This window comes from Roseomonas aeriglobus, from assembly GCA_016937575.1.
In the GTDB taxonomy this organism is placed as follows: Bacteria; Pseudomonadota; Alphaproteobacteria; order Sphingomonadales; family Sphingomonadaceae; genus Sphingomonas; species Sphingomonas aerigloba.
On sequence record JAFHKN010000004.1, the window covers coordinates 56283 to 111248 of the forward strand.

63 protein-coding genes and 3 pseudogenes (2 of these 66 running past the window's edge) are annotated in these 54966 nt (G+C 63.5%); 36 read left to right on the forward strand and 30 right to left on the reverse strand.

Annotated elements, in window-relative coordinates; translation table 11 throughout:
* The 12 genes from JW805_18820 to JW805_18875 all read left to right on the forward strand — a co-directional run.
* Positions 1–1346 carry the 3' portion of a conjugative relaxase gene (locus tag JW805_18820; protein MBN2974058.1) on the forward strand. The gene continues 1729 nt to the left of window position 1, outside the view, so 1346 of the gene's 3075 nt are visible here — the last part of the coding sequence; its start codon lies beyond the left edge, outside the window; it ends in the stop codon at positions 1344–1346.
* Positions 1343–1585 (forward strand): hypothetical protein, encoded by a 243-nt coding sequence (locus tag JW805_18825; GenBank protein ID MBN2974059.1) that lies wholly within the window; start codon positions 1343–1345, stop codon positions 1583–1585. The genes JW805_18820 and JW805_18825 overlap by 4 nt, the downstream gene beginning before the upstream one ends.
* A complete protein-coding gene (locus tag JW805_18830; protein MBN2974060.1) occupies positions 1582–1908 on the forward strand; it encodes a hypothetical protein in 327 nt (108 codons plus the stop codon). The genes JW805_18825 and JW805_18830 overlap by 4 nt, the downstream gene beginning before the upstream one ends.
* Positions 1898–2629 (forward strand): hypothetical protein, encoded by a 732-nt coding sequence (locus tag JW805_18835; GenBank protein MBN2974061.1) that lies wholly within the window; start codon positions 1898–1900, stop codon positions 2627–2629. Before JW805_18830 ends, JW805_18835 begins: the two co-directional genes overlap by 11 nt.
* On the forward strand, positions 2616–3377 hold the full coding sequence (locus tag JW805_18840) for a hypothetical protein (protein MBN2974062.1): 762 nt from the start codon (positions 2616–2618) through the stop codon (positions 3375–3377). The genes JW805_18835 and JW805_18840 overlap by 14 nt, the downstream gene beginning before the upstream one ends.
* A 91-nt stretch (positions 3378–3468) precedes the next feature.
* Complete coding sequence (locus JW805_18845; GenBank protein ID MBN2974063.1) at positions 3469–3678, forward strand: hypothetical protein; 210 nt, start codon at positions 3469–3471, stop codon at positions 3676–3678.
* A 38-nt stretch (positions 3679–3716) separates the two neighbouring features.
* Positions 3717–4034 (forward strand): hypothetical protein, encoded by a 318-nt coding sequence (locus JW805_18850; GenBank protein MBN2974064.1) that lies wholly within the window; start codon positions 3717–3719, stop codon positions 4032–4034.
* The gene (locus JW805_18855; GenBank protein ID MBN2974065.1) at positions 4027–4884 is read left to right on the forward strand and encodes a hypothetical protein; all 858 of its coding nucleotides are present in this window, start codon (positions 4027–4029) and stop codon (positions 4882–4884) included. Before JW805_18850 ends, JW805_18855 begins: the two co-directional genes overlap by 8 nt.
* Entirely contained in the window at positions 4881–6035 is a 1155-nt protein-coding gene (locus JW805_18860; protein ID MBN2974066.1) for an NERD domain-containing protein, read from the forward strand. Before JW805_18855 ends, JW805_18860 begins: the two co-directional genes overlap by 4 nt.
* Positions 6032–6529 (forward strand): hypothetical protein, encoded by a 498-nt coding sequence (locus JW805_18865; GenBank protein MBN2974067.1) that lies wholly within the window; start codon positions 6032–6034, stop codon positions 6527–6529. The genes JW805_18860 and JW805_18865 overlap by 4 nt, the downstream gene beginning before the upstream one ends.
* Positions 6526–7017 (forward strand): hypothetical protein, encoded by a 492-nt coding sequence (locus JW805_18870; protein ID MBN2974068.1) that lies wholly within the window; start codon positions 6526–6528, stop codon positions 7015–7017. Before JW805_18865 ends, JW805_18870 begins: the two co-directional genes overlap by 4 nt.
* 96 nt (positions 7018–7113) lie before the next feature.
* Positions 7114–7518, forward strand: coding sequence for a hypothetical protein (locus JW805_18875; protein MBN2974069.1), 405 nt, complete (start codon positions 7114–7116; stop codon positions 7516–7518).
* Here the strand turns inward: JW805_18875 and JW805_18880 are convergent.
* Together JW805_18880 and JW805_18885 are read right to left on the reverse strand one after the other, a co-directional pair.
* Positions 7503–7934: a response regulator gene (locus JW805_18880; GenBank protein ID MBN2974070.1), complete on the reverse strand. Its 432-nt coding sequence runs from the start codon at positions 7932–7934 to the stop codon at positions 7503–7505. The genes JW805_18875 and JW805_18880 overlap by 16 nt on opposite strands.
* 39 nt (positions 7935–7973) lie before the next feature.
* Positions 7974–8426, reverse strand: a pseudogene (locus tag JW805_18885) (transposase).
* Between the two features lie 125 nt (positions 8427–8551).
* On the opposite strand from JW805_18885, the gene JW805_18890 reads away from it, so the two are divergent.
* Genes JW805_18890 through JW805_18900 form a run of 3 tightly spaced genes read left to right on the forward strand, consistent with a single transcriptional unit; the run spans position 8552 to position 9958 of the window.
* Positions 8552–8767 (forward strand): hypothetical protein, encoded by a 216-nt coding sequence (locus JW805_18890; protein ID MBN2974071.1) that lies wholly within the window; start codon positions 8552–8554, stop codon positions 8765–8767.
* Entirely contained in the window at positions 8745–9521 is a 777-nt protein-coding gene (locus JW805_18895; GenBank protein MBN2974072.1) for an energy transducer TonB, read from the forward strand. Before JW805_18890 ends, JW805_18895 begins: the two co-directional genes overlap by 23 nt.
* Positions 9518–9958, forward strand: a complete 441-nt coding sequence (locus JW805_18900; GenBank protein ID MBN2974073.1) for a hypothetical protein — start codon at positions 9518–9520, stop codon at positions 9956–9958. The genes JW805_18895 and JW805_18900 overlap by 4 nt, the downstream gene beginning before the upstream one ends.
* Here the strand turns inward: JW805_18900 and JW805_18905 are convergent.
* From JW805_18905 to JW805_18930, 6 genes are all read right to left on the reverse strand, one after another.
* Complete coding sequence (locus JW805_18905) at positions 9953–10183, reverse strand: WGR domain-containing protein (protein ID MBN2974074.1); 231 nt, start codon at positions 10181–10183, stop codon at positions 9953–9955. The genes JW805_18900 and JW805_18905 overlap by 6 nt on opposite strands.
* Before the next feature lie 423 nt (positions 10184–10606).
* Complete coding sequence (locus JW805_18910) at positions 10607–10870, reverse strand: DksA/TraR family C4-type zinc finger protein (protein ID MBN2974075.1); 264 nt, start codon at positions 10868–10870, stop codon at positions 10607–10609.
* A gap of 127 nt (positions 10871–10997) precedes the next feature.
* Positions 10998–11894 carry a bestrophin family protein gene (locus tag JW805_18915; protein ID MBN2974076.1) on the reverse strand — a complete coding sequence of 299 codons (897 nt, stop codon included), beginning with the start codon at positions 11892–11894 and terminating at the stop codon, positions 10998–11000.
* A 67-nt stretch (positions 11895–11961) separates the two neighbouring features.
* Positions 11962–12078, reverse strand: a complete 117-nt coding sequence (locus tag JW805_18920; GenBank protein ID MBN2974077.1) for a DUF2474 domain-containing protein — start codon at positions 12076–12078, stop codon at positions 11962–11964.
* A complete protein-coding gene (gene cydB, locus JW805_18925; protein ID MBN2974078.1) occupies positions 12078–13088 on the reverse strand; it encodes a cytochrome d ubiquinol oxidase subunit II in 1011 nt (336 codons plus the stop codon). Before cydB ends, JW805_18920 begins: the two co-directional genes overlap by 1 nt.
* On the reverse strand, positions 13085–14497 hold the full coding sequence (locus JW805_18930) for a cytochrome ubiquinol oxidase subunit I (GenBank protein ID MBN2974079.1): 1413 nt from the start codon (positions 14495–14497) through the stop codon (positions 13085–13087). Before JW805_18930 ends, cydB begins: the two co-directional genes overlap by 4 nt.
* A 288-nt stretch (positions 14498–14785) precedes the next feature.
* Here JW805_18930 and JW805_18935 point away from each other — a divergent pair, with 288 nt between their 5' ends.
* The 13 genes and pseudogenes from JW805_18935 to JW805_18995 all read left to right on the forward strand — a co-directional run bounded on the left by JW805_18935 (position 14786) and on the right by JW805_18995 (position 30643).
* On the forward strand, positions 14786–15076 hold the full coding sequence (locus JW805_18935) for a metal/formaldehyde-sensitive transcriptional repressor (GenBank protein ID MBN2974080.1): 291 nt from the start codon (positions 14786–14788) through the stop codon (positions 15074–15076).
* A 326-nt stretch (positions 15077–15402) separates the two neighbouring features.
* Positions 15403–16323 carry a LysR family transcriptional regulator gene (locus JW805_18940; protein MBN2974081.1) on the forward strand — a complete coding sequence of 307 codons (921 nt, stop codon included), beginning with the start codon at positions 15403–15405 and terminating at the stop codon, positions 16321–16323.
* 231 nt (positions 16324–16554) lie between these two features.
* Positions 16555–17766 (forward strand): glutathione-independent formaldehyde dehydrogenase, encoded by a 1212-nt coding sequence (locus tag JW805_18945; protein MBN2974082.1) that lies wholly within the window; start codon positions 16555–16557, stop codon positions 17764–17766.
* 341 nt (positions 17767–18107) lie between these two features.
* Positions 18108–19217 carry an S-(hydroxymethyl)glutathione dehydrogenase/class III alcohol dehydrogenase gene (locus tag JW805_18950; protein ID MBN2974083.1) on the forward strand — a complete coding sequence of 370 codons (1110 nt, stop codon included), beginning with the start codon at positions 18108–18110 and terminating at the stop codon, positions 19215–19217.
* 52 nt (positions 19218–19269) lie between these two features.
* Positions 19270–19668 (forward strand): VOC family protein, encoded by a 399-nt coding sequence (locus JW805_18955; protein MBN2974084.1) that lies wholly within the window; start codon positions 19270–19272, stop codon positions 19666–19668.
* A gap of 147 nt (positions 19669–19815) precedes the next feature.
* Positions 19816–20646, forward strand: coding sequence for an S-formylglutathione hydrolase (gene fghA / locus JW805_18960; GenBank protein MBN2974085.1), 831 nt, complete (start codon positions 19816–19818; stop codon positions 20644–20646).
* 20 nt (positions 20647–20666) lie between these two features.
* On the forward strand, positions 20667–22001 hold the full coding sequence (locus JW805_18965; protein ID MBN2974086.1) for an NAD(P)/FAD-dependent oxidoreductase: 1335 nt from the start codon (positions 20667–20669) through the stop codon (positions 21999–22001).
* Positions 21973–23316, forward strand: a complete 1344-nt coding sequence (locus JW805_18970) for a DUF3422 family protein (GenBank protein ID MBN2974087.1) — start codon at positions 21973–21975, stop codon at positions 23314–23316. The genes JW805_18965 and JW805_18970 overlap by 29 nt, the downstream gene beginning before the upstream one ends.
* Positions 23317–23380: 64 nt before the next feature.
* Entirely contained in the window at positions 23381–25357 is a 1977-nt protein-coding gene (gene uvrB, locus JW805_18975; protein ID MBN2974088.1) for an excinuclease ABC subunit UvrB, read from the forward strand.
* 22 nt (positions 25358–25379) lie between these two features.
* The gene (locus JW805_18980; protein MBN2974089.1) at positions 25380–28034 is read left to right on the forward strand and encodes an excinuclease ABC subunit UvrA; all 2655 of its coding nucleotides are present in this window, start codon (positions 25380–25382) and stop codon (positions 28032–28034) included.
* A gap of 56 nt (positions 28035–28090) precedes the next feature.
* Positions 28091–29188: a Dyp-type peroxidase gene (locus JW805_18985; GenBank protein ID MBN2974090.1), complete on the forward strand. Its 1098-nt coding sequence runs from the start codon at positions 28091–28093 to the stop codon at positions 29186–29188.
* Positions 29181–30009 (forward strand): annotated as a pseudogene (locus JW805_18990) (bacteriocin family protein). The gene JW805_18985 and the pseudogene JW805_18990 overlap by 8 nt, the downstream one beginning before the upstream one ends.
* Before the next feature lie 52 nt (positions 30010–30061).
* Entirely contained in the window at positions 30062–30643 is a 582-nt protein-coding gene (locus tag JW805_18995) for a PRC-barrel domain-containing protein (GenBank protein MBN2974091.1), read from the forward strand.
* A gap of 11 nt (positions 30644–30654) precedes the next feature.
* Here the strand turns inward: JW805_18995 and JW805_19000 are convergent, their stop codons facing one another.
* The 3 genes from JW805_19000 to JW805_19010 all read right to left on the reverse strand — a co-directional run bounded on the left by JW805_19000 (position 30655) and on the right by JW805_19010 (position 31708).
* Positions 30655–30951, reverse strand: coding sequence for a type II toxin-antitoxin system RelE/ParE family toxin (locus JW805_19000; GenBank protein MBN2974092.1), 297 nt, complete (start codon positions 30949–30951; stop codon positions 30655–30657).
* Complete coding sequence (locus JW805_19005; protein MBN2974093.1) at positions 30948–31226, reverse strand: type II toxin-antitoxin system ParD family antitoxin; 279 nt, start codon at positions 31224–31226, stop codon at positions 30948–30950. The genes JW805_19000 and JW805_19005 overlap by 4 nt, the downstream gene beginning before the upstream one ends.
* A 116-nt stretch (positions 31227–31342) precedes the next feature.
* Positions 31343–31708: a hypothetical protein gene (locus tag JW805_19010; GenBank protein ID MBN2974094.1), complete on the reverse strand. Its 366-nt coding sequence runs from the start codon at positions 31706–31708 to the stop codon at positions 31343–31345.
* A gap of 68 nt (positions 31709–31776) precedes the next feature.
* Here JW805_19010 and JW805_19015 point away from each other — a divergent pair.
* Both JW805_19015 and JW805_19020 read left to right on the forward strand, forming a co-directional pair.
* Positions 31777–32609 (forward strand): annotated as a pseudogene (locus tag JW805_19015) (IS3 family transposase).
* Positions 32610–32854: 245 nt separating this feature from the next.
* A complete protein-coding gene (locus JW805_19020; protein ID MBN2974095.1) occupies positions 32855–33619 on the forward strand; it encodes an IS6 family transposase in 765 nt (254 codons plus the stop codon).
* 29 nt (positions 33620–33648) lie between these two features.
* Here JW805_19020 and JW805_19025 read toward each other — a convergent pair whose 3' ends face one another.
* The 13 genes from JW805_19025 to JW805_19085 all read right to left on the reverse strand — a co-directional run bounded on the left by JW805_19025 (position 33649) and on the right by JW805_19085 (position 44211).
* Positions 33649–33933: a hypothetical protein gene (locus JW805_19025; GenBank protein ID MBN2974096.1), complete on the reverse strand. Its 285-nt coding sequence runs from the start codon at positions 33931–33933 to the stop codon at positions 33649–33651.
* 37 nt (positions 33934–33970) lie between these two features.
* Positions 33971–35740, reverse strand: a complete 1770-nt coding sequence (locus JW805_19030; protein MBN2974097.1) for a PAS domain-containing protein — start codon at positions 35738–35740, stop codon at positions 33971–33973.
* Positions 35741–35809: 69 nt separating this feature from the next.
* Positions 35810–36334: a DNA starvation/stationary phase protection protein gene (locus tag JW805_19035; protein MBN2974098.1), complete on the reverse strand. Its 525-nt coding sequence runs from the start codon at positions 36332–36334 to the stop codon at positions 35810–35812.
* Positions 36335–36397: 63 nt separating this feature from the next.
* On the reverse strand, positions 36398–36778 hold the full coding sequence (locus JW805_19040; GenBank protein ID MBN2974099.1) for a hypothetical protein: 381 nt from the start codon (positions 36776–36778) through the stop codon (positions 36398–36400).
* A gap of 46 nt (positions 36779–36824) precedes the next feature.
* Entirely contained in the window at positions 36825–37040 is a 216-nt protein-coding gene (locus JW805_19045) for a hypothetical protein (protein ID MBN2974100.1), read from the reverse strand.
* A gap of 18 nt (positions 37041–37058) precedes the next feature.
* A complete protein-coding gene (gene aqpZ, locus JW805_19050; GenBank protein ID MBN2974101.1) occupies positions 37059–37838 on the reverse strand; it encodes an aquaporin Z in 780 nt (259 codons plus the stop codon).
* Between the two features lie 328 nt (positions 37839–38166).
* Positions 38167–39846 (reverse strand): PA2169 family four-helix-bundle protein, encoded by a 1680-nt coding sequence (locus tag JW805_19055; protein MBN2974102.1) that lies wholly within the window; start codon positions 39844–39846, stop codon positions 38167–38169.
* Entirely contained in the window at positions 39843–40811 is a 969-nt protein-coding gene (locus JW805_19060; GenBank protein ID MBN2974103.1) for an L-lactate dehydrogenase, read from the reverse strand. Before JW805_19060 ends, JW805_19055 begins: the two co-directional genes overlap by 4 nt.
* A gap of 53 nt (positions 40812–40864) precedes the next feature.
* A complete protein-coding gene (locus JW805_19065) occupies positions 40865–41791 on the reverse strand; it encodes a DUF389 domain-containing protein (GenBank protein MBN2974104.1) in 927 nt (308 codons plus the stop codon).
* 2 nt (positions 41792–41793) lie between these two features.
* Entirely contained in the window at positions 41794–42069 is a 276-nt protein-coding gene (locus JW805_19070; GenBank protein MBN2974105.1) for a hypothetical protein, read from the reverse strand.
* A gap of 78 nt (positions 42070–42147) precedes the next feature.
* Positions 42148–42507, reverse strand: a complete 360-nt coding sequence (locus tag JW805_19075) for a hypothetical protein (GenBank protein ID MBN2974106.1) — start codon at positions 42505–42507, stop codon at positions 42148–42150.
* Complete coding sequence (locus tag JW805_19080; protein MBN2974107.1) at positions 42504–43880, reverse strand: mechanosensitive ion channel; 1377 nt, start codon at positions 43878–43880, stop codon at positions 42504–42506. The genes JW805_19075 and JW805_19080 overlap by 4 nt, the downstream gene beginning before the upstream one ends.
* Before the next feature lies 1 nt (position 43881).
* Positions 43882–44211, reverse strand: a complete 330-nt coding sequence (locus JW805_19085; GenBank protein ID MBN2974108.1) for a hypothetical protein — start codon at positions 44209–44211, stop codon at positions 43882–43884.
* Between the two features lie 172 nt (positions 44212–44383).
* Between JW805_19085 and JW805_19090 the strand changes: the two genes are divergently transcribed.
* Entirely contained in the window at positions 44384–45139 is a 756-nt protein-coding gene (locus tag JW805_19090; GenBank protein MBN2974109.1) for a Crp/Fnr family transcriptional regulator, read from the forward strand.
* A 67-nt stretch (positions 45140–45206) separates the two neighbouring features.
* Here the strand turns inward: JW805_19090 and JW805_19095 are convergent, their stop codons facing one another.
* A complete protein-coding gene (locus JW805_19095) occupies positions 45207–45671 on the reverse strand; it encodes an NAD(P)/FAD-dependent oxidoreductase (GenBank protein MBN2974110.1) in 465 nt (154 codons plus the stop codon).
* Between the two features lie 123 nt (positions 45672–45794).
* Between JW805_19095 and istA the strand changes: the two genes are divergently transcribed.
* Together istA and istB are read left to right on the forward strand one after the other, a co-directional pair.
* Positions 45795–47306, forward strand: a complete 1512-nt coding sequence (istA, locus tag JW805_19100; protein ID MBN2974111.1) for an IS21 family transposase — start codon at positions 45795–45797, stop codon at positions 47304–47306.
* The gene (gene istB, locus JW805_19105; protein MBN2974112.1) at positions 47293–48021 is read left to right on the forward strand and encodes an IS21-like element helper ATPase IstB; all 729 of its coding nucleotides are present in this window, start codon (positions 47293–47295) and stop codon (positions 48019–48021) included. The genes istA and istB overlap by 14 nt, the downstream gene beginning before the upstream one ends.
* Positions 48022–48085: 64 nt before the next feature.
* On the opposite strand, the gene JW805_19110 is transcribed toward istB, so the two are convergent.
* From JW805_19110 to JW805_19125, 4 genes are all read right to left on the reverse strand, one after another.
* A complete protein-coding gene (locus JW805_19110; protein MBN2974113.1) occupies positions 48086–48661 on the reverse strand; it encodes an NAD(P)/FAD-dependent oxidoreductase in 576 nt (191 codons plus the stop codon).
* 61 nt (positions 48662–48722) lie between these two features.
* A complete protein-coding gene (locus JW805_19115) occupies positions 48723–48956 on the reverse strand; it encodes a hypothetical protein (GenBank protein MBN2974114.1) in 234 nt (77 codons plus the stop codon).
* 58 nt (positions 48957–49014) lie between these two features.
* The gene (locus tag JW805_19120; GenBank protein ID MBN2974115.1) at positions 49015–51108 is read right to left on the reverse strand and encodes a catalase; all 2094 of its coding nucleotides are present in this window, start codon (positions 51106–51108) and stop codon (positions 49015–49017) included.
* Between the two features lie 130 nt (positions 51109–51238).
* Entirely contained in the window at positions 51239–51421 is a 183-nt protein-coding gene (locus tag JW805_19125) for a CsbD family protein (protein ID MBN2974116.1), read from the reverse strand.
* A gap of 138 nt (positions 51422–51559) precedes the next feature.
* Here JW805_19125 and JW805_19130 point away from each other — a divergent pair, with 138 nt between their 5' ends.
* From JW805_19130 to JW805_19140, 3 genes are read left to right on the forward strand one after another with little or no spacing between them, the layout of a single operon-like run.
* Positions 51560–51910: a response regulator gene (locus JW805_19130; protein MBN2974117.1), complete on the forward strand. Its 351-nt coding sequence runs from the start codon at positions 51560–51562 to the stop codon at positions 51908–51910.
* Positions 51907–53844, forward strand: coding sequence for an AI-2E family transporter (locus JW805_19135; GenBank protein ID MBN2974118.1), 1938 nt, complete (start codon positions 51907–51909; stop codon positions 53842–53844). Before JW805_19130 ends, JW805_19135 begins: the two co-directional genes overlap by 4 nt.
* 29 nt (positions 53845–53873) lie before the next feature.
* On the forward strand, positions 53874–54230 hold the full coding sequence (locus JW805_19140) for a hypothetical protein (protein ID MBN2974119.1): 357 nt from the start codon (positions 53874–53876) through the stop codon (positions 54228–54230).
* A 593-nt stretch (positions 54231–54823) separates the two neighbouring features.
* Here JW805_19140 and JW805_19145 read toward each other — a convergent pair.
* Positions 54824–54966 carry the end of a hypothetical protein gene (locus tag JW805_19145; protein MBN2974120.1) on the reverse strand. 154 nt of this gene lie beyond the right edge of the window, so the window shows 143 of its 297 coding nt (coding positions 155–297); the start codon falls outside the window, past its right edge; its stop codon occupies positions 54824–54826.

Below are 54966 nucleotides of genomic sequence, written 5' to 3' on the forward strand. Positions count from 1 at the left end.
TGAAGCACCTGGTCGGCATCGCCAATGCGCTCGGCGTCGATCGCTTCCTGATGATCGGCGATCGCCAGCAGATCACCGCGGTCGACGCCGGCAAGGCGTTCGCGCTCGCGCAGGCCGGCGGGATCACGCTGGCGCGGATGGACGAGAATCTGCGCCAGCGCACCGAGCAGCTGCGCACCGTCGCCGCGCTGACCAACCGCGGCGAGGTGCGCGAGGCGATGGCGATGCTCGGCGACAAGGTCACCGCCAACCCCGAGCATGTGAAGGCCGCGGCCGAACACTGGCTGGGCCTAACCCCCGAACAGCGCGAGACCACCGCGATGTTCTCGTCGGGCCGCGTCGCGCGCGCAGAGCTCAACGTGCGCATCCAGGACGGCCTCGCCGCGGAGGGCACGTTGAAAGGGGACGGCGTCGTCACCCCGGTCCTCGACAAGGTCAACGTCACGCGCGAGGAACTCCGCTACGCGCATACCTATAAGCCCGGCCAGGTGATCGACCTGCGCCATGCCATGCGCGAGCTCGGCCTCAGCCCCGGCACCTATGACGTGCTCGGCGTCGACGCGAAGGGGCGCGTTCAGGTCCAGATCGGCAACCGGGTACGGACCTTCGATCCGCAGAAGATATCGCCGGTCGACAAGACCGACGCGATGCAGCTCGCCCAGCGCGAGCAGATCAAGCTGCATGAGGGCGACAAGATCCGCTGGACCCAGAACGACAAGGACCGCGGCCTCAACAACAACGATATCGCCCGCGTCGTCTCGGCCGACCCGTCGGGGATCAAGGTGGAGGCGAGCGACGGCACCCTCCACGAGCTGAAGGCGGGCGATCCGATGATGGAGCGGATCAGCCTCGCCTACGCGCTCAACATGCACGCGGCGCAGGGCATCACCACCGACACCGCGATCGCGGTGATGAGCCACAGGGAATCGAACCTCTCCAACCAGCGGCTGTTCAACGTCACCGTCACGCGCGTCCGCGACGACATCCAGCTGTTCACCGACGACCGCGAGAAGCTGACCGCCGCGATCGAGCGCAACGAGGGCAACAAGACCTCGGCGCTCGAGACCACCGGCGCGCTGTCGATCGACCCCGATCGCGGCGCTGCCGGCGCAGCCACGAAAGCCGGCGCGGGCGAGACGTTCAACCCTTCGCTGCCGCCCGACCTCGATCGCGGACCGGAGAAAGTCGGAGGCGAGCCGAGCGCAGATACAGCCCGCCCCTCGACCGGCGGCAAGATCGACATCCGTACCGATCCCTCGCTCGACCTCTCCCGGTTCAGCGTCCCGGTCGAGCCCAAAGGGCCTGAACTTCCCTACCCCGAAAAGGACATCGGACTGGAGCTATGAGCATGACCACATCACCACCGACCTGGGACCAGGTGATCGCCACCAAGCACTGGCACGCCTGCGACCTCGACACTCATACGCTCACGCAATGCAGCCAGCTCGCGCGGCGCGACGATGCGCTCGACTGGGGCGGCGAAACGCTTGCGATGGCCGCGATTTTCGGCCTGACCTACGTCTTACTCCTGCCGCTCACCCGCGCGCTGCGTGCCCTCCGGGTCCGGTCCGAGCCAGCACGATGAGCCTCGCCGACCGCGACTATATGCACGGGCCTCCCCGCATCGGTCGGACCTCGCGGCTCGACACGCCGCCCTGCGACGCGATCGAGGGAACGGCCGAGTATGGCCATCAGGCCCGCAGGAAGCCCGTGGAGCCACGGTCAACCGCACCACGCATGATCGTCCCGCTGACGCGCCGGTTGCGTCAGGCGGGACTCCTGGCGGCCGCGGTGGCGGCTTTCACCTTCGCCTGGGCGGTCGGATGCGGAATCGTCAGCGCGTCGCTTCACACCGATGGTGGAATTTTCGTTCCGCCCGCAACCCAAGGTACGCCCGGTGGACGGTAGTTTCCCTTTTCGCTTCCGGCGCCAACCCGAGCCGACGCACGCGACCCTCACGATCGCCGAAACCGCGGATCTGACGGAAGCGGCGCTTGAAGCGGTCCGCGCCGGTGACGGGGGCCGGCTCGCGGTATTCGGCGATGGCGACGCGATCGCCGAACTCGCCGACCAGGTCCGCGACCAGCTGATCGACCCCGCGCGCGGCAACTGGGACTTCTTCGCAGACCATCCGAGCGACTATGCACGCTCGTCCGCGATCGAAGCGTTCCTTCCCGACGATCCTGACGTTTGCTCGGGCTACACCTGCGCTTCGCGCTATGTGCTGCTCCGCGCGATCCAGCATGCCGGCGATGAACCTGGTGCGACCCTTTCGGCCGTCCGCGATCTGATACGGGATCTCCCGCCGGAAGCCGTCGCAGAGGCGGCGGGACACGATTCTGGAAACGGTCACGCCCTGCGTTGGGGAATGACCGTGCTGGCCGGCGTGCGACGAGCGACCCACGCTTTCGCCGACCACGACCGGCTGATGCCCAGGATCTCCATCGCGCGCTGGCTGGCAGGATCGGCGTCGACCATCCTGTTCGTACGACGCGAACCTGGACTGACTTCGAGCGAGGTTGTCGCCGTCGAGGCCTCGCTGCGCGATCACGCGATGCTGTCCAGAATGGACGTGTTTCCCCTGGCTCTCCCCTCGCAGTCGATGGAGGTGGTCGATGGGCATCGATGATCGCGACTATATGCGCGATCGCTACCGCAAGCGGCAGGGGCTCGATCCCGGTGCGACGCAATGGAACGATCGCAAGGCACGGGTCGAGCTGAACCGCTTCGGGTTCAGGAAATCGGTGCCGCTGGGGAGCGCGAGCTGGATATCTGGCGGATCGAAAGGGTCGTGGTTCGAAGCCAGGAACAGGGGCCACGATTATCAGCGCGGTCGATGGCGGCCCCGCCCGCGCTTCACGCCGGCCCCTTACTGGCAGGCGCTGGGCGTCGGTGTTGCCATCGCACTGGTCCTTGCGGCCTGGGCCGGGCAGGGCCAGATCAAGCGCGCAACCTCCAGCCTGTTCGCGTCAATCGTGGGGACGAACACCGGTTTTCCGGAATCGGGAACGGTCGCCGTCTCCTCCAGCGTCGACCTGCGAACCGTCAGAAGCCACCTGACCATTCAGGGTGCGGCAGACAATAGCATCGTCCAGCTGCTCGATCCGGCGACGGCGAAGAACCGGCTGTCGGTCTATGTCCGCGCCTTCGAGCGTGTCACCGTGCCAGCCCCGCTCGGCCAATATCGCGTCCGCTTCATCCACGGCCGCGAATGGGCAGATTCTCGGACCTTCTTCGGCAAGGGCACGCTGCACGACGAGGTTGCCGGCGTGATGCTGTTCACGCGACGGGTCGGGCACACGCTCGATCTTCGTCTGGGGGCCGACAGCAATCTCGTGGTCCGGCGCATCGCCGCCAAACCGGCCTCGATCCAGTGACACTGTCCTTCATCCACGCGCGGGGATTTCGCATCGCACCGCCAGGACCGGCCCCCGCGCGCCGGCACGGCGATCAACCGGGACAGGAGACATGAGCAACTGGGATTTCGAGGAAATGGGCGAGTTCGGCTCGGATGCCGACGCAGACCGCTGGGCGAAGCGCAACAACATCGCCCCGCAGGATGTCCGCATTCGCCGCAAGGGGGACGGGGTTGAGCTGGAGGTCCGGCGCTCGGCGCTGGGCGACAGCAGCGCCCGCCACGATGACCGTCGCGACGGCCGACGCAACGGTTTCTTCTGAAAACGGCCAGGGAAGGAGTACACACGATGAAACTGAAGATGATCGCCGCGCTGGGGCTTGCCGCCCTCTCCGTGGCCTTGCCGTCGGCCGCCAGCGCGCAGTCGTCGGCGCCGGTCCTGCTCGCGATGGCGAGCTTCGCCGGAAGTCATGCCGGCACCGATGCCGCGCGCGAGGTCGAGGCGAAGAAGGCGCGCTATCGCGCGCACGCGCTTCACAACGGCAAATGCAAGGACTGCGCGGACTGTCCCGACTGCAAGGACTGTGACGAAGCCGCGAAGAAAGTTGCGGCGGACGAGGAGCGTGCCGGGATCTGCGATCCCGCAGCGCATGCGAAGAAGGCGGGCGCCGGTGCTTGATCGCACCCGCATGCTCGTCGTGACGGCCGCGCTCGCGGCCGTCACACCTTCAATGGCCCACGCCCAGAAGCTGGGGCAGGGCGGCACCGGCGTCGACGAGACGACCGCCGTGCCGCAATGCCAGGTGCCGCTCGGCGTTGCCGCGCTGGTTGAGGAGAAGGCCGCCAACCCGGCCGATGGCCTGTCGCCGCAACTGCAGGCGCTCATGCGCATGGCGGAGATGCAGAACGGCGGTTCGACCGCGCGCGTCGACGCGCTGCCACTGGTCAAGCTGATGATCGCGCGATCCAATTGCTTCCGCGTCGCCGATCGCGGCGAGGCGTTCAGCGCGCTCGAACGCGAACGCGCGATCAATGGCGGGACTGCCACAACCCGGCCTGTCACCAAGGCGGATTATCTGATCGAGGTGAAGGTGGTCTATTCCGACGCCAAGTCGCGTGAGAGCGGGGGCGGGGTCGGCGGTGTGTTCGGCGGGGCGGTCGGGCTCAAGTCGAAGACACTCGAAAGCCAGGTGCTGATGACGCTGGTCGACGTGAACACCGGCATCCAGGAAGCGGTCGCCAGCGGGTCGGCGCGCAAGAAGGATATCGGCGTCGTGGGCGGTGGGCTGTTGCTCGGCCTTGGCGTGGGTGCGCTCGGTGGAAGCTACGCCTCGACCGACATCGGCAAGATCACCACGCTGGCGACGCTCGATGCGTTCCGCAAGCTGATCGAGGATGCACGGCCACGGCTCGAGGCGAGGCTGGTGCCGGCCAAGCCGCCCGCAATGGTGCCTCCCGCCTCCGCGCCGCTACCGGCGCAGGCGGTTCAACCGCTGCCGCAGCCAAATCCGGGAACGCCGAAACGATGATCCGCAAGAAATCGACCCGCGCGGCCGAGATCGCATTTGCCGACGAAGTGATGGCGTCCGACGAGTTCGCGGCTCTCCCCGAGCGCGTGCGATCGACGGTGCGGAACCATCGCCAGGGGATGCGGGGCGAGCGCGAGACCGCCTATATGCTCGATCACCAATTCGGGCCTGACAACGACCGCAACCTGCTTATCCACGATCTGCGCCTGCCGGACGGGCAGGGCGGGTTCGCGCAGTTCGATCATATCCTGCTGTCGCGGGCGTCGCGCACCGCCTCGATCTTCGAATCCAAGAACTACTCTGGCCGGATCTCGAAGAACGAGCATGGCGAATGGATGGTCTGGTATCGCTCGCAACGTCAGCCGCAGAACATCCCCAATCCGGTCGAACAGGCCAAACGACAACGCAAGGTGCTGCAGGCGTGGCTGAAGCGAAAAGGGCATGACAGGGCGTTCGCGGAGGTCGGCGTATTCGTGTCCGTTCCGCCCACCGCGATGATCGACCGTTCCAAAATCGGCAGCGACGAGCCGATCTACAAATGCGACAACCTTTACAAAGCCTGGGTGCCGTTCGGCGGGTCATCGCCCCTGGGACGAATGTTTTCGACCGGCGTCACCGCCGCGCAGATGGTCGAGATCGCCGACCAGCTCATCGCCGACCATGTCCAGGAGGGCGATATCTATACCCGCCTCGGCATCGTTCCTGACAGCACGGACGCCGCCGATACGTCTCATACCGGCGACCCGTCTGGGCCGATCAACATGCCCATCGTCCAGGCCGCGTCTGTGCCGGAATTGCCGCCGTACGTCGAGGCAGAGCCTGTCACTGTTCATCCGGCGCAAAGTCCCTCCACATCGGTAGCGGTTGAATGCACCGTTTTGGAGGTATCGCCCCCTGCCAAGGCGGTTCCCGTCAAGGCGGGCGCACCTATCGAGGTATGCGCCGGGATCGTCGAGCGGACACTGCCAGATGGCCGCATCGCATTCCGGGCCGCGCGCGACGATGAGATCGGCAGGGAGGTTCTTTCCGCGTTGTGCAAGGGCAAGGCGATCTGGAACCCGAGATTCTCCAACTGGATCTGCGTGCCCGACGTCGCCGACGTGATCCGGGCTGCACTTCCCGATGCGATCAGGGTCGGCCACGTCGCATGAATATGATCAGCCTGCCCCGGCCCGAATGCCCGTATTGCCATGAGGCGATGCGCCGCTGGCCGCTGGGGCAGCACATGCTGGTCTGCGACACCTGCCGCCGTCCGATCGTGCGCTACCTCGCTGCGCCCTCGCGTCGGATCTTTCGGCTGCGCCCGCTCTACAGCGTCATCAACGCCATCGCGCTGTTCATTCTGGTCGCGACCTTTCTCGCCATCGTGATCGCCCGCGCCGACATCCGGCATATCATGCTGGCCGTCGCGATCCCCATCGCGATGTTCGGCGCGAGCGATATCGGCGATGGCTGGCTGTCCTGGCGTACCTCGCTCGATCGAGGGTGGAACCACCTTCGCAAGGGTCGCAAGGCGCGGCTGATCGGGCTGGCACGCGCAGCGTTCGGCATCGCCGGCTGTGCTGTCGCCATCTTCGGGCTACTTGCCTACGGCGACATGACCACTCCACGAAAACCGCTTGCCCATCAGGCTGGTCGGCCATGATTCCCTTCTGCCTGATCCTGGGCGACAGCACCGCGGTCGGCACGGCGCAGGCATTGGCAGCACAGGGCATACGCTGCGAGGTTCATGCGCGCGTGGGTGCCGGTTCGGCCGAGATCGAGCGGCGGGTGAGGGGCGCTTCGGCCGCCACCGTCGCCCTCATCGCACTCGGGTCGAACGATGCCGCCAGTCCGGCGCTCCCAACCAACCTTCTTGCGCTCAGGCGGCGAACCACCGCCGTCAAGGTGGCCTGGCTTGCCCCCTACGACCTGCGCGCGTCATCCATTGTCACGTCGATCGCGGCACGTTTCGGCGACACCGTCATCCCGCTGCGGGCGCAACCGAGCCGGGATGGCATCCATCCGGTCAGCTATCGCCCCGTCGCCAAGTCGCTGCGGTGGGGGGCGGTCGCCCCCTTCAGAGCCGGCGTAGCGCCGGCGCCGATCGCGCGCGCGACCGTGCTGGTGATGAGCAGCCCACTCGGGTCGTGATCGCCATCTTCATGCCGCGAGCATCGGTCGCCGGAACCGAACGGCTCGACTCAATCCCGCTGGAACAAATCCGGCCCATATGACAGGCTGAACGTCATGGACCATCGCATCACCCACACCTGCGGCCATGAGCAAACCCATTTCATTGCCGGGTTCGCGTCGCAGCAGGAGCGCAAGGCCACCTGGCTGCGCACGACGGTCTGCGGCGCGTGCTACCGCAAGCAGCGCCAGGAAGAGAACGAGCGCGACGCCGCGGCCTCGCAACAAGCCGTTGCCCATCTGTCGCTGGCGCCGCTCAACGGCTCGGAACGACAGGTCAGCTGGGCAACGACCATTCGCGCGAAACGGATCGCCTTGCTGCGCAAGGATCAACCTCTCGATAGCGTCGAAACCGGCGCGGCGCTGCTCGGCATCGCGGACGCCAAATGGTGGATCGACAACCGCGACGCGACCGACGCGCAGTTGCTCGCCTCGGCAGGGGTGGCTCAGGCTCCCGGCTGAACCGGCGTCGTCACCGCATTCTTCAGCGGCGCGGGCTTCTTGCCGTCAGGCAGCGTCCTGCGGAGGTGCTCGTGGACGATCGCAGCCGAGAAGGGCTTCGGGATGAACGTCGCCTTCTCGGGCATGTCACCCGGATTGGGACGGATATTGCCGCTGGCGATCACGATCTCGATCCAGGGCCAGTGCTGTGCGACATGACGCGCCAGCGCAAAGCCGTTGATCGATCCCGGCATCTCGACATCGGAGAACAGCAGGATGGTGTTGTCGGCCTGCTCCTCCAGCAGCACGATCGCGGTATCGCCGTCCATCGCCTCATGACAGCGAAAGCCGGCGTCCTCCAGGATCAGCGTCATGTCCATCAGGATGATCGGGACGTCATCGACCGCGAGCGCGAAAGGTACGGTCGAAGTGTTCATCACCTCTACAACCGCCTGTATCTGTAGGCGCTTGCAATCGTAACTGGCGCAGTAGATGTCGATCATCGCGGACATCATCCTGGCCAACTCGCGTGTGGTCGGCGCATTTTCCCACCGGCTCATCGTTGGTTGGCTGGCCAGCCCCGCGCCCGATCCCGGCAGCTTGCCCAGCGCCAGGCGGAAGCCCGGATCGTCACGCAGAGCGTCGAGATCATCGGCGTCCTCGTAGCCGCACGCGATCGCGAACACGCGGGCACGCAGTATGTCATCAAGGCGATGGATCACCCGCGCAGGATCGCGCGGATCGGCAATGCAAGCCGCAAGCCGCCGGCAAAGCCCCATCGCGCGCTCGGCCTGTGCCAGCAGCAGAACACCGCCATCCGAGGTGAGCCGACCTCCGTCGAACGCGGCTGTGATCTTCTTGCGCCCGATCGCTGGAAACGAAAATCCCGGCGCGCTATCATCGCTCCCGGCGGGTGTGGTCCGTGGCATAAATTGCCTCGCTGCAGGAATGGCCTAGACACCCATTTTCCTACATCAAAGCAATCGCTTAAACCACTCCCGCCAACCCTTCTGACCGAACCCGATGAATAAGCCGGGCTAGAGGCGGCCGAGTGATGAAACGGCATCGCTCCACCTTTCGCCGTCAATGGTCGTGGCCGATCGCCCTCGCGGCGCTGACCCTGTTCGGCTTGCTCTCGGCGCTGTTCGGCGAAGGCGGCATCTGGTGGTGCCTGTCGTGGGCGGCGCTGGCGATCCCGCTGCTGGTGATCGCGCGCCACGTCCTGCGACCGACAGGGAGGCCGCAACATGCTCGCCACCATGCGCCCTGACGGCGACGACGCGCGCCAGGCGCGCGACGATGCCGAAACGCTGCCGATCGTGCTGCCGCTCCCGGTCGAGCGGCATCCCTATGCCCCGCCGCCCGAACACAAGATATTCGGCTTTCTCGGCACATGCCTGGTCTTTGCCGTGGCCTTCGCCGGCCTGCTCCTGACGTTCGAGCATCATTTCAACCCGCCGCCGCCCTCGGCGCCGCTGGTGGTGAGCCTGCTTCCGCTCGCCTCGCCGCCCGAGACGCCGCCCAAACCGAAAGAGGCGCCCAAGCCGGTCGAGAAGCACCAGCGCCAGCCCACGCCGCAAAAGGTCGTGCCGGTCGAGCGTCCGATCATCCCGGTCCCGACGATCGCGCCGCCCCCACCCGCGCCAGCGGTGAAGCCCGTCGATCCGACGCCCCCGCAACCGGAAACCGCCGCGCCCAAGACGGCGCCGGCGCCCCCCGCGCCGCAGGTATCGAGCAACGCGCCCGATACGTGGGAGGGCCGCGTTCTCGCCCGCTTGCAGAAATACCAGCGCTATCCCGGCGCGGCGAAGAGCGCCCGCCAGCAAGGCGTCGCCTATATCCGGTTCCGGATGAACCGCGACGGCCATGTGCTATCCTCGTCGCTGGTGCGGAGTTCCGGCTTCCCGGCGCTCGATCAGGCCGCGCTCGACACGCTGCGCCGCGCTGATCCGCTCCCCAAGATTCCGCCCGAACGGCCCGACGAAATCGAGCTGGTAGTGCCTGTGGAGTTCCTATTACGTTGAGCGCGCCCTTCTCCCCGATCGCGCTGCGTCGCCGCCCCGCGCTCGAACGCCGCGCCCTCGCCATGCTGCGCGGCGACGAACAGCATTTCCATGCCGATGAAGATGCCCGCGCCTCGGAGCCGTCGCGCCAGGCCGCGAAGTCGCAAGCGCTGTTCTTCGCCGAGCTGCGCCGCGTGGCGGCCCGCCACGGCATCACCGTGCTGCCGCCCGGTTCCCGCCTCGTCGGCGAGGGCGAAATGCTGCTGCTGACGTGGCTCGCGCAGGAACAGCGTATCACCAGCCACGGCCGCGCCATCCCGGCCGATCCGCTGCTGATCGCGGCCGTCGCCCGCTGCGCAGGCCTGCTCGATGCGCTCGGCATCCATCTCGGCCCGAATACCCTCTATGGGGCGCGGCTGCGCGGAAATCACGCGAGCGGGGCCGGGTCCGCCCTATAGCGGCCGATAGGCGACGCCGATCCGGTTCTCGGCCGAGTTGCGCCGGCGCAAGGTCGCGGCGATATGGCGCTCGGCCGCCTCGCGATCGGCGAAGGCGTGGGAACGGGCCTGACCGCGCGCGCCGATCCGGCCCCAGCGGGTTTCCACCAAGATCATGCCGAACAGGTCGAGGCTCGCGGTGATGCTGTAGCCGCGCCGGACGTTGCGGGCCGGGTCAAGCGCCACCAGCTCGATCGGATCACAAAGCGGGAGAGCTGCGCCATTCATGGCGCAAAGCCTACAAAATCAGGCCCGCGAAGTCCGGCGACATTCCTGAATCAGTGCGGGGGCGGTGATTCACAAAAGCGATCAGCGCGCCCGTGGTGCAGATTTCGATACACCGTGTTCAGCCGTTGAACACCGCCCGATCGGCTTGCCCATGACCGAGATGGCGAAGCCTGCTAGAAGATCGATGAAGCTGCGCGAACGGAGGGCGGCACATGGTTCAGGGCATCGTCATCGTCGCCATCCTGGCCGGCGCCGTTTGGTTCCTGATCCGGCATTTCAAGCGCGGCTGCTGCGACTGAGGTTCGGCCTCGCTATTGGGCGGCCTTCAGCTCCGTCGTACAATACACCGGATTCTTGGCCTTGGCCGCCCTCCATTCGTCATCAGCGCAACTGGCTGTCCTTGCTGCCCCGGCGATTGATGCCGGTGAAGGTGGGGCGCTTATCGCGTTCGCTTTGACAGGCGACACAGGTTCTTACGCCGGGTATGGCCGTGCGGCGTTTCGCGGGGATTTCGTCGCCGCACACCTCGCAGTCGGTGCTACCCTCGCCGGAAGGCAGACGCGATCGGGCGGCGAAAACCGCGTCCATGATCGTTGCATCAATCTGGTCCTGCACCGCACTATCGGGTGCCCATCCATTTGCCATCGCCGCAAGCTCCTCGATTTTGACCTTGGGGGTCAGATAGTCGGGGGCGCATGGGCCAAGCACGCGACTATCCAGCACAGCACCCGAATATAGGGTACTCCCTGCCAGTATCAAGGAGTGCGCAAATTTAGCTCAGGACGGATTTATGGGGTTCCAGTGGAGCGGGTAGATCTTCTTCGCCAAGCAGCGACAACATATCCCGCTCGATTGTCCGCTTCATCGCATAAAGCGGCAGACAGTTGGGCTCGACGCCGAACGGGTCTTCCAGCTCGTGTCCCAGCGCGTCGAGGCCGAAAAAGGTATAGGCGGTAAGGAGCACCGGCAGGAGCGTCCACCAGTCGAGTGATCCTGCGAGCGCGAAGGGAAGCATCACGCAAAAGATAATTGCGGTGCGATGAAGCAGCAGAGAATATGCGAACGGCACGGGCGTCGTGGATATCCGCTCGCAAGCGCCCTGAACCTTGCCGAAGGATCGCATGTCTTCTGCCACGACGGCATAGTGAATCGGCGTAATGACGCCAGTCTGCTTCAGGTGGAGCAGCCTACGCCCCATACGATCGAGCACGAGGTTGGTGACGTTCGGGCTCTTTGTCGCCGGGCCGATTTCGACCCACGGCGCAATAGCGGCGATTTCGTCCTCGCCGCGAAGGCGTGCGGTGAGGCCGCAGGCAAAGCCACATATGCTGTGGAGCAACGCTCGCCGATCCTCGTCAGGGAGAAGCGATGTCTCGCGCGCGAACGAACGGGCCGAGATAATCAGCTCGCCCCATAGCTGCCGCCCCTCCCACCATCGCGCATAGCAGGCATTGTTGCGAAAGCTCATGAAGATCGAGAGCGCGATGCCGATCAGGGTGAAAGGGATCGTCGAGATACGCGCGAAAATGCCGGGATGGGCTTGGGCGGCCAGGATGGCGATCACACTGACGATCGCTATCGCCGCCAGCCTCCGCGCGATGCGCGGCAAGATCGAGCCATGCACGGTGAAAATGATATCTTGGAAGCTCGGTTGCGATCGAACGATCATGGTCCGTGGAATGTCCTTCGCCTGTTTGCCGGCATTTCCCTCGGCAGCTCGTCGAAACGAGCTGCCGTCAGGGTTTGAGGATGAGGCGAATGACCTGCGCGACAGCCCCCAGCGCCAAAACGCTGGCCGCCCAGATTAAGACCATCCAGGCGAGCCGTCGACCGAGCGGTTTTTGCTCATCCATCAGTGATAGCCGTGGGCGCCGACCTTACCGCGGAACACCCAATAGGCCCACGCGGTATAGCCGAGAATGATCGGAATGATGATGGCCGCACCCGCCAGCATGAAGAGCTGGCTTTGCGGGGGAGCGGCTGCATCCCAGATCGTGACGGCGCGGGGAACGACATAGGGATAGATGCTGATCCCCAGCCCAACGAAACCGAGAAAGAACAGGCCAAGCGCCATAATGAAGGGCAGACGCTCCGCGCCGCGCTTCAGACTCCAGAAGAAGGTTGCAGCGCAGATTGCCACCAGCAGAGGAACCTGCGCGGTGAGAAGCACGCCGGGCATCGCAAACCAGCGTCGCCAATAGTCATAGGTCAGGAACGGCGTCGCCGCACTGACGGCGAAAAGCGCGAGTAGCGTCGCACCGCCGAGCCAAAATGCCAGTCGACGGGCGCGTTCCTGGCCCGGCCCTTCGGTTTTCCAGACCAGCCAGGCCGCGCCGAGAAGCGCATATCCGATTACGACTGCCGCGCCGGTCAAGAGGCTGAACGCGCTCAGCCAATCCAGCCATCCCCCGGCATAGGCATCGGCCTCGACCCGCACGCCTTGCAGGATCGCGCCCAGCGTGATCCCCTGCGAGAACGCCGCGAGAACGGACCCAAAGCTGAAGGCGACATCCCAGAAGGGACGATGGCGTGGATCTCGCCAACGAAACTCGAATGCCACCCCGCGGAACACGAGACCGAGCAACATCGCGATGATGAGCGGGTAGGTCGCGGGAAGGATGATGGCGTAGGCAAGGGGAAAGGCCGCGAAGAGACCGCCTCCGCCCAGCACCAGCCATGTTTCGTTGCCATCCCAGACCGGCGCGATCGAGTTCATCGCCTGATCGCGCTCCCCTCCGACCGAAAGGCTCGGGAAGAGGATGCCGATCCCCAGATCGAACCCGTCCATCACGACATAGGCGAAGACAGCAAAACCGATGATACCGGCCCAGATTATGGTGAGATCGAGGTGCTCCATGTTCATGCCTCCCGTCCGGTCGATGCCACGACGCCGCTCGCCGGCGTAATGCCCGCCGCGCGTTGCGGCACCTTGGACGGTTCCGGCTCACCGGCTGCGGGCGGCTTTGCCATCATCCGGAGCAGATAATAGGTGCCGGCCCCGAAGGCGCCGAAATAGACGAGGATGAAAGCGACGAGGGACGCCGCGACGGCGGGTGCGGCCAAGGGGGAATGGGACTCTGCGGTTCGCAGCAGGCCGTAAACGGTGAAGGGCTGTCGCCCAACCTCCGTCGTGACCCATCCTGCTATGACCGCGACGAAACCTGACGGACCAAGCGCGACAGCGGCGCGGTGAAGCCAGTGCCAGTCATAGAGCTTGCCGCGCCAGCGGGCGAGCAGGCTCCAAAGTCCCAGCCCCAGCATGGCGAGGCCCATCGCCACCATGATCCGAAACGACCAGAAGACGATCGGCGTGGGCGGCCAGCGATCGCGCGGGAAGTCGTTGAGGCCGGGGAGGGGCGCTTTGGGATCGTGCTTGAGGATAAGCGATCCCAGATAGGGGATTTCGACCTTGCCGTGGACCACCGCATCCTTGTTGCTCGGGAGGCCGAAAAGGATGAGCGAAGCGCCGTCGGGGCTGGCCTCATAATGACCTTCCATCGCGAGAACCTTCGCCGGCTGATGCTCCAGCGTGTTGAGGCCGTGCTGATCGCCCGCGAGAATCTGGATCGGAGCGACGAGCGCCGCCATCCACATCGCCATCGAGAACATCTTGCGCGCGCCGGGATTCGCGCGGTCGCGCAGAAGGTGCCATCCCCCGACCGCACCGACGACCATCGCCGTCGTCAGATAGGCCCCGATGACCGTGTGAACGAGGCGGTATGGAAAGCTCGCGTTGAAGATGATCGGAAGCCACGAACCTGCGGGCACGAACTGGCCCTTGGCATTGATCGCATAGCCTGCCGGCGTCTGCATCCAGCTATTCACGGAAATGATCCAGGTCGCCGAGATGAGCGTCCCGACGGCGACCATGCAGGTCGCGAAAAAGTGCGGCCCTTTGCCCACCTTGTTGATTCCGAACAGCATGACACCGAGGAAGCCCGCCTCAAGGAAGAACGCGGTGAGAACCTCATAGGCCATCAACGGGCCGATGACGGGGCCGGCTTTGGCCGAGAAGACCGACCAGTTCGTCCCAAACTGATAGGACATGACCACGCCCGAGACCACGCCCATGCCGAAGGCTACGGCGAAGATCTTGAGCCAATAGCGGTAGAGGTTGGCGTAAACGCCGCTCCCCGTTTTCAGCCACAACCCTTCAAGCACCATCAGGTAGCTTGCCGTGCCGATGGAGAAGGCCGGAAAAATGAAGTGGAAGGAGACCGTGAACGCGAATTGCGCGCGCGCCAGGATTACCGGATCGAGATTCGCAAGCACCAGATTTTCTCCCTGACTTTCGGCCTCCTCAACTGCGACCAGCGTTGTGGTGCTGCGGCGCGTGCTCGGCGAAAGGTGGAACAGCCTTGCGCACTTTAATACCATACTCCCCACCAGTATCAAGGGGGCAGGGAACCATAGATCAGCTCCTGATGTTTGGAGGGGGAAAGCGGGCCGTTGCAGCTATGAATCGGCAGAGGCCGTCGACGAGCCGCGACCCTTAATTCACAAGCGGCTTGAAACTCCCCCCCTGTATAGTATGTAGTGGTGATCTTTCAGGAAAGCGCGATGCCACATTCACCAGAGGACAAGAAGCGGGCCATCACACGCCTTCGCCGTATCAAAGGGCAGGCGGAAGCGCTGGAAAGGGCGATCGAGGCAGGTACGGACTGCGCACCCCTGCTCCAACAGATCGTGGCAATGCGGGGAGCGACCAACGGATTGATGGCGGAGGTGATGGAGAGCCATCTTAAAGAGACGTTCGGACCCTCAAGCAAGGCGATTGGGGGGCAGGACGGTGACTCTTACGATAATGACATGGAGGGGGTCATGAAGATATTGAGAACATATCTCAAATGAGCGCGGCCAAGATCATCCCGTATAGGTAATTATCTGGATATCTGATGCGTATGTATCGGTAATGTGGTGGTAATAATGAAGATACGACCAATCTTCGCTTGGTACGATTTGTGGGTTGGCGTTTTCATAGATCGTCCGAAGAGGCGGATATATATTTTTCCGGTTCCGTGTCTTGGATTGATGATTCAGCTTCAACACGCCGCCGCATCCTGACCGATCTATCTTCCAAGGGTCTCAGTGCAGGATTGCCGCCGCCATGCCCGAGCGAGTCGAGCGCAATTGCGAATTGTCGCTGCGCCGGATGCCGCAGGCAGATGGGATAGCATATGATCGTCAAGAATTTCGAATATCTCATAGCGCTCGATCGCGAGGGTCACTTCGGGCGGGCCGCCAAGAGCTGCAACGTGTCGCAGCCGACGCTTTCGGCGGGGATCAAGCAGCTAGAGGAAGATCTGGGCGTCGAGATCGTGCGGCATGGCCGGCGATATGACGGTCTCACATTGGAAGGCGGGACAGTGCTCGCCTGGGCCAAGAAGATCGAACGGGACTGTGACGGGCTGGAGAGTGACCTGTCGGCCCTCAAGCGAGGGCTGGAGGGCCTGTTCCGCTTGGGCATGGTATCAGGCACTTCGGCTGTCGGCGCGATCGTCAGCGCCGCTCTTGCGGATCAAATCCCCTTGCTGGGGCAAACCGTGACGGCGAGTGGCACTGCTTCGCTGTTGAGATCCTTGCTGGATCACGAAATGGACATGGCGCTGACCTATCTCGGCGAGGTTCCGAAGGACGAGTTCGAGACCCATCATCTCTACCGGGAACATACGACCCTGTTCCAGATGAGCAAAGAGCCGCAGCCCAAGCGAGTCGCGTGGGATCATGTCGTGAGCCTGCCGCTTTGCATTCTGGCAGGCGCGCTCCCCAGCGAGGCACAGTTGCAGCTCGCGCACTGCTCGGCCGCGACGATCAACACGGACACGATCGACATTCTGGCGGCGCATCTGGCCACAGGGCGTTACGCGGCAGTCTTGCCCCAATCGCTTGCGACCCGCCTCGCCCACATTCCAAACCTTCAGGCTTCAGCACTGACGGGTGCGGGCGCGCACGCAGATGTTGGATTCGTCAGCGTCAAGGGGGAGGCAAAGTCGCCGCCCTCGGCAGCCCTTCTTGAGCTGGTCCACACTCCCAAAGTCGTGTCTCCTTTGCAGGAAATCCTTGCATTGCATCGCCAATTTCAGCCTCGAAAGGGCTGAACCGGCAATGTTGCGGTGCGAAAAACGCTCATAGGAATTTCCTATCTCAAGATAGAAACTTCGAGTTTGCTGTCACATGCAGCCAAAGCCATTCTGCATGGACGATAATGAAGAGGTCTGGATCGCCAAAGGCGTATTGTGTTGATTTAATTCAGCGCAGCTCCTTTGGCGCGTCCGGTAGAAACTTCAACATTATTGAGGGGTGGCGGACGAGAGCTAGGAGATAATTCGATGGCTACCGGAAACAGGATCGTCACATTCGAGAAGCCGATGGAGATGAAGGTCAACACCTTCAAATTCCCGGAGCTGATTACGCCGCAGGGCAAGAAAGCCCCCCACGGCGCCATTCTCAAGATCGTCACCACCAACATCTGCGGCAGCGACCTTCACATCTACCGCGGTTCGTTCGAAGTCCCCAAGGGGATGACGATGGGCCACGAGATGACCGGCGAGGTGATCGAGGTCGGCTCCGACGTCGAATATATCAAGGTCGGCGATATCGTGTCCGTTCCCTTCAACGTCGGCTGCGGACGCTGCTACAACTGCAAGCACATGCGCTCGGACGTGTGCGAGCACACCAACCCCGAAGTCGATTGCGGCGCCTACGGCTTCAACCTGGGCGGATGGACCGGCGGTCAGGGGGATTACCTGTTCGTGCCCTATGCAGACTTCAATCTGCTGGCCTTCCCCGACAAGGACGCGGCCATGGCGAAGATCCGTGATCTGACGCTGCTTTCGGACGTGCTGCCGACCGCGTTCCACGGGTTCGCCGCGCCCGACTGGCCGGCGCAGCCTGCGTATATCGTCGGCGAGAACGTGCTGATCTTCGGCGCGGGGCCTGTCGGTCGCGCGGGCGCAGCCTGCGCGAAGCTCCTCGGTGCCGGCGCCATCATCGTCGCCGACTTCATTCAGGAGCGGCTCGATCTGCTCAAGCCGCACGGCGTCGAGACCATCAACCTGTCGGACGGCATTCCGATCGAGGATCATCTGGAACGGATCACCGGCAAGCGCGAGGCCGATCGCGTCATCGACTATGTGGGCCTCGACTGTCGCGGGTTCGGGGCGGAGTCCGACCAGATCGTCGAGAACGCCGTCACCAACGCGCTGCTGAAATATGTCCGCTTCGGTGGGATGACCAGCACGGTCGGCGTTTACTGCCCCAATCCGATCTCCAAGAATAGGGACAACAAGAAGGGCAGCATGGAAGTCGATTGGGCCAGTGGCTGGATCAAGTCGCCGCGGATGTCGGCAGGCCAGTCGCCGACGGCGAATTACAACCACGCCCTCATGCGGGCGATCCTGAACGATCGGATGCCCTATCTGACCCCGATGATGAACACGAAGATCATCAAGCTGGAGGATGCGCCGGCGGCCTACAAGGAGTTCGATGACGGATCGGCGTTCAAGTACGTCATCGATCCGCACGGCTCCGTAGCGGCCTGATCTTCTTCTAACCCGGAATATCCCCCGGTCATGACCGGGGGATATTCTGAGTCGTAGGGGGCGGACTGCTTTCCGCACGAACACCCCCTTCCGGCTTGTCGATCTAACTCCCCCCCGGATCGGCAAGCCGCCCCTTTCCGGAAACGCAGCATCAACGATCGCGCTGCGCTTTCCCAAGCCATGACGTCCTGTCAGGCGCCTCCATCCCTCAGTCGATATCCCTCTTGCATACTGGCTAGGAGTATATTAGACATACTCCCGCCAGTATGTGTTTGTCCGAGAGTCGCGCTTCGCCGGGCTTCACAACCGGCGGTCCGATTCAACCAACGAGGGAAATCAAAATGAAATCTCGCGCCGCCGTAGCCTTCGAGGCAGGCAAGCCGCTCGAAATCGTCGAGATCGATGTCGCACCGCCCCAGAAAGGCGAAGTGCTCATCAAGGTCACGCATACCGGGGTATGCCACACCGACGCTTTCACGCTGTCCGGCAACGATCCGGAGGGCATTTTCCCGGTCGTTCTCGGTCACGAGGGCGCGGGCATCGTCGTCGAGGTCGGCGAGGGCGTCACCAGCGTCAAGCCGGGCGATCACGTCATTCCGCTCTACACCGCCGAGTGCGGCAAGTGCGAGTTCTGTCTGTCCGGCAAGACCAACCTGTGCGTCGCGGTCCGCGAAACGCAGGGCAAGGGCCTGATGCCTGATGGCACCACGCGCTTCTCCTACAACGGCCAGCCCCTCTATCACTACATGGGCTGCTCGACGTTCAGCGAATACACCGTCGTCGCCGAAGTCTCGCTCGCCAAGATCAACCCGGAAGCGAACCCCGAGCATGTCTGCCTTCTGGGCTGCGGCGTCACCACCGGCATCGGCGCGGTCCACAACACCGCCAAGGTGCAGCCGGGTGACTCGGTTGCCGTGTTCGGTCTGGGCGGCATCGGTCTCGCCGCGATCCAGGGCGCGCGTCAGGCCAAGGCAGGCCGCATCATCGCGATCGACACCAACCCGACGAAGTTCGAGCTGGCACGTCAGTTCGGCGCGACCGACTGCATCAACCCCAAGGACTATGACAAGCCGATCCAGCAAGTGCTGATCGAGATGACCGGATGGGGCATCGACCACACGTTCGAGTGCATCGGCAACGTCCATGTCATGCGGGCCGCGCTGGAATCCGCGCATCGTGGCTGGGGCCAGTCGATCGTCATCGGCGTTGCCGGCGCGGGCCAGGAAATCTCCACCCGTCCGTTCCAGCTCGTCACGGGCCGCGTCTGGAAGGGGTCGGCCTTTGGCGGCGTCAAGGGGCGCACCCAGCTTCCCGGCATGGTCGAGGACGCCATGAAGGGCGAGATCGATCTGGCGCCCTTCGTCACCCACACCATGGGTCTCGATGAGATCAACGAGGCGTTCGACCTGATGCACGAAGGCAAGTCGATCCGCACCGTGATCCACTACTGATCCGACAGATTACGCCGTTTAGTTTCAAACACTAACCTCAAGGAAGAATATCATGGCTGACCCCGTTATCTCCGGCAACGGCGTGTTCTCGCACGTCTTCATCGGCGCTGCCGACGTCGAGCAGTCGTCGGCGTTCTATGACGCCGCTCTGGGCGCCCTGGGCGTCAAGAACCTCGGCCCCTTCGGCAATGGCTGGGTGCTGTACGGTCGCGACAAGCCCGCCTTCATCATTGCCCGTCCCGGCAATGGCGAAGCGCCCTCCAGCAACGGCGTGACGGTTGGCTTTGCCGCCGCGACGCCCGCCGAAGTGGACGCTTTCCACGCGGCCGGCCTCGCGGCCGGTGGCACCGACGAGGGCCAGCCCGGCCCGCGTGGCCATCTGCCGGGTGCCTATGCGGCCTATCTGCGTGATCCGGCGGGCAACAAGGTCTGCTCGTACACCTTCATCTGAAGCCGGAAGGTGAGGGCGATACCCGCAACCCTATGACTGGCTGTCGCCGGCGCTGAAACAGGCGCCGGCGCTTCCCCCCGCACAACAGCCAGCAAAAGGGCTCCTATCGCCACACCGTCCACCAACCGTCGAAGCAAGGAAACAAAAATGGAACGTGTCGAACATCACGCCAGCTTCGGCGGTTGGCAGGACGTCTATCAGCATGACTCGATCAGCCTCGGTTGTCCGATGAAGGTCGGCGTCTATCTGCCTCCCCAGGTGAAGGACGGTCGCGTGCCGGTGCTGTATTGGCTGTCCGGCCTGACCTGCACCGAGCAGAATTTCATCACCAAGGCTGTCGCGCAGCGTTTCGCGGCCGAGCACGGGATCATCCTCGTCGTGCCGGACACCAGCCCGCGAGGCGAAGGCGTGGCCGACGATCCCGGCTATGATCTGGGGCAGGGCGCCGGCTTCTACGTCAACGCGACGCAGGAACCTTGGGCCGCACACTACCGCATGTACGATTATGTCGTCGAGGAATTGCCGGCGCTGATCGAAGCCACATTCCCGGCCGATGATCGCCGGGCTATCGCGGGCCATTCCATGGGCGGGCATGGCGCCCTTGTTGCCGCCCTGCGCAACCCCGGACGCTATCGCAGCGTATCGGCCTTCTCGCCGATCGTAGCGCCGAGCCAGGTGCCTTGGGGCGAGCGTGCCTTCACGGCCTATCTGGGTGACGATCGCGAGGCGTGGAAGCAATATGACGCCATCGAACTTATCAAGGCCGCCCGCGAGCGTCTGCCGTTGCTCGTCCATCAGGGTCTGGATGACGAGTTTGTCGAGCGCGAGCTGCGCCCCGACTTGCTGGAGGCGGCGTGCAAGGCTGCCGAGCACCCGCTGACGCTCCATCGGCTGCCTGGATACGACCACAGCTATTATTTCATCGCGAGTTTCATCGGCGAACATATCGCCCACCATGCCGCGGCGTTGTCCCAATGACCGGGCCGTCACCTTCAACCATGCGCGAAATCGCGCCCAGCCATGAGCCGGCTCACGGCCGCCATCGCGTGGTGGTCGTGGGGGCGGGCTTCGGCGGCCTTGAAACCGTGCAGCGGCTCGCCGGGAGCGGCGTGGACATCACGCTCGTCGATCGCCGCAACCACCATCTCTTTCAGCCGCTGCTCTATCAGGTGGCGGGCGCCTCGCTGTCGCCATCGGAGATCGCATGGCCGATCCGTTCGCTCTTCGCCAAGCGGAAGGACGTGCGGACCCTGCTCGGCGAGGTTGAAGGTGTCGATACAGGCGGTCGGCGCGTCATTCTGGAGGACGGCTCGACGGTTGCCTATGACACGCTCGTCATCGCGACGGGCGCGCGGCACTCCTATTTCGGCCACGATCAATGGGAACCGTTTGCTCCCGGCCTGAAATCGCTGGAGGATGCAACCACCATTCGCCGGCGCCTTCTGGTCGCCTTCGAGGAAGCCGAGCGTGAGACGGACCCCGCGCGCCGTGCCGCTTTGCAGACCTTCGTCATCATCGGTGGTGGCCCGACCGGCGTGGAGCTGGCCGGCACGATCGCGGAGCTTGCCCGCCTGACGCTGGTGCGGGATTTCCGGTCGATCGACCCGCGTGCGACCCGCGTCGTGCTGATCGAAGCCGGGCAACGGCTCTTGCAGGCTTTCCCGGAAGACCTCTCCGCCTATACCCGGCAGGCGCTCGAAAAGCTCGGCGTCGAAATCAAGCTCGGCACGCCGGTCACGGAATGCTCCGCCGATGGCGTCGTCGTGGATGGGAAGCAGATTCCCGCCGAAACGATCCTGTGGGCAGCAGGCGTCCAGGCATCGCCCGCCGCGCATTGGCTGAACGCTGAAGCCGATCGCGCTGGCCGCGTGATTGTCGGACCGGACCTGACGGTGCCGGGTCATCGCGACATTTTCGTGATCGGCGACACCGCGGCCTCGAACGGGTTCGATGGCAAGCCTGTCCCCGGTCTTGCGCCGGCTGCGAAGCAGGCGGGTCAATATGTCGCCCGGCTTATCCGCCAGCGCCTGAAGGGGCAGAACGAGGTCGCGCCCTTCCATTACCGGCATCAGGGCAATTTGGCGACTATAGGCCGCAGCCTTGCCGTCGTCGACATGGGTCGGTTTAAGTTGCGCGGGGCCCTGGCGTGGTGGATGTGGAAGCTCATCCACATTTATTTCCTGATCGGGGCGCAGAACCGGCTTAGTGTGGCACTAAGCTGGCTGTGGACCCATGGCATAGGATATCGTGGCTCTCGGCTGATTACTTATGGCGATCTAGATCATCGCGACGTGGGGGAGAAGGATGACAAGGGGGGAAAGCCGATTGAGTGAAGCGGGCAGCGCTCCGAATGGCGGTTCGACTGTCTATGGTATGCCGACCTATGAAAATAGGCGGGTTGCCATCGACGAGGTACATGCGCGCCCATATCTCCTGATCGAGTCACCGCGCGCCCTGGTGCAGCTCGCCTTCATGAATGAAGGCAATCTGGCCAAGGATAAGGCGACGCTCGCGGAAATATCGAGCCGAATGGGCGCGTCGCTGCCCGATCAGAACTCCCCCCTTCATGGCCTGACCTGGGATCAGGGCAAATTGCATTGTGAGAAGCATACGGAGTTTTCGACCTACCTGTGGAGCGCGCCTGTTGATCCCGACACCGGGGATCTGGCGGGCGAAGACCCGTTCAAGCACGGCTTCACCCCGCCTGGGCCGGTCATTTGCGGCATCCGGTTGGACGTGGTGGCGTGGACGGAAGAGACCGCGACCTACATTGACCGCTTCGATCCGATCAGCCGCTGCCATTCGCTCGTCGAGGACGGCATGGCGGATATCGTTACCGATTTCCGTCAGGATGCAGATGGGCTGACCCGCATCCTCATCCTCGATCGCGGCCTGACGCCGATCCGGCTTGGCGCGCTGGCGCAGCGGCTCCTTGAAATCGAGACCTATCGGACGTTGGCCCTGCTCGGTATTCCCCTGACCCAATCGCTGGGTCCGCATCTACGCAATATAGAAAAGCGCCTCGCCGCGATCACGGATGAGATGCGCAAGTCGGCTCGGCGCAACAGCGAGGCGCTGCTTTCCAGATTGACGGATCTCTCGGCCGAGCTGGAGGCGGACACGGCGTCCAGCCTCTACCGCTTCGGCGCGAGCCGCGCTTATTACGAGATCGTCGAGGAACGGCTTGCCGCACTCGGCGAAACCTTCGTCCCCGGCTGCTATCGCTGGCGCAGCTTCCTGCATCGCAGGATCGCCCCCGCCATGCGGACCTGTCGCGTGATCGAGGAGCGGCAGGCCAATCTCTCGGACAAGCTGGCGCGCGCGACCACCTTGCTGCGATCCTGGATCGATGTGCAGCTCGAACGCCAGAATAGCGACCTGCTCGCCTCGATGAACAACCGGGCGAAGCTGCAATTGCAGCTTCAGCAGACGGTGGAGGGCCTGTCTGTCGCCGCAATCTCCTATTATGTGATCGGCCTGCTCTCCTATTTCATCAAGGGCATACCGGGCATTCACGACGCAGTGGCGCCTGAGCTGGTGATCGCAGCTTTGGTTCCCCTTGTCCTCCTTGGTGTCTGGTGGACCGTTCGGCGGATCAGGCACGCACACAAGGACCATGGACAGCCGCCCGCGAAGGGGCAGATGTGACCCGACAATCGTTTTTGGGCACGCTTGAGGCGTTCATGGCCTGGCCCTGGCAGGAGGATATCTGATGTCGACTGGCATATTCATTTTGCACTCCGACTATACCCCGGCGGGCGATCAGCCCGAAGCGATCGCGCGGCTCATATCCGGCATCGAGGAGGGGGCGCACCATCAGACCCTCAAGGGCATCACGGGGTCGGGCAAGACGTTCACGATGGCCAACGTGATCCATCGCCTGAAGCGTCCCACGCTGATCCTGGCCCCCAACAAGACGCTAACGTCGCAGCTCTATGACGAAATGCGGCGATTTTTCCCTGAAAACGCCGTGGAGTATTTCGTCTCCTACTACGACTATTTCCAGCCAGAGGTGTATTTGCCGGGCCGCGATGAGTTCATTCCGAAAGATTCCTCGATCAACGAGCATCTGGAACGGTTGCGCCTTTCGACGACAAAATCCCTGATTGAGCGCCGCGATACGATCGTCGTTGCCTCGGTATCGTCGATCTATGGCATGGGCGATCCCGACAATTATCGCGCGCTCCAGGTTCCGCTGACCGAGGGCGCGCGGTTGGGACAGGAAGAGCTTCTTCGCGGCCTGGCGCGTCTGCAATATGATCGGGCCGAGCACAAGCTGAAGCGCGGCACCTATCGCGCTGATGGCGACGCTGTTGAGGTTTACCCGGCGGATTCGGAATATAAGGCCCTGCGGGTCGGATTGGCGAACGGCCTGATCGCGTCCCTCCAGTGGTTCGATGCGGCGACCGGAAGGCAGCTAGAGAGCACCGATCACTATCTCGTATCGCCCAAGACCGTTCTGGCGGCGACCGCCGATCAGGCCCGCAAGGCCGCAACGGCGATCCTCGCAGAGATGGAGACGCAGGTCGAGCGGCTGACCAGCGAAAATCGCCTGACGGAAGCGGCGCGCCTCTATGATCGCATCACCAACGATGCCGAGATGTTGCGCGAGGTCGGATATTGCTCGGGCATGGAAAATTACGCCTGCTATCTGAGCGGCCGTGACCCAGCGCTCCCGCCCATAACCCTGCTCGACTATCTGCCCAAGGATGGGCTGCTGTTCGTCGACGAATCGCATGTGATGATCCCGCAGATCTCGGCGATGTTCCGGGGCGACCAGGCCCGCAAGGATACGCTGATCGATTATGGCTTCCGCCTGCCATCCTCGAAGGACAGCCACCCCTTGAGCTTCCACGAGTTCGAACAGGTCAAGCCGCAGACGATCTTCGTGTCCGCCACCCCCGGCGCCTATGAGGTAAGGGCCTCGCAAGGCAGGGTGGTCGAACAGATCGTTCGGCCGACCGGCCTGCTCGATCCGAAAGTGGAAATCCGCCCGTCCCAAGGCGCGCGGGATGATTTGCTACGCGAGATCGCGCAGCGCACGAAGCGCGATGAGCGCGTGCTGGTCACGACGCTGACCAAGGTCGCGACCGAGGAGCTGCACGCATTCCTCGAAAGCCAGGGCGTGCGCGCGCGCTACATGCACTCTGACGTCAAGGTCGAGGATCGGGTCGCGATCATCGAGGGCCTGCGCGCGGGCGAGTTCGACGTGCTGATCGGTATCAGCCTGCTACGCGAAGGGCTCGATATCCCCGAAGCGTCGCTGATCGCGATCTTCGATGCGGACCGCGCGGGCTTCCTGCGCTCGGCCCAGGCGCTGATCCAGATGATCGGCCGCGTCGCGCGCAACGTGAACGGCACCGCAGTTCTCTACGCCGATACCGTGACGCCGGCGATGAGGGCCGCGATCGACGAGACCGAGAGTCGGCGACAGCGCCAGATCGCCTTCAACGAAGAGAACGATGTCACCCCGCTCTCGTCGGTTCGCGGCCTGGCGTCGGCGCAGCCCGACCGGGAAGAGCCGTCGGTCCATTCGGAGGCTTTCTGCGAAAATCTGTACGAGCTGTGCGACCGGATCACCGCGAAGGAACAGGCGCTGCTGACGGCAGTAGATAACGATGACGAGGATCGGGCGGAGACGATCCGGGGCGAGTTGGACGGCCTGTACCGTCAGTTCATCTATCTGTGATGCGCCGAGTGAAAGTGACCGTATGAGCAAGGATCAGGAGCCTCAAACCACCCCCGGCAAGGAACGCGCGCCGCGCTCCGGCTTCGTTCAGGTACGCGGCGCGCGGCAGAACAATCTCAAGAATGTCGACGTGGACGTGCCGCGCGACGCCTTCGTGGTGTTCACCGGCATATCCGGATCGGGCAAATCGAGCCTCGCTTTCGGCACCCTCTATGCCGAGGCACAGCGCCGCTATCTGGAATCGGTCGCGCCCTACGCCCGCCGCCTGATCGATCAGGCCGGTGTGCCGGAGGTTGACGCTATCGACGGGTTGCCTCCCGCAGTCGCGTTGCAGCAGCAGCGCGGCTCGGCCAATGCGCGGTCCTCGGTTGGGAGCGTGACGACGCTCTCCAGCCTGGTACGGATGCTCTACTCGCGCGTCGGCGAATATCCGCGCAATCAGCCCATGCTCTATGCGGAGGACTTCTCGCCAAACACAGTCGCGGGCGCCTGCCCGACCTGCCACGGCATCGGGCGCGTCTATGACGCGACCGAAGAGACGATGGTGCCCGACGACACGCTGACGATCCGGGAACGCGCCATCGCCGCATGGCCGCCCGCGTGGCACGGCCAGAACCTGCGCGATATCCTCGTCTCGCTCGGCTATGATGTCGACACCCCATGGCGGGATCTTCCGAAGAAGGATCGCGACTGGATACTCTTCACCGACGAGACGCCGACGGTGCCGGTCTATGCGGGTCTGACGCCCGAGCAGACGCGCGTCGCCCTCAAGCGCCGCATGGAGCCGAGCTATCAGGGCACCTTCACCGGCGCCCGTCGCTATGTGCTGGAGACGTTCGCCAACACCAAAAGCGCGCTGATGAAGAAGCGCGTCTCGCAATATATCATAGGCCGCGATTGCCCGACCTGCGACGGCAAGCGGCTGAAGCGCGAGGCTCTGTCGGTGAAGTTCGCGGGCCTCGACATCGCCGAGTTTGGCGACCTGACGGTGCTGAAGCTCCGGGACTTGCTCACGCCTGTCGCGCATGGCGAGTATGGGGGCGCCGCGGCGGCCCCGAAGGGCCATGTTCTTGGCAAGGCGGCCCGCGATGCGGCAGTTGAACGCAGGGTCGCGGCGGGAGGCTCGGCGCACAAGGCAGCGCCCGACGTGCGCCGCACGCCCAACCTCTCCGATGAGAAGCGGGTCGCCGCGCAGCGTCTCGCATCCGAGCTGCTCGAACGGCTCGGCCCGCTGATCGATCTTGGCCTTGGCTACATCTCGCTCGACCGAAGCACGCCGACGCTTTCCTCCGGCGAGCTGCAACGCCTGCGCCTTGCCACTCAATTGTCCTCGCAGCTTTTCGGCGTGGTCTATGTGCTGGACGAGCCCTCGGCGGGGCTGCACCCGGCAGACGGCGAAGCTTTGCTCACCATCCTTGAGCGGCTGAAAGCGGCGGGCAACTCGCTGTTCGTCGTCGAGCATGATCTTGACGTGATCCGCCATGCCGAATGGCTGGTCGATGTAGGGCCAGGAGCAGGCGAAAAGGGCGGTGAAGTGCTCTACAGCGGGCCGATCGCGGGACTGGCCGACGTCGAGGCGTCGATCACGCGCCGCTATCTGTTCGCAGAGCCCGTCGCCCATGACCGGACCCCGCGCGAAGCAAAGGCTTGGCTCCGTCTAGAGGGGGTGACGCGCAACAACCTGCGCGGCCTCGACGTCGAGCTTCCGATCGGTTGCTTCACCGCTGTCACCGGGGTTTCGGGATCGGGCAAGTCCAGTCTGGTCAGCCAGGCGCTGCCGGAGCTTGTCGCGGAACAGCTCGGCGGCTCGCCGGCTGCCGAGGAAGAGGATGCCGATCCGCTGCTTGATGTTGCGCAGGAAGAGACCGAAGGCCGCATCGTTGCGGGCATGGAGCATGTGCGCAGACTGGTGCGGGTCGATCAGAAGCCGATCGGCCGCACCCCACGCTCGAACCTCTCCACCTACAGCGGCCTGTTCGATCATGTGCGCAAGATCTTTGCCGGCACTCCGTTGGCCAAGAAGCGCCGTTACAGCCCCGGCCGCTTCTCGTTCAACGTCGCCGAAGGCCGCTGCCCGGTATGTGAGGGCGAGGGGTTCGTGATGGTGGAGCTGCTGTTCCTGCCAAGCGTCTATGCGCCGTGCTCGACCTGCCACGGCAGCCGCTACAACCCGCAAACGCTCGAAGTCGAATGGAACGGCCGCAACATCGCCCAGGTGCTGGAGCTGACGGTGGACGAGGCGTGCGACTTCTTCGCGGGTGAGGCGTCCGTCATGCGCTCGCTGGATGTGCTGCGGGAGATCGGCCTTGGATATCTGAGGCTCGGGCAGCCGGCGACGGAACTGTCGGGCGGCGAGGCGCAGCGCATCAAGCTTGCGACCGAGCTGCAACGCGCCCAGCGCGGCAACACCATCTACATCCTCGACGAGCCTACTTCGGGGCTTCACCCGTCCGACGCGGACCGGCTGATGCGGCACCTGCAGGGCCTTGTCGACGTGGGCAATACGGTTGTTGTCGTCGAGCATGACATGCGCGCCATCGCACAGGTGGATTGGGTCATCGATCTCGGACCGGGAGCCGGGGAGGAAGGTGGCCTAATCATCGCCAGCGGCGTCCCTAGCGACGTTGCAGAGGCGGAAGGCAGTCTGACCGCGCCCTATCTCAAGGCGGCGCTTTAGCCGCCTCTTGGGTGTGTGCCATAACGATGGGCCGGGTCCGGCCATAGGAGACGAGCTTGCCTTCCACTGTCGCTCAGGATGTTACCGCACGTTCCCAGGCCGTCGATGCCCGGCTCACTCGTGCAGCCATCTTCCTCGTGGTGTCGATGGGCGCGGGTGCAAAGCCCGAGATGGCGGTGCGAAATCTCTGCGCAATCCTTTCCTCGCTGGTGCGTGGCGTCGGCTTTAGGGCAGCGGATGGAGGGCTTTCCTGCATCATGGGGATCGGCTCCGATGCCTGGGACCGACTGTTCGGGGCACCGCGGCCGAAGGAGCTGCATCCGTTCCGGGAAATTCATGGCGTCCATCATGCGCCTTCGACACCCGGCGACCTGCTGTTCCACATTCGCGCCGCACGGCAGGACCTGTGCTTCGAGATGGCCGCGCAGATCGTGAAGCGCCTCGCCGGCGTCGCCTCGGTCACGGACGAGGTGCATGGCTTCCGCTACTTCGATGATCGCGACTTACTGGGCTTCGTCGATGGGACGGAAAACCCCGTCGAGCAGGGGGCGAGAGATGCCACGGTGATCGGGGCGGCGGACGATCCGGTCTTCGCTGGCGGCAGCTATGTGATCGTCCAGAAATACCTCCATGACCTCGACAAGTGGAACGCGATTCCCGTCGAGCAACAGGAGAAGATCGTCGGGCGCGAGAAACTGTCGGACATCGAGCTGGACGAGGCAGCGAAGCCGAGCTTCGCGCACAACGTCCTCACCAACATCGAGGAGGACGGCGAGCAACTCCAGATCCTGCGCGACAACATGCCGTTCGGCGATGTCGGCAAGGGGGAGTTCGGCACCTATTTCATCGGTTACGCCCGCTCACCCACGCGGATCGAGCGGATGCTCGACAATATGTTCATCGGCCTGCCGCCCGGCAACTACGATCGCCTGCTCGATGTCAGCCGGGCCGTGACCGGCTCGCTCTATTTCGTGCCGTCGGCCGACTTTCTGGACGCCGTGACGCCGGGGCCGCCAGCGGCCGATGACGACGATAGCAATGGCGATGAAGCGGTGGCTGCGCCGGCACCCACGGCTCCGACCCCGGAGGCTCCAACGGCATTGGACGGATCGCTCCGCATTGGATCACTCAAAGACGAGGCCGGACATGAATAACCTCCATCGCGAACTCGCCCCGATCTCAGACGCCGCCTGGGCACAGATCGAACAAGAGGCGACCCGAACCCTCAAGCGCTATCTGGCCGCGCGCCGCGTCGTGGACGTGCCGGACCCGAAGGGGGCTACGCTCGCGGCCGTGGGCACGGGCCACACCAAGCCGATCGATGCGCCGAGCGATGGCGTCCAGGCCGTGCGGCGTGCGGCGTGCGGCCAATGCCGTAGTCGAACTGCGCGTGCCCTTCACGCTGACCCGCGCTGCGATCGACGATGTGGAGCGTGGCTCCGAAGATTCCGACTGGCAGCCGCTCAAGGAAGCTGCCCGCACGATCGCCTTTGCCGAAAATCGTGCGATCTTTGATGGCTATGCCGCTGCCGATATCGGCGGCATCCGTCCCGGCGCGAGCAACGAGCCGGTGCCGCTGCCCACGGCCGTCGCCGGATATCCCGCCATCGTCGCCCAAGCCGTCGACCGGTTGCGCCTTGCCGGGGTCGAGGGGCCTTATCGACTGGTGCTGGGCGATGATCCGTTCACCGCGATCAGCGGCGGCAGCGAGGAGGGCTATCCGGTGCTCCAGCACATCAATCGTCTGGTGGATGGCGATATCATCTGGGCGCCGGGCATCACGGGCGGCGTCGTCCTGACAACACGGGGCGGCGATTTCGAACTCGATCTCGGACAGGACTTGTCGATTGGCTATCTCAGCCACACCGCCGAGGTGGTTGAGCTGTACCTGCAAGAGAGCTTCACCTTCCGGCTGCTGACGAGCGAGGCGGCTGTTTCGCTCCCGACAGCGGAAGCGTCGGCGCAGCCGGCGTGAAGGCGTTGCCGGTTGCGCCGCCCCCACGCGGGCCGCAGCGAGGGGTGGGACGATGATAAGTCTCGTCGGTTGGCTCGCCACGATCGCGACGATGATCGCGGCGATGATGACGGCTTCCAACCTGGGCGCGCGCGTGACGGGCTGGGGCTTCGTGGTGTTCAGCATCAGCTCGGTTTGCTGGACCACATTGGGCTACGCCACAGGACAGACAGCCTTGGTTGCCACCAATGGATTCCTGATGCTGACGAACCTCGTCGGTATCTGGCGATGGTTGGGGCAGCAGACCAAATATGAGGATGGCGGCCGATCGGCCGAAACAGCCAGCCAAAGATCCGATACGCCGAACCTGTTCACCGCGACCGGCCTGATCGGCATGGCGGTTGATGACAAGAGCGGGATGAATCTGGGCCGGGTTGTCGAGGCCCTGATCGAATGTTCGACCGGCAGGATAAACTATGTGGTGATCTCGGACGAGCGATATGCCGGTCTTGAAGAGACATTGCGAGCGGTGCCGCTCGAATCCCTCAGGATCGGCTACACGCGCATGACGCTGTTGCTGGACGGCCCGAGCTTCCTGTCACAGCCCGGCCTCAAAAGTCGTGACTGGCCCGCCTTCGCTCCGATCAATCCCTAGCAAGCGATCGCTCAAACCAATTGGAGCGCGCGATCATGATCTTGACCGGGGCCAAGAAAGCGCAGGATCAGGATACGGTGGGCTTCTGGCCGGTAGAGGATGCCATAGCGGCGATAGGAACGGCGACGGATACCGTAGCGCTCATAGCGAGGCACCAGAGGATAGCCCTGGGGCAGATCGGCAAGGCGACGGGCCGCCTCACGCAATTCCTCGACAAAGCTGATGGCTCTCGCGGGATTGTCCTTTTCGATATGTTCGGCGATGTGATCGAGGTCGGCCAGCGCATCCGGCGTCAGGATGACTTTCATTGCGGCTGAGCGCTTGCCCGTGTCCGAATCCTGTCGATGATAGCATCGCAGGCGTCGTCGAGGTCGTGGGTGCGCCCCGCCTCCGCATCGGCAAGGCCGCGTTCGATCGAGGCGTCAAGATCATGCAGCCACCGTTCGACATCCTGCGTCTCACCCTGATCGCGCCGAATGAGATCGCGAACATAATCACTCACGCTGGCATAATGCCCGCTGTCGATGCGGCGCTGGACGTAATCCCGCATGGGGTCTGGAAGGGAGACGTTCATCGAAGCCATAAATCACCTCACTACCATTATGGCAAAAACTGCCATTGGTTTCAAGGCGCCTGCCTCTCTTGTGCAGCCGTTCCCCCTTCGGGTCATCCCACCGGCGAGGGCAAGATCACATAACGCTAAGCGACCTTTGCCTCGCCCACCATAACAATATGTTGGAAAAGCTTGCTGGTGCGTTCCCCGGCAGGGGCGGCCATGGCGGCGGCGATCGCGGCTTGGTTCAAGCGGTGGTGGGTCGGGGCCGTGCCGCCGCCTCCGGATTGCGGCCCAGGACCATGAGCAGGCGGGGCCGAGCCAGGGGCGCCATTATCATCCGCCTCGGCCGCGGCGATCACCCGCAGGCTGTTTATCGGTGCGGTGGGGTCGGGTCGAATGTTCGGCATTTGCGGTGCGGGGATCTTGGTCAGTGCGACCATGGCCTTCTCCGTATAATAGCGGATTTTCTTGCCATAGACGGGCGGGATGCCGAGGCGCAGGACGATCATGTCCTTGAGCTGCCCCCTTCTGAGTGGTCCATCGACTATGACAGTCTGGACCAAGGAAGGGACGACGAATGCCTGCGAAGAAGCACAAGCCCGAAGAGATCATCGGGAAGCTGCGTGAGGTTGAGATCATGCTGGGTCAGGGCGGCACGACCGCTGAGGCTTGCCGGCGGATCGCAGTCAGCGAGCAGACCTACTATCGCTGGCGCAAGGAATATGGGGGCCTGAAGACGGATCAGGCTCGGCGAATGAAGGATCTTGAGAAGGAGAATGCCCGGTTGCGGCGCGCGATCTCGGACCTGACGCTGGACAAGCTCATCTTGCAGGAGGCGGCAAAGGGAAACTTCTGAGCCCCGCACGGCGCCGACGCTGCGTCGATCAGGTGCGGGCTGTGCTGGATGTGTCCGAGCGGCGTGTGTGCCGCGTGCTCGGCCAGCACCGGTCTACGCAGCGCAAGGAACCGTGCGGGGCAGATGACGAGCAATTGCTGACCGAGGATATCATTGCCTTGGCCAGACAGTACGGGCGCTACGGCTATCGGCGGGTGACCGCGCTGCTGCATGCGGCGGGTTGGTCAGTGAACCACAAGCGGGTGGAACGTATCTGGCGACGCGAAGGGCTGAAAGTCCCGCAGAAACAACCCAAGCGCGGGCGGCTGTGGCTGAACGACGGTTCGTGCATCCGGCTGCGACCACAATATCCAGGGCATGTCTGGGCCTATGATTTCGTCGAAGGGCGCACCCATGATGGGCGCAAGTTCCGCATTCTGACCATCATCGACGAGGCCAGCAGGGAATGTCTGGCGCTGGTGGTCGCGCGTCGGCTCAACCATGAGGATGTGCTGGCGGCACTCGCCGAGCTGTTCATCGAGCGCGGTCCACCAGCCCATATCAGGTCCGATAACGTCCTATGTCGGGAAGCAGCGGCGGGTTTTGGCCAGCAGATATCCATGCGCCGACAACCGTCGGCGCGGCATGCAATCTGAGCCAGATGGCTCCCACCGTCAACGGGATCGCTCCCTGCCATAGCAAACACAGGATCCAGCAGCGCCGAGGCGGCCGTGGTCCTCACCATCCTTAAAACGGGCTCTGTTGCAAACTCTGATGCGGTTGCCAAGGTTGGGCCCTTGGATTGGTAAGGTCGGTTGTGATGGACGATTTCAAAGGGCGGCATTTTACCGGCGAGGTCATCCTATGGGCGGTCCGCTGGTACTGCCGGTACGGCATCAGCTACCGCGATCTCGAGGAAATGCTGGCGGAACGTGGCATCGATGTCGATCACACGACCATCTATCGCTGGGTGCAGCGCTATGCGCCGGAGATGGAGAAGCGGTTGCGCTGGTTCTGGCGGCGAGGCTTTGATCCGAGCTGGCGTCTGGATGAGACCTACGTCAAGGTTCGGGGCAAATGGACCTACCTGTACCGGGCGGTCGACAAAAGGGGCGACACGATCGACTTCTTCCTCTCGTCGACCCGCAGCGCCAAAGCCGCGAAGCGCTTTCTGGGAAAGGCCCTTCGCGGGCTGAAGGGCTGGGAGAAGCCAACGAAACTCAACACCGACAAGGCCCCCAGCTACGGCGTCGCAATCGCCGAGTTGAAACGAGAAGGGAAGCTCGCCCTGGAAACCGAACACCGGCAGGTAAAATACCTGAACAACGTGCTCGAGGCCGACCATGGCAAGCTCAAATTGTTGATCAAGCCCGTGCGTGGTTTCAAATCGATGCCGACAGCCTACGCCACGATCAAGGGCTTCGAGGTCATGCGCGCCCTGCGCAAAGGGCAAGCCCGGGCATGGTGCCTGCAGCCAGGGATCAGGGGAGAGGTGCGTCTGATCGAAAGAGCATTTGGCATTGGCCCCTCGGTCATGACCGAGGCCATGGACGTGCTCAATCAGCATTTTGCCAATGCTGCCTGATCCCCAGACGGGGTGACGCTGCCCGGCCGTCACCAATGTTTGCAACAGAGCCCGTTCGAAAGATTGGTGTCCGGATCGTTGGTCCGCATATCCTCGGCCTTTTTATCGCCCAATTCGCGAGCCGCATCGGCACGATTCTCCAAACGATCCTCTCCGGCTTCGGTGGGTGCATTATCGGCAGCGTCTTCGAGGTTGTCGGCAACGCGTTCCGCGTTCGCCTCGATATTGTCGGCGGCTTGCTCCCGTGGGCTGCTGTTGCAGGCGGCTAGCGACATCAGCGCTACCGAGGCGGTCGTTGCTAAAATCTTCTTCATTGATCGTCTCCCGTGATTGAACTGGAATTGTAGATGTTCAAGCCTCTGCAGCCCCGAAATCGGACGGCCTACGCCGTGGACCGCCGGTTGCCGGAGCATCGATAGCTGCGCGTATCCTGTCCGCCAGCTCGGCACGCCGATATGGTTTGCCGAGGACGTCGGCACCGGACGCGCCGGGGCCCCCCTCGCGGGCGAGTTCTTCGTTATATCCTGTTGTGAGGAGCACCGGGACAGCGGGAGCGCGACGCCGTACCTCGTCGGCCAGCGCCAGACCGTTGATCGAACCCGGCATGATAAGGTCGGTAAAAAGCAGATCGATCTTGAAGCTCATCCGCTCCAGCGTGTTCAGCGCATCATCGCCGTCCACCGCCGTAACAATCTGATATCCTAGTTCAATAAGGTGATCGCGCGCGAGCGTTCGGACATCCTCCGAGTCCTCTACGACGAGGATTATCTCTCCTTGCCCTCGGGCTTCTGGCGAAACCCCGACCGCTGCGACTACCGGCGTAGCGGGCGTTCGCCCATCGGCTCCTGCCGCCTCGCGATCGATCGGAAGGATCATCCGGACAATGGTCCCCCGGCCTACCGTGCTTTCAATCTCGAGTCGGCCGCGCGATTGCTGAAGAAAACCATGAACCTGCGGCAATCCCAATCCAGTTCCGCGTCCGACTTCCTTGGTGGTAAAGAATGGTTCAATCGCACGCGCGGCAAGTGCAGGACTCATGCCTTCCCCCTCATCCGATACGGACAGCGTGACATAATCGCCGGAGGGGAGTTCACGCGCAGCAGCATCGCCGTTGAGGTGCAACTTGCCCGTAGAGATGGTGATCGTGCCACCGCGGGGCATAGCGTCACGCGCGTTGACGACGATGTTGAGAAGCGCCGTTTCGAGGTGAGCAACATCGATCAGACAGGCGGGCAAGCGACTCCTGAGGTTCAACTGGATGTCGACGGTCGCCCCGGCACTGGCATGGAGCAGATCCGAAAAGCCCATTACTGCCTGACTAAGGTCGACGGGTTTCGGATCGAGGCGGGTCTTGCGCGCAAAGGCGAGCAGCTGACGCGTGAGACGGCTCGCCTTGTCTGTGGCAACCTGAGCGTTCTCCAGTCGTCGCCGGAGCTTGGGTTCCTCAAGCTCCCGCAACACCATTTCCTGGTTGCCGGCCACCACCTGAAGAAGGTTGTTGAAATCATGCGCGAGGCCTGCAGTAAGCTGGCCCACGGCCTCCATTTTTTGCGCCTGGCGATGACCTTCTTGCGCCTCGCGGCGCCGCGAAACGTCGAGTTGGCTGGCGAAGAAATACAGAAGCTCGCCGCTGGTGCTGGTCACCGGCCCCACGAACACGGCGTTCCAGAACGAGGTCCCATCGCGCCTGTAGTTGAGTATCTCCAGGCTGACCGGTTGACCGGCTGACACGGCGTCGCGCAATTGGTCGACGTGCTCACGATCGGTATGCGGCCCCTGCAGGAAGCGGCAGTTGCGACCCAGAACTTCTGCTTCCTCGTAACCGGTAAGGTCCAGAAAAGCCTTGTTCGCGAACACGATCGGATTGTCGGTCAGACGAGGGTTGGTGAGGAGCATCGGCATGCGCGTCATCTCGACCGCCGCGAAGAACACCCCGCCTCGGTCGGCCAAGTCATCATCGATGATCGTGCTCTCCCGCCAATGGCGTCGTTGATGATGACCGGTGAGCGTGAACGATCCGTCTGGTAAAGCATCTCCTGCCGGGATCCCGGTTGCGGATGGGCTATCAGTAGCGCCTAAATCAGTGGCGCCAGCTGGATCGACATTGGGATCGTGTGACATAGCTTGCGCGGTAAACCTGAGCTGGTAGCGGGAAGTCGTCGCGGACCTCCCGCCACGCCGAACGCTACGTTATTCGGAAAGGCTGGCGCGTAGCATCCACGCATTCTGCTCATGGACGCCGATCCGCGCCACCAGCATGTCATGACTGAACAGGTCGCCGGCTTCGTCCGCCAGCTCAGCGAATTCGCTCATCCGCCGCGCGACCTTCTCGTTATCGTCGACGAGCTCCGCGATCATTTCGCGGGTCGGCTTGTGCGGTGCATCATTGTCGATCACCGTCAGTTCGCGAAAGGCGGCGTTGCCAGTCGGAGCAAGCTTGCCCAGGGCCCTGATACGTTCGGCGATCGCGTCGGCGGCCTCGTGCAGCTCCTGATACTGTGCCTCGGTCATGTTGTGCAGCCCGTAGAAGCTCGGGCCCTGGACATTCCAGTGGACTCCGAGCGTCTTGGCGTACAGCGTGTAACTATCCGCAGTCGCCTTCGTCAGCGCCTCAGCGACCTGATCGCGCGCATCACTCTCTACGCTGGTGTTCAGTGACGTACCGTCACCTTCGACCCGTTCCGTACGCTTCACGCCCTTATCCGCCTTCGCCATCTCTTCGTTCCTCAACCTGCAAGTGGATCAAAAAGCGGCGGGACGATCGTCCCGCCGCCTGGATTACTTCTTCTTGGGCGCGCGCTTGGGCGCAGCGGCGGCCTCAGCGTCCTCTTCTTCATCGGGGCTGTCCACCCCTGCCTCCGTCAGCGCCTCACCAAGCGCCTTCAACTTGTCCTGCGATTTATCGGCCTTGTCGGCGATCTTGGCCGTTGCGGTGCCCAGTCGGTGGAGAAGCGAATGGACCCGCTCGGCATCCGGTTCGGGCTTTTCAAGCTGCTTTCGAAGCGATGTAAGATCGCGCAAGATGCCTTTCGCACCCGGCACGTCGACATCCGCCAATGCCGCTTCCCAGTCTTCGATCATATCCACGCCCTTCGTGGGCTTCGTGTCTTCTAGTCCGCGATTGATCGCGTTCATGGTGCCAGCGAATTTGACGGCCATTCGATCGTTCCTTCCGTGGTTCTATCCAGCTTTGTAGCGAAGAGGCTCAGGCCTGAGTCTGGGTCGGGCTATCGCTCGGCGCGTCGCCAGGAGCGCCGGGCTCCTCTACCGGTTGCACGCCCGGAAAGCCGGGATCATCGATCGACGGCGCATCGGGATTTTCCGGTCCCGGCAGAGCATCCGGCCGATCATCGGGTTGAGGCGAGCCATGGGGGTTGTGGATCGGATCGGGAGCGTAAGGATCGGGTGGAAGAGTGGCCATGACATTGTCCTTTCGAGGTTAGATCTTGGTGCCGTCGTTGCTGGCGGTCGGCGTGGTTACAGGGTCGACAAGTCGATCGAGCTTCGAGACCGAGATCGGGCCCGGCGACCGCACGTCATCCGCATGCGAGAACAGCCAGCGGCCGACCAGGCCCGCGAGGACCGCGCCGACGAGCGGGGCGACCCAGAACGCCCAGAGCTGGGCAAGTGCGGTTCCTCCCACCATCAGAGCAGGTCCGGTGCTGCGTGCCGGGTTCACCGAGGTGTTGGTGACCGGGATCGAAAGAAGGTGGATCAGTGTGAGCGCCAGACCGATCGTCAAGGGCGCGAACGCGGCGGGCGAGCGCTCGTCCGTCGCCCCGAGAATAACCATCAGAAATGCTGCGGTCAGTACGGTCTCGACCAGCAGTGCGGTCATAAGCGGGTAGCCTTTGGGGGATGCTGCCCCAAAGCCGTTCGTTGCGAAGCCGCCAAGTTCGAAGCCCGGCATGCTCCTAGCGATGACCAGCAGAAGAACGGATGCGAGGATTGCGCCCGCGAGTTGGGCCGCAACATAGGCAGGGATTTCCCGCGCCGGAAATCGTCCTGCCGCGGTTAGGCCGACGGTCACCGCAGGATTGAAATGGCCACCCGAGATCGCGCCGACCGCGAAAGCCATCGTGAACACCGTCAAGCCGAAGGCCAACGCGACTCCCAGCACACCAACACCGCCCTCCCCCGTCGCGAGGACCGCGGTGCCGCAGCCACCAAGGACAAGCCAGAACGTGCCGAAGGCTTCAGCCGTCATGCGCTTAGACATCCGTGAGCGCGGGGGATGGGCAACGACCTCCGTCATGCTCGCATCTCCCCGACACGCGCAATCATCGGCCGCGGCCCTGCTATCCCTGTATCCATTCCTGGCGATCCCTGTTCGCAGCGCAGATGCCTATGCACGGCAGAATGCATAACAAGGAGTGTTTCAGGGAGTTCCAGATCGCTGGAAAAGAACCTGACGTGGCTCGGCGCGGAGGGACAAATGGGTTCCCGGGCAACACGGCGGCAGACACAAAAAAAGCCCGGTCGCGCATGAGCGGACCGGGCTGACAGGGAAGCGATCAGCGATCGACGCTGATGCTTGGGCAAGGATCTTAGCGTTCCAGGCTGTGCTTCAGGTCACGCATCTGGTCATGGCCCGCCTGGACAGACTGGTTGGCCTTCAGAACCGCCGCCCGGACCTCCGGCGAAAGATCCTCGTCCGACAGAGCATCATCGAACTTCGCCTTGATGTGATCTTCGCCGCGCTCGACCTCGTCGATGATCGCCTTGTCGTCCTGACCCGTCACCTTCGCCTTCAGGTCGAGGAACATGCGGTGAGCACCGGCAAGCACGGTCCCGTCGTCTTCAGGGTCGCCGCCGAGGCGCCGGACCTCTGCCTGCAGGTCACTTACGACCTCACGACGCTCCCGCGCGCGATCCGAGAAAACACTGCCATAACGAGGATTTTCGATGTCACCGGCGGCTTCGGTGTAGCCATCGACGCTATCGAGCGTGGTGGCGATGAGGCTGTTCAGCACGCTGATGTCGTTGTCACGGTCTGCCATTGGGATCTCCTTCTTTGGTGAACTATGCGAACGCTCGGAATCGTTCGACGATACATGTGCCGAGACTTTTGCGCCGGGATGACGCCGATCAGTGGGGGCTCCGCGGCCGATCTTGTAGGCGACGCCTGCTCCTATGAGCGCTATCGACGCCCGAGCCGGCCTACCCCTTCCCAGCAAGAGAAGCCCGGCGGCGCAGAGTGCCCCTTCAGCCCATGCAAGACCCAGGGACGAGCCCGCGGTTGCATCCGGTCTATCAAGCGTGGATACCTGCCCTGTATCGGCGCTCTGACCATCCCCCTGATCGTCGGAAACAGGCGACGTCGCTTTTTGCGGCACGGCTCCCTCGCCTTCCACTTGGCGTTCGAGTTCGGCGTTCATCTCGGCGCCGAGCAGGAAGACAAATGCGGAGAGCCACAGCCATGTGAGCATCACAATCACGGCGCTCAACGAGCCGTAGGTCGCGCCGTAATTGCCGAAGTTCGAAACATAGAGACCGAACCCGGCGGTTCCCCCCAGCCACAACGCCGTGGCGGCAACCGAGCCTGGCGACAACCAGACCCAGGAAGGTCGGCGTCGGTCGGGTCCGAACCGGTACAGGATCGCTGCGGCCGTCACGACGAGCGCGCCCAACAGCGCGTAGCCTGCGACCCGGATCAGCGTCAGCAAGAAGTCCGACGCTTGTGGTACGAGGCTTTCGAGAAAGCCCAGCAGGGTCGTGGATGCGATCGCGAGGAAGATCAGGAAGACGCCACCGGCGACGAGCGCAAAATACAAAAGGTTGACGCGAACGAAGCCGCGGCGTTCGGTCTCGCCATAGGCGACATTCAGTGCCGTCACGATCGCTGACGCACCCTTGGTCGCGCCGTAAAAGGCCAGTGCGATCGCGATAATGAGGCCCAGGCCCTGCTTGCCCTTCGAGGTTTCGACCACCGTGACCAACTGCTCGGTGATGATGGTCGCTGCCTCGCGCGGGACGGCGGCGAACACATGCTCTACGTTGCTGCGAACCGTTTCCGGTTCGGCAAAGAGGCCGTAGCTGAGGACAACCGCCCCGAGCAACGGGACGATCGCCGCGAACGCGTAGAAAGCGATCCCTGCGGCGATCAGCCCGATATTGTCTTTGCCCGTCTCCTCCCAGGTTCGCCGCAGCACCGCCAGCCACCCTTCTTTGGGAATCGCGAACGGCGACCGCGCTCCTGCGCCCGCCCGATCGTTGCCGATCGTCATGCCGCATCTGCTGACATGCGGGGATGCAGGCGCTGCAGCGTCTCGGCCGAGCGATGGAGTGCGGCAAGCTCTCCATCATCGAGGTCAAGCTGGATGATCCGCTCGATCCCGTTCTTTCCCACAACACATGGCGTGCCGAGGCACACCCCGGTCAACCCGTATTCCCCGCCGAGAACGGTAGAGACCGCGAGCACCGCATGCTCGTTGCGCAACACGGCCTCGCAGATCCGCTGGACGCACAGGCCAATCGCATATTCGGTATGGCCTTTGCGCCGGACCACCTCGGGTGCGGCGCGACGAACGCGCTCGAGCATCCGCGCATAATCCTGCGGTTCTTGGGGAGCGCATCGGTTTAGCGGCACGCCGGCGATGCGGGCGCCGCTCCAGACGGCGACTTCAGAATCGCCATGCTCGCCGATGATGTAGGCATCGACCCCGCGCGGTTCGATATCGAAGGCCTCGGCGAGCATCCCGCGCAGGCGGGCGGTATCGACCAGCGTCCCCGTTCCGATTACCCGCCCGGCCGGAAGCCCGGATTCCTCGAGAGCGACCTGGACCAGAAGGTCCACGGGGTTCGATGCCATGACGAGCACCCCGTCGAACCCTTCATCCCTCAGCTTGCCAACAATCTCGCGGACTATCGGGGCATTGGCATCGAGAAGGTCGAGCCGCGATGTGTCGCTGCCCCCTGTCGCCTGCCCGGCCGCGATGACGACGATCGAGCTCGCAGCGGCGTCCGCATAGCTGCCGTTGATCACGTTGATCGGGGATTTCATCGGGACTGCGACGGCGTGCTCGAGATCCATCACCTCGCCCTCCGTTTTCTCGCGGTCGCGGCCGACCAGCACGATTTCACGGATGAAGCTGCTCTGGATCAAGGCGTAGGCGCTGGCCATGCCGACGCGTCCGCAGCCGACGATGCAGACCCGGTTTTCGTGCGTTGCGGAGGCGGAATGATCTTTCATGCATATGTTCTTTCGGTCGACCGGAACAAGCGCGGACGTAACAGGTGAGAGTGTCAATGCAGCGGCGCGCGGCGGTGGACCATGAGCTGCTTCAGGCCAAAGACGAGCACACCTGCGGCAAGGACGAAGCCTGCATCGACGGCCAACCGGGTCCCGCTGGCCGCCGCCAGATCAAGACGCCCCATCGCAAGTGATATCCCTGCTACGGATGCCGCCTCGATCAGTCGCATGGCAACCAGTGCACCGGCGATAACGCTCCTTCGGTAGGAGGCCTGGATGAGCACCCCGGCGAACGCGCCGGCCAATGCGATTGTCAAGAGCTCGGGCGAGGGATGGATCGTGTGTTTGAGGACGTCGCCGTCGAGAAACGCCGACGCCTCGACACCGGCTACTCTGGACAGGACCAGCCAGGTCGCTCCAGCGGCCGCCGCCAGAACGGCATAGCCGACGATCGTCGCCAGCGCACCGGCGCGGATCACCTCGCCCCTCTTCAGGACGACGCCCAGTGGCAACTTCGCCAGCGGCTCGAATCCAGGGGCAATGATCGCAGACGCGACATATGCAACCGCCGCGATCGCGGGTTCGGTAAACGCTCCAGCCGCGCCGATAATGCCGCCCAGCGCCATCAGCAGCAGGAAATTGGCGGTAAGGCGGCCTTGATGCCGCAGCCCGGTTTCGAGTTCCTCCCACACCGCCTCATCGACGTCGGCGTCGATCCGCTTCTGATGTTCGGGATCGCTGATGCTGGCCACTTCCGCGGTCACGATGGTGTATGGGAAGGCTTGTAAGGCACTCGCCGCCGCGGACATAACCTGATCGGTTGCACGATTGAGTGCATGGACGGTGACGACGTCTCCCCTGGGCTTGACGGATGCGCTGCGGTGCAATGTCAGGCCGACCACGTCCTCGATCGTGTCGAGCGCGGCTATCAATTGGTCGGAACGGTCCGAGGGAACGGTAATGTCGATTACACGATGCACGATTATTCCTTGTGCGGATCAAGGGTATGCGCGGCTTGCGGTCGCAGAGCGCACGCTTTCGTTTCGTAGGCTGCGGCAAGTCGTCGGTGGGCAATCGCCGCTTCGACGCCGTCGCTTACCTCAGCGGCCTGCCTCTCGGCCTGTGCACGCTCGACGTAATAGCCCAGCTCTTCCTCGACAGTTGCAGGCTCAAGACCCTCCGGGTTTTCCATAATCGTGCAGCCATCGATCCGTAGGTAAGTGGTGCGAAAAGAAGGGGCCCGGGCACGCAACCGCACCAAGGCCCCGCCCAAAGTTGCTACGCGCGACCTCTGCGGGCCTTTGGGTACAGCCGCGGGCATGTCAGCCCACGAACCCTACTTGCCGCGAATGGCGTCGGCCCTGTCTTCGGCTACATCGGCCTTCTGCTCGGCATCGCGTCGAACCTGCCTGGCCTGCTCTTCAAGAGCGTCGGCCTTCTCGTCGGCCGTACTGCGCAAGGCGTCCGCACGGTCCTCTGCAGCATCGGCACGCGCCTCGATCGCCGCATTGGCGCTTTCGGCGGCACGATCCTGTGCCTCGCCGGCCGTCTCGGCCGGACCGCTCGCCAGCGTGTCCTCGCTCGACACGACGCCCGCGTTGGCGTCCGCCTGTTCGCCGGCGTTCTCCCGCGGCCCATCACAGCCCGCGAGCAGCAGGCTCGCAACCAATACCAGGCTACCGAGCCGCCGCGTCATGCCTGCGTATCCACGTCACGAGTAGCCCCTAGCGATGTCGGGGTGACCGTCGGGGTCTCAGCCGATGCCGGTTTGTTGGCCTCCTCTTCGGCCTTGCCAAGCAGTCGCTGCACGACCTGGCCCGCCTGCTCACGCCCGCCAAGGCCGAACGCGAGGGCAAATGCCACCGCTATAGCGCCGAGGATCAGACCAAAAGCGAGGTTGATGATGTCATCGGCAAGACCCATGAACCGCAATCCAATCGCCGTTCCCAGGACGATGATGGCGACCTTGGTAAGCGACGCGGTGAACTCTGCTCCGGCACCCCCGGTCGCTTTGATCGTAGTCGAGATCAGGCGTGCGATCGCGACGGCCGCGGCGATGATAATCGCGCCGAATACCACCTGGCCGAAGAGTGTCAGCACTTCGGCCATGATCCGCGAACCATAGGCAAAGTTGAGCTGGCGGAATGCCTCCATCAGACCGAAAATGACGATCGCGATGAAGACACCTGACCCGATCAGCTTCGACGGCGTTAGCGACGCGGCCGTCGTCGCAGGCGAAGGTCGATCGGTCCCGGAAATCGGATCAGCGGCTCCCGACTGCGGGAACAGGCCGAGGGACTCAATTGCCTTGTCGACGCCGGTCGAGCCCAGGAACGAGGTAATGAGCTGCGAGGCAAATTTGCCGATGTAGTAAGCAAGCGTGATAATAATGCCTGCCGCGATCACATGCGGGATCGCATCAAGGATGATCCGCAGCATGGCAGTCGCTGGCTGCGAAATCGCCGCGATGTTGAGCGTGTCCAGGGCGGCAATCGCCACGGGGATGATGATCAGAGCGAAGACGACGCTACCCACCGCCCGCGGCAGCGCGCTGGGGTCGGTCGGGGGCGTGCTGCCCACGTGCGCCGACAAGCGCTCCACATGGCTCGCGGTGATTACCGCCTCGACGGCCTTCTTCGCTACGCTGGCGAGAATGTAACCGAGGAAGAGGATCAGGCCGGCACCGATAATCCGGGGGACCGCATTGCCGAAGCCGTTCAGCATGTCCGCCAGAGGGCCTGTCGCGCTGGCAAGGCCGAGCGGTTGTGCAGCGAGAAAGAACGCGACCAGTAGCACGACCCAGAAAGCCGCATCGCCGACCTGTGCGCCGATGGTAGACTTGTCGCGCGGCGGATGGTTGGGCTGATTTGCCCGCCGGGCGAGCGGTGTCTTGTTGAGGAGGTTTGCCACTCCCCACTTGACCGCGCGAGCAACCAGCCATCCGATCAGGAGGATAACCAGGGCGCCGATGATGCGAGGCCCCCACTCCTGCGCATAAAGCCAGGCCTGGTTGGTGAAATCGCGGGTCCCGTTGATGACGGTTCCTCCCGCATATTGGACATCGTTCATATCAACCTCCCTGAACCCCGACCGCTTCGCTCAACGCACCGCACGACGCAGCCGCCTTCGTCACTTCCAAGGGTATCTTCACGTCATCGATACGGGTGCCAGCCCGAATAAGATCGCTCGCCGTTAGCCTTTGACCCCGCGTCTGCTGCACGCTCTGCGCGACACGGCCTAGCTGCCGGAGCTGGCCCAGCGACAGGTTAGACTGCAGTCGATCACCCATGCATCGCGCCGGCCCTTCGCTCAGTCCGTAGCGGCCCAGTCCCTGGGCGATCCGCGCGGACGGGCTGGCACACGACGCGGTCAACGCCGAGGCGACAACGAGCAGCGCCATTCCGGCTAGCCTGCTTCGCCTCGTCTCAATCATGCATCGACACCCTGCTATGTATTCAACCGGTCTTAACGGCTGTTCAGCATCCGTGTTCCCACCGGATGCGTTTCTTTTGCCGCGATTGATCGAGGTGTAGAGCCGAGCGTTGAGCCTCGACATATGAAGGAGTTTTGCATTGCCTGACGACCGGGAAGATCGCGAGAACGGCGCCGCTCAGTCCAGCAGCAATCACCTTCTTGATCGGGTGCCGCCCGACGAGCGCGCTCGTATGGACAGCTGCCTTGAACCCGTCCTTCTTGTCGCAGGACAAGTGCTGTACGAGCCGGGCCAACCGCTGACCCACGTCTTTTTGCCTTTGACCGGCATGATATCGCTGGTCGCGGTCATGAGCGATGGTCGGACCGCAGAAGGGATGACGATCGGCCGCGAGGGCGCCGCTGCCCTCAGTGCAAGCGGCTATGTGGACGATGCTTTCAATCGCTACGTGGTGCAGCTGCCCGGCAGCGGTTACCGGGTCAAAGCCGAGGACTTCGAAGACCTGGTCGATGAAAGCGTCGAATTCTGTTCCGCGGTCACGCGCTGGCGCGAGGTCATGATCCGGATGTCGTTGCAATCGGTCGCCTGCAACGCGCTCCATACCGTTCGGCAGCGGCTTGCGCGTTGGATCCTGACCACTCACGATCGGACCGAAACCGACAGACTGCCGCTAAAGCAGGAGTTTTTGGCCGAAATGCTGGGGGTGAAGCGTAACGCCGTCAATATCGTGGCTCGAGAGTTTCTTGCGATCGGCGCGATAGAATACAAGCGCGGAAAGATTTCGGTCATCAATCCCGAATTGCTCAGGGAAGAGTCCTGCGAATGCTATACGCTCATCCGTGGCGAGATATCGAAGCTGTTCACGCAGCCTCCGAGTAGTGAATGCGAGGGCTGACGTCCCGGTGACGGATCGGCGATATGCGGACGAAGGCGCTTGGGGTACGTCTTTCTAAAAATGCGTTTCACGTCGACAGTTGCTTCGCCGTCTCGCCGTCGATCGTCCGCAGAGCATTATGAATGGCGGTTGCTGCCTTAGCACCGTGCCCGGTTGCAACGCTGATCTGGTCGAGGCCGGCAACGACATCACCGGCAGCGTAACAACCCGTGATGTTGGTCAGCTGATCGTCGTCTACAGCGATGCACCGACAGTCACTTAACGCAACGCCGACCGCGACCGCCAGTTCGGTGTTGATGTCAGAACCGAGCGCCGGATAGACGGTATCCACTACGATGGTGCCGGCACCTTTTTCGAGAGTGATCGAAACCTCGTCGCCCGAGCCGAAATCGATCGAAGCGAGTGGGGCAGCAACAAGTGTGACCCCGGCCTTATCCAGCGCGCCGCGATCGTTGTCGTCAAGTTCGGCGGTCTCGTTCGCCACCAACGTGATGTCCTCGGAATATGTCCTAAGGAACAGTGCTTCGGCCACTCCATGCTTGTGGATCGGCGTGGAAAAGGGACCCCGGTAGCGGGGTGATCGGCGTCGAAAAGGGACCCCTCATCCCGGTGGTCTAGGCTGTTCGCTTGGCGTGTGTCAGGCGGCGAGATCGGGATGCTGGTATTGGAGACGGTGTTGAGGATCCGGCGCGAGCACGCGTCGGGGAAGGCCATCAAGGCGATAGCGCGGGACTTGCACCTGTCGCGCAAGGTGGTGCGCAAGGCGATCCGGGCGCCGGAGGCGGACATGGGCTACCGGCGGGAGGTGCAGCCGCTGCCGAAGCTGGGGCCGTTTCAGGCGCGACTGGATGCGTTGCTGGAGGAAGACGAGGCACGACCGCGGCGCGAGAAGCTGCGCCTCACGCGCATCCACGACCTGCTGCTACGCGAGGGGTTCGACGGCTCGTACGACGCGGTGCGGCGTTATGCGGCTCGCTGGCGGCAGGCGCGGCGTCGCGATGTGATGGATGCGCCGGCGTTCATCCCGCTGCTGTTCCGGCCGGGCGAGGCGTATCAGTTCGACTGGAGCCATGAGGACGTCGAGATCTCGGGCAAGCCGATGCGTGTAAAGGTCGCGCATGTGCGGCTGTGCGCATCACGGGTGATGTATGTGCGCGCCTATCCCCGCGAGACACAGGAGATGCTGTTCGACGCGCATGCGCGGGCATTCGCCTTCTTCGGAGGCGTGCCGACGCGCGGCATCTACGACAACATGAAGACGGCGGTGACGAGCGTGTTCACGGGCAAGGAGCGGGTCTTCAACCGGCGCTTCCTGGTCATGGCCAACCATTACATGGTCGAGCCGACCGCCTGCTCACCGGCGTCGGGCTGGGAGAAGGGTCAGGTCGAGAACCAGGTGCAGACCGCGCGCGGCCGCTTCTTCCAGCCACGCCTGCGATTTACCAGCCTCGAGGAGCTGAACGGTTGGCTGGAGGCCGAGTGTCGGCGCTGGGCCGACATGCACCGGCATCCCGAGCGGAAGGAACTGACGGTCGCCCAGGCATGGGCAGCCGAACGGGCGGTGCTCCAGCCTGTTGTCGCGCCCTTCGACGGCTTCCACGAGAGCGAGCACGCGGTAAGCGGCACTTGCCTCATCAGCTTCGACCGCAACCGCTACTCCGTTTCTGCCCGGACGGTTCGGCGCGTTGTGCAGGTCCGTGCCTATGCCGACCGCATCCTCGTGCGCTGCGACGGTGAAGTCGTCGCCGACCATCCCCGGTTCTTTGGCCGGGACCGGACCATCTACGACCCGTGGCATTATCTGCCGGTGTTGGCGACCAAGCCGGGCGCCCTGCGCAACGGCGCACCGTTCCAGGGCTGGGAGTTGCCGCCTGCGCTGTCACGGCTGCGGCGCAAGCTCGGCGCCGGCGACGACGCCGACCGGCGGTTCGTGCGGGTGCTGGCGACAGTGCTCGATGACGGGCTCGAGGCGGTGGAAGCGGCCGTGCGCGAAGCATTGCTGGCCGGCACCGCCAGCGACGACGTCATCGTCAACATCCTGGCCCGCAGGCGAGAACCGCCACGACCGCTAACCATTGTCACCCCCGAGGACCTGGCGCTGCGCCATCCGCCCCGCGCCGACTGCAACCGCTATGACAGCCTGCGAGGTCTCCATGCAGCGGCATGAGATGATGACGGCCATGACCGAGTTGGGGCTGAAGGGCATGGCTGGCGCCTTCGACGAGGCGGTCACCACCGGTCTCCAGCGCAAGCGCACGACCATGGAGGTCCTGACCGACCTGCTGCGTGCCGAGGCGACGCACCGCCATGCAGCGTCGGTCCGTTACCGGATGTCGGCCGCCAGGTTGCCCGCGGTGAAGGACCTCGACGCCTTCGTCTTCGATGACACCCCCATCAACGAGGGACTGGTGCGCTCGCTATACAGCGGCTCGTTTCTTCCGGGCCGGCGCAACGTCGTGCTTGTCGGTGGGACGGGCACAGGCAAGACGCACCTCGCCACCGCCATCACCACCAATGTGGTACGGGCCGGCGCCCGGGGGCGCTACTTCAACACGGTGGACCTGGTGAACCGGCTTGAGGAGGAAACGCGTCTTGGCAAGGCCGGCACGCTGGCAGCCCAGCTCTCCCGGCTCGATCTGGTGGTGCTCGACGAGCTTGGCTACCTGCCGTTCGCCCGCTCGGGCGGCCAACTGCTCTTCCACCTCGTCAGCAAGCTCTACGAGCAGACCTCGGTCATCGTCACGACGAACCTCGCCTTTGGCGAGTGGCCGACCGTCTTTGGCGACCCCAAGATGACCACCGCGCTGCTCGACCGCATTACCCACCATTGCGACATCGTCGAAACGGGCAATGACAGCTGGCGCTTCAAGCACCGCAGTTGACGCCCAGGACCACCGGCAGAGAACGCTTCGCGCTGGTTGCGCCTCCGGTCGGGCTACGCCCGCCCTACGCCGCAACCAGCGCGAACAAAGCGCCCGTCATACCCGTCACGCTGCTCGACGAAGGGGGTCCCTTTTGCACGCCGATAGGGGGTCCTTTTTGGACGCCGATTGACACTCCATGCTCGTCGCCACCGATGACGGCGATACGTGATCCGGTCGCCTCGAACCCGTCGCAGATGGGGCAGTATCGCAACTTCCCGCTTACCAAAGCCTGTCGGTGCGTTTCCGGGTCGATCTCGGGGCTGCGATTGACCACGCCGGTGGCGAGCAACACCGTGCGCGCCTCCAACACGCGATCAGCCGTCGACACACGAAACGTGTCGCCATCCCGCTGCAGGGCTGTTGCTTGTTCGTAGTATATCGCCGCGCCATAGCGTTCGGCCTGCTCCCGCATGCGATCAAGCAACTCGTCGCCGCCGATGCCGTCGGGGAAACCCGGGTGGTTACGCGATCTGGGGATCCAACTTGCCCGGCTTTTGCGCTCGTCGACGACCACCACCTGACGATGGAAACGGGCAAGATAAATGGCTGCGGTCAATCCTGCCGGTCCGCCGCCGATAATCACGCAATCCGTCAGCATGGCTCGTCCTTGTCGATACGAACCGCTCCCTCAGCTTCTTACGGAGCGATTACCCTCGATATCACCGGCGCAAAGCGCCGCTGCCAGGCTCGATGGGATCGGCGCCCGCGACCAAGTGCCATCCTTTCCGGATCGCATACTGCACGCCCCAGCCAAGCGCGTAGGTCGCAACCAACGGTGCGATGCCGCGGATTGCTGTTTCGGCGATGGTGCCGATGATCGCTCCCTTGATCCCGCTATCGCCGTCACCGCGATCAATGGCGGCGCCGATCAGCGCGCCGAGTAGATTAGCCATTGTCTGTCCTTACTGATGTTCGCCCGGCCACGAGGCCGGGCGCACCGTTGGAGAATGGTTACGCAAGCGTCCGGACAGACGGCTCCCGGTCCCAGTAGCGCTTCTTCGCCGCCTCGACGAACATGGCGAGGTCGGTCACGCCGTCGTCGAGTTCGACACCTGCCTTGTCGAGCAACGGCTTGGCTTCATCGTTGAACCCGATGGCCTTGAGGTGACCGAAGGCGTCCATGACCCACTGCACGGCCGCGCCTTCTTTTACCAATTTGGCACAGGCCTCCTTCGACAGGGTGACGGCGCAGGCATCGACTGTGACCGAAGGCTGACCGAACAACTGTGCGTCCGCAGCGATCGCGGTCCCATCGGACAGCGGCACCTTGCCGACCTTGGGCGCGATCGTCAGCGGCGTGCCGCCGGCGGCCTTCACGGCGTCCTTCACCGAATTCAGATCATCGGCATCGGTGCCGTCGGCAATCAGGATACCGACCGTGCGGCCCTCCAGCGTGTGCTTTTCCAATGGCCCGCGGATGATGCGGAGTGCCGGCGACGGATCCATGTCGAGCACCGGCGCGGCGGTCGGTGACGCCTTCGGCAGGTCCATCGCAAGGCCGTCAGCAACGCGCTGCGCCAGGTCCTCATCGACGTTACGCAGGTTGGCCATCACCGCGATGCGGATATGCTCCAGGCTGACCTTCGACAGCTCGAACACCAGGGCGGACGCGATATGCGCCTGCTCGGCCGGGTCCATCGACCGGAAGAAGAGGCGCGCCTGGCTGTAGTGGTCGGCGAAGCTCTCCGGGCGGATGCGCAGCTTCTCGCCCTGCTCCTCCGAAGGGAAGGTCTTATAACCCTTGTTGGGGTCCTCGCGCGCACCGGCTTCCTCGCCGGCCTTGGCAAGGCTGTTCGGCTCGTAATTGGCGCGTCCCTTGGGGATCGCCATCTGCATGTGGCCGTCGCGCTGCTGGTTCAGGAACGGGCAGCCCGCCGCCTCGGCTCGGCCCTTGGCCGAGTTGATCGGGAGCTGGTGGAAATTGACCGAGCCCAGTCGCGACAACTGGGTGTCGGTATAGCTGAACAGCCGGCCCTGCAGCAGCGGGTCGTTGGAGAAGCCGATGCCGGGGACGACATGGCTCGGCACGAACGCCGCCTGTTCGGTCTCGGCGAAAAAATTGTCGGGATAGCGGTCGAGCACCATTTTGCCGACGATGCGGACCGGTAGCACCTCCTCGGGGATGATCTTGGTCGCGTCGAGCACGTCATAGGGCTGGCTGTTCGCGAAATCCTCGTCGAACAGCTGTACGCCCAACTCCCAGGTCGGGAAGTCGCCGCGGTCGATGCTCTCGAACAGGTTGCGGCGCTGGAAGTCGGGATCGGCGCCGGCAATCTTCACCGTCTCGTCCCAGATCGTCGAGGCGAGGCCAGCCTTCGGCTTCCAGTGGAATTTGACGAAGGTGCTCTTCCCTTCCTTGTTGATGAAGCGGAAGGTGTGGACGCCGAACCCTTCCATGTTGGCGAAGGTGCGAGGCAGCGTGCGGTCCGACATCGCCCACATGATCATGTGGGTGGACTCGGGCATCAGGCTGATGAAATCCCAGAAGGTATCGTGCGCGGTCGCCGCCTGCGGATATCCGCGATCGGCCTCCATCTTGGCGGCGTGCACGAGATCGGGGAACTTGATCGCGTCCTGAATGAAGAACACCGGGATGTTGTTGCCGACCAGGTCCCAGTTGCCCTCACGGGTATAGAATTTGACCGCGAAACCACGCACGTCACGGGGCGTGTCGATTGAACCGGCACCGCCCGCGACGGTCGAGAAGCGGGTGAACACCTCGGTCCGCTGTCCCTTCTTCTGGAACAGGTCGGCGCAGGTGATGTCGGCGAGGCTTTCTGTACACTCGAAATAGCCGTGCGCGGCAGACCCGCGCGCATGAACGATACGCTCGGGGATGCGCTCATGGTCGAAGTGGTTGATCTTTTCGCGAAAAATCTCGTCTTCGAGAAGAACGGGACCACGCGCACCGGCCTTTAGCTGGTTCTGGTTATCGGCGATCGGCGTGCCGTGATTGGTCGTCAGCACCCGATGATCTTCGTCAGTGGTCTGATGGGTTTCGCCGCCTGCGTAGCCTTGCTGCTGCGATTTGCGTTCTGATGCCATGCTCTAAGCCCCTTTGTCGTCACGCAGCCAGGCGTGCGCGGTGCGATGCCAATATGATTGCTCAACAGGCAAAGGGGGCGCCCATCAAAGGCACCCCCTTCTCTGCTACGATCCGGTTGTCCGCGCCGGGTTAGATCTTGTCGCCGAGCGCACCCTTTATGCTGCCCTTGAGCTTCTGCCCCTTACCCGTCGCCTGCTGCGCGGCGCCATCTGCCGCCATGTCGGGATTGTCGGTGCGAGTGCCGACTTCCTGCTTGGCATCACCGACCATGTCGTTGATCGCGCCCTTCACCTTGTCCACGAACTCGCCCATCAGATGCCTCCTATGTTGACCGAACCTAAACGACCCGAATGACCATTGGCTCCCGTTATGCCCGGAAAAATGCATAAGGCTGGAACGGTTGGCGGTTGAACCTGTTCGGACGTTGACAGGGGAATGCCGATGCACCGTTTGCTGATCGCCGAAGATATTCCGGCCATCGCCGCTTATATCGAGAACATCGCACACGACGTCGGCATCGACGCGATCAAGCTGGTCGATAGTATCGAAAGTGCCCGGGCGGCGATCACCTTCGCACCAGATGTTGCGGTCATCGATCTCAACCTCGCCGACGGCTTCACCGGTCCTCTCATCGCCGACGAGCTGCACCGACGGTGCGACACGCGAGTTGTCTATCTTACCGCCAATCCGGACCTTCTGCCGGAAGCGCATCACATCAGCCACAAGGTCCTGCGAAAGCCGCTGATCGCACGGGAATTGCATGATGCCTTGCTCGGCACGTTCCCTGAGGTGGTCGCATGACGGAAGATCGAGAGATCATCAGACTTTCTGGCGATCAACCCGAAACAGGCAGCGCCCGCATCGCGGCGGCCAACGCGCAGGGTGTCGAAGGCTTGCTCGGTCTGGCGGTCGCGGTGGTCGTCGTCGCCGGACTGTTCTTCGCCAAGGATGTACTGATCCCGATCACACTCGCGATTCTGTTGTCCTTCGTACTGTCGCCGATCGTGAGCCTCCTCCGGCGGCTTAGATTGCCCAAGGCTCTCGCGGTGCTCACGACGGTCATTGCCGCCTTGGGAATGATCGGCGGACTCGGAACTTTGGTCGGGTTCCAGGCGGCGTCGCTCTCGGCTGACGCCCCGAAATATGCTCAGACGATCGAAGCGAAGATTGATGGCGTGAAGGTCTATGCCGCCGAGAAAATGGCATTCCTGACAAAAACGCCTGCCCGCGCCACCCCCGCCGCTCCAACCCTGACTCCGGGCACCAGGGCCGCCGTTCCGGTCAGGGTTCTGGAAAACGAGCCATCGGTACTGGATACGGCCCTCGGCGTCCTGAAGCCCGTGCTGGCGCCGTTCGAGACGTTCGTCATCGTCCTGGTCGTCGCAATCTTCATTCTGATGCAGAAGGAGGATCTGCGCGACCGGCTGATCCGATTGTTCGGGTCGTCCGATCTCCATCGCACGACGGTTGCGATGGACGATGCGGCCAGTCGTCTTGGCCGCTATTTTCTTTCCCAGCTCGCCGTGAACGCGAGCTTCGGCATCGTCGTGGGTCTCGGCCTGTGGTGGATCGGCCTGCCGGTTCCGGCGCTATGGGGGATCCTTGCCGGCATTCTGCGCTTCGTCCCCTATATCGGCTCATTGCTGGCCGCAGCGCTCCCGCTGGCCCTGGCAGCAGGCATCGATCCAGGTTGGTCGATGGTGATCATGGTCGCCGCTTTGTTCGTCATCAGCGAGCCGATCATCGGCTACGGGATCGAACCGCTGCTATACGGGCATTCCACCGGCCTTTCGCCGCTGTCGGTAATCGTTGCGGCGGTGTTCTGGACCTGGATCTGGGGGCCGGTCGGACTTGTCCTGTCGATGCCGCTGACCCTGTGTCTCGTCGTACTTGGACGACACGTGCCGAGTCTCGAATTCATCGACGTCCTCTTGGGAGACAGGCCGGCGCTGACCCCCGTGGAGAGCTTCTATCAGCGTATGGTCGCTGGCGATCCTGACGAGGCTATCGAACAGGCTGAAACGCTCCTGAAGGAGCGATCGCTGACCGCCTATTACGATGAGGTCGCCCTTGGCGGCCTCAAACTGGCGGCCGAGGATGCCCGACGCGGTCTCGTCGACCATCAAGCGGCCACCCGGATCGTCGCTGCGATGATCGATGTGGTGCACGAGCTGGATGGACAGGACGAGACATCGGCGAGCAACATCGTCATCGATCGCGACAAGCCACTCAACCCCGTCGCATCCTCGACGATCGCACGCATTCCCGAGACAGCGCCGGTCGTCCTTCCGAACGCGCCCGAGACGTGGCGTGCGGACGGCACGATCAGCTGTATCGCCGGCAGGGGCATTCTCGACGATGCGGTGACGGCGATGCTCGAGCAGCTCCTTCAGAAGCGTCAATTCGGCGTGCGGCGTGTCCGCAATGCGGCCGTGGCGCGCGACGCGGTGGCTAAGCTCGACCTGTCAGGCTCGCGCCTCATCTGCCTCTCGTACCTCGAGATCGGCGGCAATCCGACCCATCTAAGATTGTTGATCCGGCGCCTCCGGCGCGCCGCGCCTGCCGCACGCATACTCGTCGGGCTCTGGCCCGAGGGGGAAAAAGCCCTGACCGACCGCGAGATCCAGCTTCTGATCGGAGCGGACGATTATGTCGCGAGCTTCGGGCAGGCGGTCGAGCAATGTCTGCGCATCGCTCACGATCAAGCCGGAGAGGAGGCTCGTGCCACCGCCTGAGGTGGCTAGCGTAGAGCGATAACGTCGGATTGAAGCGCCGTGGCGTACAGGGCTTCCGTCTCGCGCTGAACACGCTCGCGCAGGCGGGGAAGGATCGTTTCGGCTTCGGCACGAAACTGCGCAAGGTCGGCAACAATGGCCTCGCCGTTCCACTCGCCCAGAAACGTCCTCCAGTCGGCCTTCAGGATTTCCAGGGCAGGAAGGCAGTCTTCGAATGCTTGCTGCCACGGGGACGCCAGCGCCTTGCTCCGGAGATCTTCCAGTATGGTTGCTTCGATCGAAAGGTGCTCGCTGACCAGCGACGACAGTCCGAGCGCGACGAGCGGAATGATCCGGAAGCCGATGCCTTCGATGGCGAGGACATGGAGGCCGACGAACTGGCGTGAACGGATGCGGGGGGCGGTGATAATCGCCCCCCTTCCCCTCGACCGACCCGCCCAGCAGCAGCCCCATCGCCGGCGCGACAGCCATGCCCCGCATGGCCGTCGCGCCCGCTGCCCTTTCAGGCCCGCGGGCGCCGCCCGCCCAAAAGGGACGGGCGGCGCCGAGGCGACTTCACGACAACGTGAACGGGTGCGCGCCGGAATTACCGACAGCGCGTGCGAGGATCGGCTACACTGTCCTCGATCGGCAGCGGAAGGATGTAGCAGCTCCCCCGCAATCTCGCCGGTCGAAGGAGGTGACGCACATTGACGATTTATGAGACAGCAATGGTCGTGATCGCGGGCTTTTCGCTCGTGGTCGCGATCGTAAAGTTGGGCCGCGACAAGTAGCCTGACGGGGGGCGGGGGCCTAGCAGGGCTCTCGTCCCTTTTCCTTTCAGGATGGCCGGAAAAGTTTGAGCCCGCCGAGTAGCAGCTCGACGGGCTCAGGTAGGTTCCGCAATCGACAATCACGAAACAGCAGGACCTATATACGCCTCCCCGGCTTAACATCCAATACCCAGCCCGCGCGCCATCCTGAAAATCGCGCTGCGGATCTAGCTCACTAGAACCGCCGCGGGTGGACGTGCACCACCTGCGAAGGTGGGCCGATGCTTCTCTTGATGAAGGCCGCTTGCCTGGAACGGCTGATGGAGCTGAACACGCTTGGTGCGGCTGATAGTCTGACCCGCTTCCTGGA

Excerpts from the sequence above, each read along its gene's own strand:
- JW805_18825 (MBN2974059.1), top strand. The coding sequence starts at position 1,343 with ATGAGCATGACCACATCACCACCGACCTGGGACCAGGTGATCGCCACC.
- JW805_18830 (MBN2974060.1), top strand. The coding sequence starts at position 1,582 with ATGAGCCTCGCCGACCGCGACTATATGCACGGGCCTCCCCGCATCGGT.
- JW805_18840 (MBN2974062.1), top strand. The coding sequence starts at position 2,616 with ATGGGCATCGATGATCGCGACTATATGCGCGATCGCTACCGCAAGCGG.
- JW805_18845 (MBN2974063.1), top strand. The coding sequence starts at position 3,469 with ATGAGCAACTGGGATTTCGAGGAAATGGGCGAGTTCGGCTCGGATGCC.
- JW805_18850 (MBN2974064.1), top strand. The coding sequence starts at position 3,717 with ATGATCGCCGCGCTGGGGCTTGCCGCCCTCTCCGTGGCCTTGCCGTCG.
- JW805_18860 (MBN2974066.1), top strand. The coding sequence starts at position 4,881 with ATGATCCGCAAGAAATCGACCCGCGCGGCCGAGATCGCATTTGCCGAC.
- JW805_18865 (MBN2974067.1), top strand. The coding sequence starts at position 6,032 with ATGAATATGATCAGCCTGCCCCGGCCCGAATGCCCGTATTGCCATGAG.
- JW805_18870 (MBN2974068.1), top strand. The coding sequence starts at position 6,526 with ATGATTCCCTTCTGCCTGATCCTGGGCGACAGCACCGCGGTCGGCACG.
- JW805_18875 (MBN2974069.1), top strand. The coding sequence starts at position 7,114 with ATGGACCATCGCATCACCCACACCTGCGGCCATGAGCAAACCCATTTC.
- JW805_18880 (MBN2974070.1), bottom strand. The coding sequence starts at position 7,934 with ATGAACACTTCGACCGTACCTTTCGCGCTCGCGGTCGATGACGTCCCG.
- JW805_18890 (MBN2974071.1), top strand. The coding sequence starts at position 8,552 with ATGAAACGGCATCGCTCCACCTTTCGCCGTCAATGGTCGTGGCCGATC.
- JW805_18895 (MBN2974072.1), top strand. The coding sequence starts at position 8,745 with ATGCTCGCCACCATGCGCCCTGACGGCGACGACGCGCGCCAGGCGCGC.
- JW805_18910 (MBN2974075.1), bottom strand. The coding sequence starts at position 10,870 with ATGGCAAATGGATGGGCACCCGATAGTGCGGTGCAGGACCAGATTGAT.
- JW805_18915 (MBN2974076.1), bottom strand. The coding sequence starts at position 11,894 with ATGATCGTTCGATCGCAACCGAGCTTCCAAGATATCATTTTCACCGTG.
- JW805_18920 (MBN2974077.1), bottom strand. The coding sequence starts at position 12,078 with ATGGATGAGCAAAAACCGCTCGGTCGACGGCTCGCCTGGATGGTCTTA.
- cydB (MBN2974078.1), bottom strand. The coding sequence starts at position 13,088 with ATGAACATGGAGCACCTCGATCTCACCATAATCTGGGCCGGTATCATC.
- JW805_18935 (MBN2974080.1), top strand. The coding sequence starts at position 14,786 with ATGCCACATTCACCAGAGGACAAGAAGCGGGCCATCACACGCCTTCGC.
- JW805_18940 (MBN2974081.1), top strand. The coding sequence starts at position 15,403 with ATGATCGTCAAGAATTTCGAATATCTCATAGCGCTCGATCGCGAGGGT.
- JW805_18945 (MBN2974082.1), top strand. The coding sequence starts at position 16,555 with ATGGCTACCGGAAACAGGATCGTCACATTCGAGAAGCCGATGGAGATG.
- JW805_18950 (MBN2974083.1), top strand. The coding sequence starts at position 18,108 with ATGAAATCTCGCGCCGCCGTAGCCTTCGAGGCAGGCAAGCCGCTCGAA.
- JW805_18955 (MBN2974084.1), top strand. The coding sequence starts at position 19,270 with ATGGCTGACCCCGTTATCTCCGGCAACGGCGTGTTCTCGCACGTCTTC.
- fghA (MBN2974085.1), top strand. The coding sequence starts at position 19,816 with ATGGAACGTGTCGAACATCACGCCAGCTTCGGCGGTTGGCAGGACGTC.
- JW805_18965 (MBN2974086.1), top strand. The coding sequence starts at position 20,667 with ATGCGCGAAATCGCGCCCAGCCATGAGCCGGCTCACGGCCGCCATCGC.
- JW805_18970 (MBN2974087.1), top strand. The coding sequence starts at position 21,973 with ATGACAAGGGGGGAAAGCCGATTGAGTGAAGCGGGCAGCGCTCCGAAT.
- uvrB (MBN2974088.1), top strand. The coding sequence starts at position 23,381 with ATGTCGACTGGCATATTCATTTTGCACTCCGACTATACCCCGGCGGGC.
- JW805_18980 (MBN2974089.1), top strand. The coding sequence starts at position 25,380 with ATGAGCAAGGATCAGGAGCCTCAAACCACCCCCGGCAAGGAACGCGCG.
- JW805_18995 (MBN2974091.1), top strand. The coding sequence starts at position 30,062 with ATGATAAGTCTCGTCGGTTGGCTCGCCACGATCGCGACGATGATCGCG.
- JW805_19000 (MBN2974092.1), bottom strand. The coding sequence starts at position 30,951 with ATGAAAGTCATCCTGACGCCGGATGCGCTGGCCGACCTCGATCACATC.
- JW805_19005 (MBN2974093.1), bottom strand. The coding sequence starts at position 31,226 with ATGGCTTCGATGAACGTCTCCCTTCCAGACCCCATGCGGGATTACGTC.
- JW805_19010 (MBN2974094.1), bottom strand. The coding sequence starts at position 31,708 with ATGATCGTCCTGCGCCTCGGCATCCCGCCCGTCTATGGCAAGAAAATC.
- JW805_19020 (MBN2974095.1), top strand. The coding sequence starts at position 32,855 with ATGGACGATTTCAAAGGGCGGCATTTTACCGGCGAGGTCATCCTATGG.
- JW805_19025 (MBN2974096.1), bottom strand. The coding sequence starts at position 33,933 with ATGAAGAAGATTTTAGCAACGACCGCCTCGGTAGCGCTGATGTCGCTA.
- JW805_19030 (MBN2974097.1), bottom strand. The coding sequence starts at position 35,740 with ATGTCACACGATCCCAATGTCGATCCAGCTGGCGCCACTGATTTAGGC.
- JW805_19035 (MBN2974098.1), bottom strand. The coding sequence starts at position 36,334 with ATGGCGAAGGCGGATAAGGGCGTGAAGCGTACGGAACGGGTCGAAGGT.
- JW805_19040 (MBN2974099.1), bottom strand. The coding sequence starts at position 36,778 with ATGGCCGTCAAATTCGCTGGCACCATGAACGCGATCAATCGCGGACTA.
- JW805_19045 (MBN2974100.1), bottom strand. The coding sequence starts at position 37,040 with ATGGCCACTCTTCCACCCGATCCTTACGCTCCCGATCCGATCCACAAC.
- aqpZ (MBN2974101.1), bottom strand. The coding sequence starts at position 37,838 with ATGTCTAAGCGCATGACGGCTGAAGCCTTCGGCACGTTCTGGCTTGTC.
- JW805_19055 (MBN2974102.1), bottom strand. The coding sequence starts at position 39,846 with ATGACGATCGGCAACGATCGGGCGGGCGCAGGAGCGCGGTCGCCGTTC.
- JW805_19060 (MBN2974103.1), bottom strand. The coding sequence starts at position 40,811 with ATGAAAGATCATTCCGCCTCCGCAACGCACGAAAACCGGGTCTGCATC.
- JW805_19075 (MBN2974106.1), bottom strand. The coding sequence starts at position 42,507 with ATGACGCGGCGGCTCGGTAGCCTGGTATTGGTTGCGAGCCTGCTGCTC.
- JW805_19080 (MBN2974107.1), bottom strand. The coding sequence starts at position 43,880 with ATGAACGATGTCCAATATGCGGGAGGAACCGTCATCAACGGGACCCGC.
- JW805_19085 (MBN2974108.1), bottom strand. The coding sequence starts at position 44,211 with ATGGCGCTGCTCGTTGTCGCCTCGGCGTTGACCGCGTCGTGTGCCAGC.
- istA (MBN2974111.1), top strand. The coding sequence starts at position 45,795 with ATGCTGGTATTGGAGACGGTGTTGAGGATCCGGCGCGAGCACGCGTCG.
- istB (MBN2974112.1), top strand. The coding sequence starts at position 47,293 with ATGCAGCGGCATGAGATGATGACGGCCATGACCGAGTTGGGGCTGAAG.
- JW805_19110 (MBN2974113.1), bottom strand. The coding sequence starts at position 48,661 with ATGCTGACGGATTGCGTGATTATCGGCGGCGGACCGGCAGGATTGACC.
- JW805_19115 (MBN2974114.1), bottom strand. The coding sequence starts at position 48,956 with ATGGCTAATCTACTCGGCGCGCTGATCGGCGCCGCCATTGATCGCGGT.
- JW805_19120 (MBN2974115.1), bottom strand. The coding sequence starts at position 51,108 with ATGGCATCAGAACGCAAATCGCAGCAGCAAGGCTACGCAGGCGGCGAA.
- JW805_19125 (MBN2974116.1), bottom strand. The coding sequence starts at position 51,421 with ATGGGCGAGTTCGTGGACAAGGTGAAGGGCGCGATCAACGACATGGTC.
- JW805_19135 (MBN2974118.1), top strand. The coding sequence starts at position 51,907 with ATGACGGAAGATCGAGAGATCATCAGACTTTCTGGCGATCAACCCGAA.